Origin of the sequence: Jiella avicenniae (genome assembly GCF_021390325.1) — a bacterium.
In the GTDB taxonomy this organism is placed as follows: Bacteria; Pseudomonadota; Alphaproteobacteria; order Rhizobiales; family Rhizobiaceae; genus Jiella; species Jiella avicenniae.
Map to the genome: position 1 here is coordinate 166,544 of NZ_JAJUWU010000001.1, position 54,679 is coordinate 221,222.

54 protein-coding genes and 1 pseudogene (2 of these 55 cut by a window edge) are annotated in these 54,679 nt (G+C 67.3%); 29 read left to right on the forward strand and 26 right to left on the reverse strand.

The genetic code is table 11. The annotated features are described in order from the left end of the window. Nucleotides 1-608 carry the 3' portion of an ABC transporter permease gene (locus LZD57_RS00865; RefSeq protein ID WP_233717224.1) on the forward strand. 271 nt of this gene lie to the left of the window's left edge, so only the last 608 of its 879 coding nucleotides appear in the window; the start codon falls outside the window, past its left edge; the stop codon is at nt 606-608. A gap of 80 nt (nt 609-688) precedes the next feature. Beyond that, nucleotides 689-1,393: a hypothetical protein gene (locus LZD57_RS00870; RefSeq protein WP_233717225.1), complete on the forward strand. Its 705-nt coding sequence runs from the start codon at nt 689-691 to the stop codon at nt 1,391-1,393. Here LZD57_RS00870 and LZD57_RS00875 read toward each other — a convergent pair. Then, entirely contained in the window at nt 1,368-1,994 is a 627-nt protein-coding gene (locus LZD57_RS00875; RefSeq protein ID WP_233717226.1) for a hypothetical protein, read from the reverse strand. The two genes, LZD57_RS00870 and LZD57_RS00875, sit on opposite strands and share 26 nt — an antisense overlap. Nucleotides 1,995-2,203: 209 nt before the next feature. On the opposite strand from LZD57_RS00875, the gene ccoG reads away from it, so the two are divergent. From ccoG to ccoS, 4 genes are read left to right on the forward strand one after another with little or no spacing between them, the layout of a single operon-like run. Next, nucleotides 2,204-3,769 (forward strand): cytochrome c oxidase accessory protein CcoG, encoded by a 1,566-nt coding sequence (gene ccoG / locus LZD57_RS00880; protein WP_233717227.1) that lies wholly within the window; start codon nt 2,204-2,206, stop codon nt 3,767-3,769. Continuing rightward, nucleotides 3,766-4,248 carry a FixH family protein gene (locus tag LZD57_RS00885; RefSeq protein WP_233717228.1) on the forward strand — a complete coding sequence of 161 codons (483 nt, stop codon included), beginning with the start codon at nt 3,766-3,768 and terminating at the stop codon, nt 4,246-4,248. Before ccoG ends, LZD57_RS00885 begins: the two co-directional genes overlap by 4 nt. 10 nt (nt 4,249-4,258) lie before the next feature. Then, the gene (locus LZD57_RS00890) at nt 4,259-6,649 is read left to right on the forward strand and encodes a heavy metal translocating P-type ATPase (RefSeq protein WP_233717229.1); all 2,391 of its coding nucleotides are present in this window, start codon (nt 4,259-4,261) and stop codon (nt 6,647-6,649) included. Further along, nucleotides 6,646-6,813: a cbb3-type cytochrome oxidase assembly protein CcoS gene (ccoS, locus tag LZD57_RS00895; RefSeq protein WP_233717230.1), complete on the forward strand. Its 168-nt coding sequence runs from the start codon at nt 6,646-6,648 to the stop codon at nt 6,811-6,813. The genes LZD57_RS00890 and ccoS overlap by 4 nt, the downstream gene beginning before the upstream one ends. A gap of 125 nt (nt 6,814-6,938) precedes the next feature. Here ccoS and LZD57_RS00900 read toward each other — a convergent pair whose 3' ends face one another. From LZD57_RS00900 to ccoN, 5 genes are all read right to left on the reverse strand, one after another. Beyond that, nucleotides 6,939-7,598 carry a hypothetical protein gene (locus tag LZD57_RS00900; protein WP_233717231.1) on the reverse strand — a complete coding sequence of 220 codons (660 nt, stop codon included), beginning with the start codon at nt 7,596-7,598 and terminating at the stop codon, nt 6,939-6,941. A 220-nt stretch (nt 7,599-7,818) separates the two neighbouring features. After that, nucleotides 7,819-8,691: a cytochrome-c oxidase, cbb3-type subunit III gene (gene ccoP / locus LZD57_RS00905; RefSeq protein ID WP_233717232.1), complete on the reverse strand. Its 873-nt coding sequence runs from the start codon at nt 8,689-8,691 to the stop codon at nt 7,819-7,821. 3 nt (nt 8,692-8,694) lie between these two features. Then, the gene (locus LZD57_RS00910; protein WP_233717233.1) at nt 8,695-8,850 is read right to left on the reverse strand and encodes a cbb3-type cytochrome c oxidase subunit 3; all 156 of its coding nucleotides are present in this window, start codon (nt 8,848-8,850) and stop codon (nt 8,695-8,697) included. Between the two features lie 10 nt (nt 8,851-8,860). Then, complete coding sequence (gene ccoO, locus LZD57_RS00915; protein WP_233717234.1) at nt 8,861-9,664, reverse strand: cytochrome-c oxidase, cbb3-type subunit II; 804 nt, start codon at nt 9,662-9,664, stop codon at nt 8,861-8,863. A gap of 10 nt (nt 9,665-9,674) precedes the next feature. Further along, on the reverse strand, nt 9,675-11,348 hold the full coding sequence (gene ccoN / locus LZD57_RS00920; protein ID WP_233717235.1) for a cytochrome-c oxidase, cbb3-type subunit I: 1,674 nt from the start codon (nt 11,346-11,348) through the stop codon (nt 9,675-9,677). A 179-nt stretch (nt 11,349-11,527) separates the two neighbouring features. Between ccoN and LZD57_RS00925 the strand changes: the two genes are divergently transcribed. From LZD57_RS00925 to LZD57_RS24105, 3 genes are all read left to right on the forward strand, one after another. Then, the gene (locus LZD57_RS00925; protein WP_233717236.1) at nt 11,528-12,226 is read left to right on the forward strand and encodes a hemerythrin domain-containing protein; all 699 of its coding nucleotides are present in this window, start codon (nt 11,528-11,530) and stop codon (nt 12,224-12,226) included. A 5-nt stretch (nt 12,227-12,231) separates the two neighbouring features. Continuing rightward, nucleotides 12,232-13,605: an oxygen-independent coproporphyrinogen III oxidase gene (hemN, locus tag LZD57_RS00930; RefSeq protein WP_233717237.1), complete on the forward strand. Its 1,374-nt coding sequence runs from the start codon at nt 12,232-12,234 to the stop codon at nt 13,603-13,605. A gap of 263 nt (nt 13,606-13,868) precedes the next feature. Further along, nucleotides 13,869-16,094, forward strand: coding sequence for a methyl-accepting chemotaxis protein (locus LZD57_RS24105; protein WP_233717238.1), 2,226 nt, complete (start codon nt 13,869-13,871; stop codon nt 16,092-16,094). A gap of 37 nt (nt 16,095-16,131) precedes the next feature. Here the strand turns inward: LZD57_RS24105 and LZD57_RS00940 are convergent, their stop codons facing one another. Beyond that, nucleotides 16,132-16,905, reverse strand: a complete 774-nt coding sequence (locus tag LZD57_RS00940; protein WP_275949667.1) for a Crp/Fnr family transcriptional regulator — start codon at nt 16,903-16,905, stop codon at nt 16,132-16,134. Between the two features lie 772 nt (nt 16,906-17,677). Here LZD57_RS00940 and LZD57_RS00945 point away from each other — a divergent pair. The 5 genes and pseudogenes from LZD57_RS00945 (at nt 17,678) to pqqE (ending at nt 23,571) form a co-directional block, all read left to right on the forward strand. Further along, complete coding sequence (locus LZD57_RS00945; RefSeq protein WP_233717239.1) at nt 17,678-19,039, forward strand: four-carbon acid sugar kinase family protein; 1,362 nt, start codon at nt 17,678-17,680, stop codon at nt 19,037-19,039. Nucleotides 19,040-19,207: 168 nt separating this feature from the next. Beyond that, the gene (locus LZD57_RS00950; protein WP_233717240.1) at nt 19,208-19,999 is read left to right on the forward strand and encodes an OmpA family protein; all 792 of its coding nucleotides are present in this window, start codon (nt 19,208-19,210) and stop codon (nt 19,997-19,999) included. A gap of 473 nt (nt 20,000-20,472) precedes the next feature. Next, nucleotides 20,473-21,387 carry a pyrroloquinoline quinone biosynthesis protein PqqB gene (pqqB, locus tag LZD57_RS00955; RefSeq protein WP_233717441.1) on the forward strand — a complete coding sequence of 305 codons (915 nt, stop codon included), beginning with the start codon at nt 20,473-20,475 and terminating at the stop codon, nt 21,385-21,387. Then, nucleotides 21,384-22,438 (forward strand): annotated as a pseudogene (gene pqqC, locus LZD57_RS00960) (pyrroloquinoline-quinone synthase PqqC). The gene pqqB and the pseudogene pqqC overlap by 4 nt, the downstream one beginning before the upstream one ends. Continuing rightward, nucleotides 22,435-23,571 (forward strand): pyrroloquinoline quinone biosynthesis protein PqqE, encoded by a 1,137-nt coding sequence (gene pqqE, locus LZD57_RS00970; RefSeq protein WP_233717243.1) that lies wholly within the window; start codon nt 22,435-22,437, stop codon nt 23,569-23,571. Before pqqC ends, pqqE begins: the two are co-directional and overlap by 4 nt. Nucleotides 23,572-23,601: 30 nt before the next feature. Here the strand turns inward: pqqE and LZD57_RS00975 are convergent, their stop codons facing one another. Next, complete coding sequence (locus LZD57_RS00975; protein WP_233717244.1) at nt 23,602-24,810, reverse strand: aminotransferase class V-fold PLP-dependent enzyme; 1,209 nt, start codon at nt 24,808-24,810, stop codon at nt 23,602-23,604. 230 nt (nt 24,811-25,040) lie between these two features. Between LZD57_RS00975 and LZD57_RS00980 the strand changes: the two genes are divergently transcribed. Both LZD57_RS00980 and LZD57_RS00985 read left to right on the forward strand, forming a co-directional pair. Continuing rightward, nucleotides 25,041-25,421 (forward strand): PH domain-containing protein, encoded by a 381-nt coding sequence (locus LZD57_RS00980; protein ID WP_233717245.1) that lies wholly within the window; start codon nt 25,041-25,043, stop codon nt 25,419-25,421. Nucleotides 25,422-25,515: 94 nt separating this feature from the next. Further along, a complete protein-coding gene (locus tag LZD57_RS00985; protein WP_233717246.1) occupies nt 25,516-26,028 on the forward strand; it encodes a GNAT family N-acetyltransferase in 513 nt (170 codons plus the stop codon). A gap of 114 nt (nt 26,029-26,142) precedes the next feature. On the opposite strand, the gene purD is transcribed toward LZD57_RS00985, so the two are convergent. Further along, nucleotides 26,143-27,414 carry a phosphoribosylamine--glycine ligase gene (purD, locus tag LZD57_RS00990; RefSeq protein WP_233717247.1) on the reverse strand — a complete coding sequence of 424 codons (1,272 nt, stop codon included), beginning with the start codon at nt 27,412-27,414 and terminating at the stop codon, nt 26,143-26,145. A 165-nt stretch (nt 27,415-27,579) separates the two neighbouring features. Here purD and ubiA point away from each other — a divergent pair, with 165 nt between their 5' ends. The 3 genes from ubiA to LZD57_RS01005 all read left to right on the forward strand — a co-directional run bounded on the left by ubiA (nt 27,580) and on the right by LZD57_RS01005 (nt 30,360). Continuing rightward, nucleotides 27,580-28,587: a 4-hydroxybenzoate octaprenyltransferase gene (gene ubiA / locus LZD57_RS00995; RefSeq protein ID WP_233717248.1), complete on the forward strand. Its 1,008-nt coding sequence runs from the start codon at nt 27,580-27,582 to the stop codon at nt 28,585-28,587. Nucleotides 28,588-28,741: 154 nt separating this feature from the next. Then, nucleotides 28,742-29,533, forward strand: coding sequence for a 4'-phosphopantetheinyl transferase family protein (locus LZD57_RS01000; protein WP_233717249.1), 792 nt, complete (start codon nt 28,742-28,744; stop codon nt 29,531-29,533). Next, nucleotides 29,530-30,360 carry a metallophosphoesterase family protein gene (locus LZD57_RS01005; protein ID WP_233717250.1) on the forward strand — a complete coding sequence of 277 codons (831 nt, stop codon included), beginning with the start codon at nt 29,530-29,532 and terminating at the stop codon, nt 30,358-30,360. Before LZD57_RS01000 ends, LZD57_RS01005 begins: the two co-directional genes overlap by 4 nt. 339 nt (nt 30,361-30,699) lie before the next feature. On the opposite strand, the gene LZD57_RS01010 is transcribed toward LZD57_RS01005, so the two are convergent. The 3 genes from LZD57_RS01010 to LZD57_RS01020 all read right to left on the reverse strand — a co-directional run bounded on the left by LZD57_RS01010 (nt 30,700) and on the right by LZD57_RS01020 (nt 32,548). Continuing rightward, complete coding sequence (locus tag LZD57_RS01010; RefSeq protein WP_233717251.1) at nt 30,700-31,317, reverse strand: ribonuclease D; 618 nt, start codon at nt 31,315-31,317, stop codon at nt 30,700-30,702. A gap of 186 nt (nt 31,318-31,503) precedes the next feature. Then, nucleotides 31,504-32,067 carry a DUF992 domain-containing protein gene (locus tag LZD57_RS01015; protein WP_233717252.1) on the reverse strand — a complete coding sequence of 188 codons (564 nt, stop codon included), beginning with the start codon at nt 32,065-32,067 and terminating at the stop codon, nt 31,504-31,506. A 262-nt stretch (nt 32,068-32,329) separates the two neighbouring features. Continuing rightward, on the reverse strand, nt 32,330-32,548 hold the full coding sequence (locus LZD57_RS01020) for a hypothetical protein (protein ID WP_233717078.1): 219 nt from the start codon (nt 32,546-32,548) through the stop codon (nt 32,330-32,332). A gap of 398 nt (nt 32,549-32,946) precedes the next feature. On the opposite strand from LZD57_RS01020, the gene LZD57_RS01025 reads away from it, so the two are divergent. Both LZD57_RS01025 and LZD57_RS01030 read left to right on the forward strand, forming a co-directional pair. Next, entirely contained in the window at nt 32,947-33,453 is a 507-nt protein-coding gene (locus tag LZD57_RS01025) for a putative pterin-binding protein (RefSeq protein WP_233717253.1), read from the forward strand. Beyond that, complete coding sequence (locus tag LZD57_RS01030) at nt 33,450-35,369, forward strand: putative bifunctional diguanylate cyclase/phosphodiesterase (protein WP_233717254.1); 1,920 nt, start codon at nt 33,450-33,452, stop codon at nt 35,367-35,369. Before LZD57_RS01025 ends, LZD57_RS01030 begins: the two co-directional genes overlap by 4 nt. A 34-nt stretch (nt 35,370-35,403) precedes the next feature. Here the strand turns inward: LZD57_RS01030 and upp are convergent, their stop codons facing one another. From upp to LZD57_RS01060, 6 genes are all read right to left on the reverse strand, one after another. Continuing rightward, a complete protein-coding gene (gene upp / locus LZD57_RS01035; RefSeq protein ID WP_233717255.1) occupies nt 35,404-36,033 on the reverse strand; it encodes a uracil phosphoribosyltransferase in 630 nt (209 codons plus the stop codon). A gap of 85 nt (nt 36,034-36,118) precedes the next feature. Continuing rightward, complete coding sequence (locus LZD57_RS01040; RefSeq protein ID WP_233717256.1) at nt 36,119-37,156, reverse strand: adenosine deaminase; 1,038 nt, start codon at nt 37,154-37,156, stop codon at nt 36,119-36,121. Then, nucleotides 37,153-38,343, reverse strand: coding sequence for a phosphopentomutase (locus LZD57_RS01045; RefSeq protein WP_233717442.1), 1,191 nt, complete (start codon nt 38,341-38,343; stop codon nt 37,153-37,155). The genes LZD57_RS01040 and LZD57_RS01045 overlap by 4 nt, the downstream gene beginning before the upstream one ends. An 89-nt stretch (nt 38,344-38,432) precedes the next feature. Then, on the reverse strand, nt 38,433-39,026 hold the full coding sequence (locus LZD57_RS01050; protein WP_233717257.1) for a TadE/TadG family type IV pilus assembly protein: 594 nt from the start codon (nt 39,024-39,026) through the stop codon (nt 38,433-38,435). Next, the gene (locus LZD57_RS01055; protein ID WP_233717258.1) at nt 39,026-39,622 is read right to left on the reverse strand and encodes a TadE/TadG family type IV pilus assembly protein; all 597 of its coding nucleotides are present in this window, start codon (nt 39,620-39,622) and stop codon (nt 39,026-39,028) included. Before LZD57_RS01055 ends, LZD57_RS01050 begins: the two co-directional genes overlap by 1 nt. Before the next feature lie 367 nt (nt 39,623-39,989). Then, nucleotides 39,990-40,457: a pilus assembly protein N-terminal domain-containing protein gene (locus tag LZD57_RS01060; RefSeq protein ID WP_233717259.1), complete on the reverse strand. Its 468-nt coding sequence runs from the start codon at nt 40,455-40,457 to the stop codon at nt 39,990-39,992. Between the two features lie 359 nt (nt 40,458-40,816). Here LZD57_RS01060 and LZD57_RS01065 point away from each other — a divergent pair, with 359 nt between their 5' ends. Together LZD57_RS01065 and LZD57_RS01070 are read left to right on the forward strand one after the other, a co-directional pair. Beyond that, nucleotides 40,817-40,990 (forward strand): Flp family type IVb pilin, encoded by a 174-nt coding sequence (locus LZD57_RS01065; RefSeq protein ID WP_233717260.1) that lies wholly within the window; start codon nt 40,817-40,819, stop codon nt 40,988-40,990. Nucleotides 40,991-41,283: 293 nt separating this feature from the next. Further along, nucleotides 41,284-41,787, forward strand: coding sequence for an A24 family peptidase (locus tag LZD57_RS01070; RefSeq protein ID WP_233717261.1), 504 nt, complete (start codon nt 41,284-41,286; stop codon nt 41,785-41,787). Nucleotides 41,788-41,814: 27 nt separating this feature from the next. On the opposite strand, the gene LZD57_RS01075 is transcribed toward LZD57_RS01070, so the two are convergent. The 5 genes from LZD57_RS01075 to LZD57_RS01095 form a co-directional block, all read right to left on the reverse strand. Beyond that, nucleotides 41,815-42,810, reverse strand: a complete 996-nt coding sequence (locus LZD57_RS01075) for a branched-chain amino acid ABC transporter permease (protein ID WP_233717262.1) — start codon at nt 42,808-42,810, stop codon at nt 41,815-41,817. Between the two features lie 2 nt (nt 42,811-42,812). Beyond that, on the reverse strand, nt 42,813-43,700 hold the full coding sequence (locus LZD57_RS01080; RefSeq protein WP_233717263.1) for a branched-chain amino acid ABC transporter permease: 888 nt from the start codon (nt 43,698-43,700) through the stop codon (nt 42,813-42,815). A gap of 12 nt (nt 43,701-43,712) precedes the next feature. Further along, the gene (locus LZD57_RS01085; protein WP_233717264.1) at nt 43,713-44,447 is read right to left on the reverse strand and encodes an ABC transporter ATP-binding protein; all 735 of its coding nucleotides are present in this window, start codon (nt 44,445-44,447) and stop codon (nt 43,713-43,715) included. After that, entirely contained in the window at nt 44,440-45,204 is a 765-nt protein-coding gene (locus LZD57_RS01090) for an ABC transporter ATP-binding protein (RefSeq protein WP_233717265.1), read from the reverse strand. Before LZD57_RS01090 ends, LZD57_RS01085 begins: the two co-directional genes overlap by 8 nt. Before the next feature lie 290 nt (nt 45,205-45,494). Continuing rightward, nucleotides 45,495-46,718, reverse strand: a complete 1,224-nt coding sequence (locus LZD57_RS01095) for an ABC transporter substrate-binding protein (RefSeq protein WP_233717266.1) — start codon at nt 46,716-46,718, stop codon at nt 45,495-45,497. Between the two features lie 221 nt (nt 46,719-46,939). Between LZD57_RS01095 and LZD57_RS01100 the strand changes: the two genes are divergently transcribed. From LZD57_RS01100 to LZD57_RS01110, 3 genes are all read left to right on the forward strand, one after another. Beyond that, the gene (locus tag LZD57_RS01100) at nt 46,940-47,434 is read left to right on the forward strand and encodes a hypothetical protein (protein ID WP_233717267.1); all 495 of its coding nucleotides are present in this window, start codon (nt 46,940-46,942) and stop codon (nt 47,432-47,434) included. A gap of 139 nt (nt 47,435-47,573) precedes the next feature. Continuing rightward, complete coding sequence (locus LZD57_RS01105) at nt 47,574-48,056, forward strand: helix-turn-helix domain-containing protein (protein ID WP_233717268.1); 483 nt, start codon at nt 47,574-47,576, stop codon at nt 48,054-48,056. Continuing rightward, nucleotides 48,053-48,553, forward strand: coding sequence for a DUF6456 domain-containing protein (locus LZD57_RS01110; RefSeq protein WP_420844710.1), 501 nt, complete (start codon nt 48,053-48,055; stop codon nt 48,551-48,553). The genes LZD57_RS01105 and LZD57_RS01110 overlap by 4 nt, the downstream gene beginning before the upstream one ends. A 36-nt stretch (nt 48,554-48,589) precedes the next feature. Here LZD57_RS01110 and LZD57_RS01115 read toward each other — a convergent pair whose 3' ends face one another. Both LZD57_RS01115 and LZD57_RS01120 read right to left on the reverse strand, forming a co-directional pair. After that, nucleotides 48,590-49,012 carry a SufE family protein gene (locus tag LZD57_RS01115; protein ID WP_233717269.1) on the reverse strand — a complete coding sequence of 141 codons (423 nt, stop codon included), beginning with the start codon at nt 49,010-49,012 and terminating at the stop codon, nt 48,590-48,592. Nucleotides 49,013-49,160: 148 nt separating this feature from the next. Then, the gene (locus tag LZD57_RS01120; protein WP_233717270.1) at nt 49,161-49,766 is read right to left on the reverse strand and encodes a DUF5330 domain-containing protein; all 606 of its coding nucleotides are present in this window, start codon (nt 49,764-49,766) and stop codon (nt 49,161-49,163) included. 389 nt (nt 49,767-50,155) lie between these two features. On the opposite strand from LZD57_RS01120, the gene LZD57_RS01125 reads away from it, so the two are divergent. From LZD57_RS01125 to LZD57_RS01135, 3 genes are read left to right on the forward strand one after another with little or no spacing between them, the layout of a single operon-like run. Beyond that, complete coding sequence (locus LZD57_RS01125) at nt 50,156-51,988, forward strand: sensor histidine kinase (protein WP_233717271.1); 1,833 nt, start codon at nt 50,156-50,158, stop codon at nt 51,986-51,988. A 25-nt stretch (nt 51,989-52,013) separates the two neighbouring features. Beyond that, nucleotides 52,014-52,685, forward strand: a complete 672-nt coding sequence (locus tag LZD57_RS01130; protein WP_233717272.1) for a peptidoglycan-binding domain-containing protein — start codon at nt 52,014-52,016, stop codon at nt 52,683-52,685. Nucleotides 52,686-52,695: 10 nt separating this feature from the next. After that, nucleotides 52,696-53,028: a DUF1491 family protein gene (locus tag LZD57_RS01135; RefSeq protein ID WP_233717273.1), complete on the forward strand. Its 333-nt coding sequence runs from the start codon at nt 52,696-52,698 to the stop codon at nt 53,026-53,028. A 98-nt stretch (nt 53,029-53,126) separates the two neighbouring features. On the opposite strand, the gene LZD57_RS01140 is transcribed toward LZD57_RS01135, so the two are convergent. Continuing rightward, nucleotides 53,127-54,679, reverse strand: the 3' portion of a protein-coding gene (locus LZD57_RS01140) for an EAL domain-containing protein (protein ID WP_233717274.1). The gene runs 1,612 nt beyond the window's last position; only the last 1,553 of its 3,165 coding nucleotides appear in the window; the start codon falls outside the window, past its right edge — the gene reads right to left on this strand; its stop codon occupies nt 53,127-53,129.

Sequence of the window (54,679 nt, forward strand, 5' to 3'; positions counted from 1 at the left end):
ATTCGCTGCTGATCGCCTGCGGCGTCATCGCCATCGCCATCCCGCTCGGCCTCGCCGGCGCGCTGCTCCTCACCCGGCTGGAAAGCCGGGCGAACGGCATCCTCTACACCATCCTGGTGGCGCCGATCATGATTCCCGGCATCGTTCTCGGCGTCACCACGATGATCTTCTGGCGCGATGCCTTCGGCGTCGATGCCGGGCTGTTCACCGCGATGATGGCGCAGACCGCCTTCATCGCCTCCTACTGCCTGCTGATGTTCATGGCCCGTCTTGCCCGCCAGGATCGCAGCCTCGACGAGGCCGCCGCCGACCTCGGCGCGACGCCGTTCTTCACCTTCCGGCGCGTGACGTTGCCCTTCCTTGCCCCGACGATCGGCATGGCCTCGGTGCTCGCCTTCCTGCAGTCGATCGAGAATTTTCCGACCACCTTCTTCGCCATCGGGCCCGACTATACGCTGGTCACCGAGATCGCCAGCCGCATGCGCTTCGGCTTGTCGCCGATGATCAACGCCATCGGCGTGATCTTCATCGTCGTCACGGTGATCGCCGCGCTCGTCTGGGCGAGCGGGCGGATCCGGGCGGAACGGCAGAACCGCGCAGACGGCTGATCCGTCGGCACCCCGCCCGCCCCGCTGCCGCGCCGCCTTGCCGACTTGCCCGGCCTCGATGCTTTCGCCACAGTCGAACCATGACCATCGAACTCCGCTGCCTGCCCGGCTGGAAAGGCCGGCTTCCCGAGCCGAAGCCCGCCATCGGCGCCTTGCCGGACTGGCTGAAGGCGATGCCGAAAAGCGCCGTCTCGGCGCTTCTCGGCGGCGGCGAAGTGCGCACCGTCAAGCAGTGCCCGCCCTTCGTCGACGCGATGGGGGCGGGGATCGTCTTCCCGCTGATCGCCGATCTCAGCGTGAAGGACGGCGTGTTCGAATGGGACAGCGGCCTGCCCGCCCATCCGCTGGCGCGGCTGACGCGATCGCCGCTCGGCGTGCATCTGCCCGAGCAGCTGACCGGTGTTCCCGGCGCCGATCCCGAGCGCTTCGCGGTCAAGTTCACCAATGGTTGGACGATGCGCCTGCCACAGGGCTGGTCGATGCTGTTTTCCCATCCGCACAACCGCCTCGACCTGCCGTTTCGCACGCTGACCGGGCTCGTCGACGATTTTGCCGGCGGTTTCGTGCATTTTCCGGCGCTTTGGGTCGACGAAGGCTTCGAAGGCGTCCTTCCGGCAGGAACCCCGGTGGCCCAGGGGGTTCTCGTCCAGCGGACGACGCCGGCGATCTCCTGCCGCGAAATGAACGCGGGCGAACTGGCGGAGAGCCTCGAACTGCAGGACGCGCTCGACGCCGACCCGGGCGTCTACCGCAAGCGTTTCAGGGCGAAGACCGGCCCTGCGTGAGCATCAGGCGACCGCGCGGCCCCTTCGTGCGCAGGGAAAGGACGATCACGCCGAAGCTGGAGGGAAGCTCGGCCCAGGCCGCCTCCGCCTCGTCGAACCGGCCGAGATCGCGCAACGCTTCGCCCCGGCAGAGGGAGTGGTCGTCGCCACGCTCCTTTGCCGCGACCTGATCCAGAAAGGCGAGGGCCTCGCCGGGACGATCGAGGAGGAGGGCCGCACGTGCGGCGTTCAGCGCCGCGTCGGCGTCGCCGGCATGATCCGTGAGATAGGCGGTGCCGGCATCGAGGGAGGTCCCTGCCTCGCCGGCTTCGAGGCCGCAGGCGGCGATCTCGAACAAGGCCTTCGCATGTTTCGGATCGAGCGAGCGGGCATGCAAAGCGGCCGCCAGCCCCTCTCGGGGCCGGCCCGACAGGCGCAGTGCGAGGGCGCGGTTGTAATGCAGGACGGCATTGCCCGGATCCGCCGCGACGAGCACCTCGAGGGCCGTCGCGGCGGCGGCGAAGTCGCCGCGCGAGACGGCGGCCGAAAAGGCCGCGGCCGCGGCGGCGGGGTCCGGCACGGCGGCCCTGGCGCGGTTGCGTCTCGTCTCGCGCTTGGTCACGGCCGGGTCCCCGTCAGCATGGCGAAGGCGGGTGCATGCTTGGTCGCCCGCCTCGCCCGAGATCTATGGCACAAGCGGCATCGGCCGCAATCCTTCGATCGGCGAGGTGTGCGCTCGTCTTGACCGAGATCAAGGACAGTGGAGCGGGGCCCGGATAGAGCAGCGGCACCATGGCCTCCCGAAAGCGGCGGCCAAGCGGGAACCGTCCGATGCTGCAAGGCCCAGAGATCAACCAATACGACGTCGAGCCGGTCAATGCGCCGGTGCGCCAGCAGAGCCAGCCGCTCTATGCCAGGCGCGAGAAGATCCATCCGCGGCGGGCCGAGGGGAACTTCCGTCGACTGAAATGGATCGTCATGGCCGTCACCCTCGGCATCTACTACGTGACGCCGTGGCTGCGCTGGGACCGGGGGCCGTTCGCGCCGGACCAGGCGGTGCTGATCGATCTCGCCCATCGCCGTTTCTACTTCTTCTTCATCGAGATCTGGCCGCAGGAATTCATCTTCGTCGCCGGTCTCCTCGTCATGGCCGGCGTCGGGCTGTTCCTCGTCACCTCCGTCGTCGGCCGGGCCTGGTGCGGCTACACCTGCCCGCAGACCGTCTGGACCGATCTGTTCCTCGTGGTCGAGCGGTTCTTCGAGGGCGACCGCAACGCCCGGATCAAGCTCGACAAGGCGCCCTGGAGCCTCGACAAGATCCGCAAGCGCGTGATGAAGCACACGACCTGGCTGGTCATCGCGGTGGCCACCGGCGGCGCCTGGATCTTCTACTTCGCCGACGCGCCGACGCTGCTGCAGGACTTTCTCGAAGGCGACGCGCCCTTCGTCGCCTATTCGACCGTCGCCATCCTGACCGCCACCACCTACGTCTTCGGCGGCCTGATGCGCGAGCAGGTCTGCATCTACATGTGCCCCTGGCCGCGCATCCAGGCGGCGATGCTCGACGAGGATTCGCTGGTCGTCACCTACAACGACTGGCGCGGCGAGCCGCGCAGCCACGGCGCCAAGAAGGCCAAGGCCGCAGGACTCGCCGTCGGCGACTGCGTCGACTGCAATGCCTGCGTCGCCGTCTGCCCGATGGGCATCGACATCCGCGACGGGCAGCAGATGGCCTGCATCACCTGTGCGCTGTGCATCGACGCCTGCGACGGGGTGATGGACCGGCTGGGGCGCGAGCGCGGGCTGATCTCCTATGCCACGCTGAAGGACTACGACGCCAACATGGCGCTGGCGACCAACCCCGTCAGCGGCGCGATCGAGCCCGGCCGCGTGCGCGACGCCGACGGCCGCTTCGTCTCCGCCGTCCGGCATTTCGACTGGCACGTCTTCCTGCGGCCGCGCACGCTGATCTACACCGGCCTGTGGGTGGCGATCGGCCTCGGCATGCTGTTCATGCTGACGGCTCGCGAGCGTCTGGAACTCAACGTCCAGCGCGACCGCAACCCGGTCTATGTGCGGCTCAGCGACGGCTCGATCCGCAACGGCTACACCGTCAAGCTGCTCAACATGATCCCCGAGCCGCGCGAATTCGTGCTGAAGCTCGAAGGGCTGCCGGGCGCGGCGATGTTCTCCGACGAGCTGCACCAACCGGAAGGACGGAGCTTCGCCGTCACAGTCGATCCGGATCGCCTCCGGACCCTCAAGCTCTTCGTCGTCCAGCCGAAGGGCGAGGTCCAGCCCGGAACGACGGATTTCCGCTTCCGCCTCAACGACATGAACAGTTCCGAGAGCGCCTCATACGAGGCCGCCTTCGAGGCACCGGAGAAAGGCCGATGAGCATGAAGTCTTCCGCTCCCCGCGAATTCACCGGCCGGCACATGGCCCTCGTCATGGTCCTGTTCTTCGGCACGATCATCTCGGTGAACCTCACCATGGCCTATTTCGCCGAGACGACCTGGAGCGGGCTCGTCGTGCCGAACAGCTACGTCGCCAGCCAGACCTTCGACGTCGATACGGCAAAGCGCGAGCGGGAACTCGCCCGCGGCTGGAAGGCTGAAACCGCCTATGAGGCTGGCCGCTTTCGCCTGCGCCTGACCGACGCCGATGGAGCGCCGGTGAGGGGGGCGACTGTCACGGCTACCATCGGCCATCCGGTCAATGCCAATTTCGACCGCACGCTGACGCTCGGTCCGGACCCGAAGGGCGGCTATGCGGGCGAGACCGCGCTGACCGCCGGCCGCTGGGAGGCGCGGCTCGTCGTCGAAAGGCCGGGCGAGACCCCCTGGCACCGCGCCGTGCGTTTCAGCGTGCGCTGAGGAGGGGGCGATGAGCTGCTGCAGCCCGGCGCTCGCACTGGCGGAGAACGAGGAACGCGCGACCGGCGCCGATCTGCGCGGCGAGGAGCTGAAGCATGCCGGCCGCCTCGGCGTCGACGGTACGGCCACCTACGTCTTCTCCGTTCCGGCCGTCCACTGCGGCGCCTGCATCGCCGCCATCGAGGACGCTCTCAACCCGCTTGCGGGCGTCGCCTCGGCGCGTGTCAACCTGACGCTTCGCCGCCTGACCGTCGTCCTTTCGCCCGAAGGCGCCCCGTCCGGCACGACACCGTTTCGTCTCGTCGAGACGCTGCAGCGCCTCGGCTATCCGGCAACCCCCGTCGATCTCGGCGATCTAGAGCAGCTGGCGCGCGAAAAGGAGTCCGGCAAGCTGCTGCTGGCGCTCGGCATCGCCGGTTTCGCCGCGGCGAACGTCATGCTCCTGTCGGTCTCCGTCTGGTCCGGGGCGGACGAGGCGACGCGCGATCTCTTCCACCTGATCTCGGCGCTCATCGCGGTTCCCGCCGTGGCGATCTCCGGCCAGGTGTTCTTCCGCTCGGCCTTCGCGGCGCTCGGGGCAGGGCGGCTCAACATGGACGTGCCGATCTCGCTGGCGCTTCTCCTGTCGCTCGGCCTCAGCCTCTACGAGAGCCTTTCCGGCGGCAGTGAGGCCTATTTCGACGCGGCGGTGACGCTGACCTTCTTCCTGCTCGTCGGGCGCTATCTCGACCAGCTGATGCGCGAGCGGGCGCGCAGCGCCGTCCTCGGCATCGCCCGGCTCGCCGCCAAGGGGGCGACGCGGATCGTCGACGGTGACCTCGTCGTCGTCCCGATCGACGAGGTCACGCCGGGCATGCATCTGAGGGTGCCTGCGGGCGAGCGGATGCCCGTCGACGCCCGGGTAATCGCGGGCGCGAGCTATCTCGACCGCTCCCTCGTCACCGGCGAGAGCGAGCCGGTCTCGGCGACGGCGGGCATGCGCGTCGAGGCGGGCGTTCTCAACCTCACCGGCGCGCTCGACGTCGAGGCGATCAGCGGCGCGAAGGACTCCTTCCTCGCGGAGATGACGGCGATGATGGAGGCGGCCGAACAGGGCCGCGGCGCCTATGTGCGGATCGCGGACCGCATGGCGCGCCTCTACGCGCCGGCCGTGCATTGTCTCGCCGCCGCAGCCTTTCTCGGCTGGCTCGTCGCGACGGGGGGAGACTGGTATCAGGCCGTCACCGTCGCCATCGCCGTCCTCATCGTCACCTGCCCCTGCGCCTTGGGTCTCGCCGTGCCGGTCGTCCACGTCGTCGGCGCTTCGCGACTGTTTCAGGCCGGCATCCTGATGAAGGACGGCTCGGCGCTGGAGCGGCTCGCCGAGATCGACGCCGTCCTGTTCGACAAGACCGGCACGCTCACCACCGGAACGCCGCGGCTGTCGCGGACCGACGTCCTGTCCGGGACGGAGAACGCCGCGGCTCGGGCGCTCGCCGCGCGCTCCCACCATCCGGCCTCCCGGGCGATCCGGTCCGGGCTCGGCGCGGGCGTCGAACCCGAGCTGGAAGCGGTTCGCGAAATCGCCGGCTCCGGCGTCGAGGCGTTGGTCGACGGGCGGCGCGCCCGGCTCGGCCGGCCCGGCTGGGTCGCCGAAATTGCCGCGGCCGATGGGCCGCGCGGCGACGAAGGGCTCGGCCATGGCATCGAGGAGAACCGCAGGCGCGGTGAGAAGGGCAGCGTCGCTTTCGCCTTCGAAGGCGCCCCGATCTCGACTTTCAGCCTCGACGAGGCCGTTCGCGAGGGGGCGGTGCCGGCGCTCGCGACGCTTCGCGACGCCGGGCTGTCCGTCGAGCTTCTGTCCGGCGACGGCGAAGCGCCGGTGCGGCGCCTTGCCGGCATGCTCGGCATCGAGCGGGCGGCCTGCCGCCAGAGCCCGGCGGACAAGATCGCCCGCATCCATGCGCTCCAGGGGGAGGGCCACCAGGTGCTGATGGTCGGCGACGGGCTGAACGATGCGCCGAGCCTTGCGGCCGGCAACGTCTCGATGGCGCCGGCCTCGGCCTGCGACGCCGGCAGGCTCGCCGCCGACTTCGTCTTCACCCGCGAAAGCCTTTGCGCCGTGCCCTTCGCCGTCGATGTCGCGAGGCGGGCGAAAACCCTGGTCAAGACCAACTTCGCCCTCGCCATTCTCTACAATGCGGTCGCGGTTCCCCTGGCGATGGCCGGCCTCGTCACGCCGCTCGTCGCGGCGATCGCCATGTCGGCCTCTTCGATCGTCGTCGTCGCCAACAGCCTTCGCCTTGCGCGCGCGAAGCGCCGGGGCGGTCCCTTGGCCGGCGACGTTCCCGGACGGAAGACCGTTGCTGCCACCGCCGCCGAGACGGCGCCGGAGGGCAAGCCGCTGGAGCTGCCCGCATGACCGCGCTCGTCTTCCTCGTCCCGATCGCTCTCTTTCTCGGTCTTCTCGGCCTCGGCGCCTTTTTCTGGGCGCTGAAGAGCGGCCAGTACGAGGACGTCGACGGCGCCGCCTGGCGGGCACTGCAGGACGAGGATGTTCATCAGCCCGGCAAGGCGAGGGATTGACCCGCGCGAAATGCTCCGCGCAGAGGCCCGAACCGGGCCGGGTGACGGGCCGCACTCTGCACGGCACACTGCGGCAAGAGTTGAAGTCCCGCGCGGCTCCCTGACCCGCGGCGGGCGCCCGTCGGCTACCGCAGGAGAAGACGCATCCGGGCGTAACGTCTCACGACGGCGTCACCATAGCTCGCATTCTTCGTGATCTCCGCCCGCGTCGGCTCCTTGCCACGATTGTAACGCGTCGCCACGACGCGCGCGTCTTCGACCGTAAGGGGACGCGCGAAACCATCGTGGTCGGCCAATGCGCTGAGATGCCTCGCCGCAAGATCGACGTTGATTCCGTCGTGTTCCAGGCAGGCGCCGAGCTGGCGAAGCGATTTCGTATCCATGTCTCTCGCCTTCGCGCCGATGGTTTCCGCAGCGACTTCGAGCTGCATGCTCACCGAGCCGAAGGAGGTCTTTTCGGGCGGCTTCGAGACGCCGAGAGAGCCGTCGATCGTTTCACCGGCACGCGAGACGACGGTCCTGACCTCGAAGGCGAGCCGATCGATGAAAGTCGGGTCCCCTGCGACCTCGATCCAGGCGACCCCTGCGACGAGTTCGGGCGGCAGATCATGGCGCTTCGCTGCCGCGAGAATGCCGGCTCGATTGTATCGGACCCATTCATCCTTGAAAGCGAAAAGATAATCCTTCCCACCGCCGAGGACCGAGGGCGCAAGCTTCCACTTCGCCAGGTCGCGGACCGACCATTTCCTGAAATTGATCTCCGCTTCGCATCTCGGCTGGGGCATGCCGGCCCTCCATTGGCGAGATCGGTTGCGCGCCGATGCAAGTTATGCACGTAAAAATTGAAATCGCAACGGGATAGGCATCGTTCTCCCGAGGGCACGGCCGGGACCATGAATACAAATGCCGTTTCCCACACGGTCCGGCATCGTCGCCGACGCCAAACGGCCCCCGCCATCGCTGGCAGGGGCCGCATCTCGTATTCGGCAGGCTTGCCGGATCGGTCTACTGGCCGCCGCCGAGGCTGTGGACGTAGACCGTCAGTTCCTTCACCGTGGTCTCGCCGAGGCGCTCTTCCCAGGCCGGCATCACCCCGTGGCGAGGGGCAGTGACCTGCCGGAGGACGTCGGCCTTCGAGCCGCCATAGAGCCAGATCGCGTCGTTCAGCGCCGGCGCGCCGACTTCCTTCATGCCTTCGCCCGTCTCGCCGTGACAGGCGGCGCAGTTGTCGGCGAAGACCGCCTGGCCCTTTTGCGCAGCCGCCTCGTCGCCGGCATTGCCGGCCAAGGAGAGGACGTATTCGGCGACGTCGCCGATCTGCTCGCGGTCGAGGATGCCGTCGCGGCCGAAGGCCGGCATCTCGGAAATCCGCGTGTCGTCGTCGGTCGCATAGCGGATGCCGTGCTGAAGCGTCGTGTGGATGGTGTCGAGCGAACCGCCCCACAGCCAGGCGTCGTCGTTGAGGTTCGGATAGCCCGGCCCGCCTTCCGCGCCCGAGCCGTGGCACTGGACGCAGTTGACCTTGAAGGCCGCCCGGCCGCCGGCGATCGCCATCGTGCGCAGATCCGGATCGGCCTCGATCTCCTCGACGGAGAGCGCGGCGATCCGTTCGAGCTGGCCCGCCCGGGCGGCATCGGCGGCGGCGGTCGCCTCGGCCAGCTGGCCGCGGCTCGACCAGCCGAGCAGGCCGGAGGTGGCGGAGTTCACCAGCGGCCAGGCGGGGTAGAGGATCGTATAGACGAGCGCGAAGGCGATCGTGGCGTAGAAGGTCCACAGCCACCAGCGCGGCAGCGGGTTGTTGAGTTCCTTGATGCCGTCCCAGGAGTGGCCCGTGGTCTCGACACCGGTGATCTGATCGACGTCCCTGGTCTCGGCCATGGGTCAGTCCTCCTTCAAGGGAATGGCGGCGGCCTCGTCGGCCGCCCGGCGGGCGCCTGGGCGCAGCACGAAGCCGACGACGCCGAGGAAGAAGAGGGCCATTGCGAGCAGCCCCCAGGAGTCGGCGAAAGCGCGCATGGCGTGATAGTCGAAGTCCATCGTCGCCTCCTCAGCGCTGGTTTTCTTGCGGGTCGTAGGCCGAGAAATCGACCAGCGTGCCGAGCATCTGCAGATAGGCGACGAGGGCGTCCATCTCCGTCAGGCGCTGGGGATTGCCGTCGAAATCGGCGACGACCGCCTTGGGATAGCGGGCGAGCAGCCCGGAGGTGTCGCCGTCCGGATCGACCTGCGCCTTGAGATCGGCCGAAGCATTCTCGACCATCGCGTCGTCATAGGGCACGCCGACGGCCCGGTTCGCCGCCAGATGTCCGGCCGGATCCTGCATGTCGAGATCGGCATTCAGGAGGAAGCCGTAGGACGGCATGATCGATTCCGGCACGACGGAGCGCGGATCGGTCAGATGCTGCACCTGCCACTCGTTGGAATAGCGTCCGCCGACCCGGGCGAGGTCCGGCCCGGTGCGCTTGGACCCCCACTGGAACGGATGATCGTACATCGATTCCGCCGCCAGCGAGTAATGGCCGTAGCGCTCGGTCTCGTCCCGGAAGGGGCGGATCATCTGACTGTGACAGTTGTAGCAGCCCTCGCGCAGATAGATGTTGCGGCCGGCGAGCTCGAGCGGCGAATAGGGCCGCACCCCTTCCACTTTCTCGATGGTGTTCTCGAGATAGAAGAGCGGGGCGATCTCGACGATGCCGCCGATCGTCACCACCAGGAGCGACAGGACGAGGAGCAGCGTGGCGTTGCGCTCGATCTTGCCGTGATGGGCGAGGATGCCCCTGGCGATGGGATCGGCCTTCAGTTCCGGCCGGGCGCCGTCGAGGGCGGGATTGCCGTTGTTCTTGTCGGTCATCTCTGTGTCCTCACTCGGCCGGCTGCAGCGTCCGGGCGCCGCCCATCGGCACCTCGCGGCGGACGTCGCCGCGGATGGTCTTGTAGACGTTGAAGGCCATGATCAGCGCTCCGACGAGGAACATCGCCCCGCCCAGCATGCGCAGGATGTAGTAGGGGTGCATGGCTGCGACGGTCTCGGCGAAGGAATAGACGAGGTAGCCGTCCTCCCCGTATTCGCGCCACATCAGGCCCTGCATGATGCCCGAGACCCACATGACGGCGGCGTAGACGACGATGCCGAGGGTGGCGAGCCAGAAGTGCCAGTTGACGAGGCGCAGCGAGTAGAGCCGCTCGCGGCCCCAGAGCTTCGGCGTCAGATGATAGACGGCGCCGAAGGAGATCATCCCGACCCAGCCGAGGGCGCCGGAATGGACGTGGCCGATGGTCCAGTCGGTGTAGTGCGAGAGCGAGTTCACCGACTTGATCGACATCATCGGACCCTCGAAGGTCGACATGCCGTAGAAGGCGATGGAGATCACCATCATCCGCAGCACCGGGTCGGTGCGCAGCTTGTCCCAGGCCCCCGACAGCGTCATCAGGCCGTTGATCATGCCGCCCCAGGAGGGCATCCACAGCATGATCGAGAAGACCATCCCGAGGGTCTGAGCCCAGTCGGGCAGGGCGGTGTAGTGGAGGTGATGCGGGCCGGCCCAGATGTAGAGGAAGATCAGCGCCCAGAAGTGGATGATCGACAGGCGGTAGGAATAGACCGGCCGGTTGGCCTGCTTCGGAACGAAGTAGTACATCATCCCGAGGAAGCCGGCGGTGAGGAAGAAGCCGACCGCGTTGTGGCCGTACCACCACTGGGTCAGCGCGTCCTGGACGCCGGAAAAGGCCGAGTAGCTCTTGGCGCCGACGAAGGAGACCGGCAGCGACAGGTTGTTGACCACGTGCAGCATCGCGATGGTCACGATGAAGGCGAGGTAGAACCAGTTGGCGACGTAGATGTGCGGTTCCTTGCGCTTCACCAGCGTGCCGAGGAAGACCGCGAGATAGGCGACCCAGACGATGGTGAGCCACAGATCGACGTACCATTCCGGCTCGGCATATTCCCGCCCCTCGGTGATGCCGAGGAGATAGCCGGTCGCCGCCATGACGATGAACAGCTGGTAGCCCCAGAACACGAACCAGGCGAGATTGCCGCCCCACAGCCGTGCCCGGCAGGTGCGCTGGACGACGTAGAAGGACGTCGCGATCAGCGCGTTGCCGCCGAAGGCGAAGATCACCGCCGAGGTGTGGAGCGGCCGCATGCGGCCGAAATTGAACCAGGGCTGGATGTTGAGATCCGGCCAGGCGAGCTGCGAGGCGATGACGACGCCGACGAGAAAGCCGACGACGCCCCAGAACACCGTCGCGACGACGCCGTAGCGGACGACGTCGTCCATGTAGGCCACGGACGCGGCGCTCTCGCTTCGCGTCGTCGCGACGCCGCCCGGCCTCGCGCCGGAGCCGTCCGCCCGCAGCGGGATCATCTTGTCGCCGGAAAAGTCGATCCGGCGCATCAGCACGATCGTCGCCAGCGCCAGGACGACGAACAGCACATAGGCATGTGCCCTGAATGGCTCGTCCGCCGCAAAGCCGGCGCCGAGCAGCGCCAGGAACGCGGCAAGACCGACGAGCATCGTCTCGGTCGTGTATTTCATCGAATTAACCCACCCTCGCTCGAACCGGCGGCAAGCGGCGGCCGGAGCGGCCGGGCCGAACGCCGGGATCGAAATTGCACTTGTCAGCTTCCGCAGGGGCGCGCCTTGACCTGGATCAAGGACGTCCCGGAGCCGATCGGCGAGACAGATCGCGTGATCATCGCCATCGGAGCCGCGCCATGACGTTCCAGCCCCGGTCCCAGTCCCCGGACGAGTTTCCGGCCGAAGTCTCGTACCAAGGCGTCGAGAGCGCCATCGTCGTCTTCCACCCCGCTGCGACCCGCGTCAGGACGGCACGGCCGGTGCCGAGCGGGACCGGCTTCGGCGCCGCCCCGGCGGCTGCGGGATCCGAGGTCGCCGCGGCGCTGTCGCGTCAGCTCGCGGCCCAGCGCCGGCTCTGCGATGCGCTGGAGGCGATCGCCGACGGCCTGCCGGACGATCTCGACGCCCAGCAGACGCTGCATGTCGCCCGCTCCATCGGGTCGGGCATTCGCCGCGCCCACCGTTTCGAGGAAGACACCGTCTTTCCGCTGCTCGAAAGGAGCCGCGATGCGTCCCCGGAACTGTTCGCGACGCTGCAGCGCCTGCATTTCGAGCATTGGGAGGACGAGAGCTTCGGCGACGAGCTGGCCGAAAAGCTGATCGACTACGTCAGGACGAGGGCGGCTGAGCAGCGGGGCGGCAAAGTCCCGCAGGCCGCTTCGCAGCGACGCGGACGGGGAGCGTTCGGCATCGTCGCCGCCGAACCGAACGGATCGGCGAAGAACCCGGCGGCAGAAGCGCTCGGCTACATGCTGCGGGGCTTCTTCGAAGGGCTTCGGCGGCACATCGCCTTCGAGGAGGAACATCTCGTTCCGCTTCTGGCGAAGATGGGGTGAAGCCGATGACGGCGTTCAGGACCACGATCGACCACCGCGCGGTGCTCGCCCGCTACGGCGCCGAGGTGCCGCGCTACACCAGCTATCCGACGGCGCCGCATTTTTCCCAGGGCGTCGGCCGGGCTTCGTGGGCCGAACTCTGCCGCGGGCTTGGTCCGGCCGAGCCGGTCTCCGTCTATCTGCACATTCCCTTCTGCGACCGGCTGTGCTGGTTCTGCGGCTGCCACACCAAGCAGACCCGGCGCTACGACCCTGTCGAGGCCTATGTCGGCTCGCTCGTTCAGGAGATCGCCGCCTTCCGTCGCCGCCTCGGCTTCCCGCCGCGGCTCGGCGCGCTGCATCTCGGCGGCGGCTCGCCGAGCTTCGTCCGGGCGGACGACGTGAAACGCCTGTCCGAGGCGCTTCACGCCGCCTTCGACTTTGCCGCGGACGCCGAGATCAGCGTCGAGATCGACCCGTCCGACGTGACGGACGAGACGCTGGCGGGTCTGCGCGCCCTGGAGGTCACCCGGGTCTCGATCGGCGTCCAGGATTTCGACCCTGCCGTCCAGACGGCGATCAACCGGCCGCAGAGCTTCGAGCAGACGCGGGACGTCATCGCGAAGCTGCGCGCTTCCGGCCTCGTCTCGATCAACATCGACGTGCTCTACGGCCTGCCGCTGCAAACGCCGGAGCGGCTCGATGCGACGGTCGACAAGGTGGTCGCGCTCCGGCCGGAGCGCGTGGCCCTGTTCGGCTACGCCCACGTGCCGCATGTGAAGAAGCACCAGACGATGATCCGCGAGGAGGATCTGCCAGGGCCGGAAGCACGCCTCGCGGACGCCGCGCGCGCGTCGGAGGCATTCCGCGGCGCCGGCTACGAGGCGATCGGCATCGACCATTTCGCGCTGCATGGCGACCGGCTCGCCAAGGCCGCGCGCGCGGGGACGCTGCGCCGCAACTTCCAGGGCTATACGGCCGATCCCTGCGACACGCTGATCGGCTTCGGCGCCTCGGCGATCTCGAGCTTTGCCGGCGGCTACGTCCAGAACACGGTGCCGACCGGCCTCTACCAGGGCCGCGTCGCCGCGGGCGAGCCGGCCGCCGAACGCGGCTACCGCCTGACGCCCGACGACGTCGTCCGCGCCCACATGATCGAGCGGCTGATGTGCGACTTCGCGCTCGATCTGGATGCGCTGTCGGCGCGCTTCGGCTCCGCCGCCGAGCCCTATGTCCGCGAGGCCCTGCGTCTGGCGGCGAGCGATCCGGACGGGCTGGTGAAGGTCGACGGCCGCCGCTTCGCCATCCGCCCCGCGGCAAGAAGCCTCGCCCGCACCGTCGCCTCGTGGTTCGACGCTCATCTCCAGAGCGGCGCGGCGCGCTATTCGAAGGCGGTGTGACGGGCGGGGCTCAGGAACAGACGCCTCGCTTCCGGTCGAATGATCCGCGCCATGAGGCCGCCGGTCGGTGTTTGCGCCGTCACGTCGGGGTGCTGGGCTCGGTAAGCCGAGATTAAAGGGATTAATGGGTTAGGCTTATGAATTCTATGGCGTCTTTCTGAAAAGGGTTTCTCTGGACATTAGGTGGAGATTAAGCGGGTGAGAGTATTTCTCCGGCAAAGGCCGCGCGTTGTCGCGGCCCGCGTCGATGAAAGGTCTTTGCCGTGCGTCTCTCCGATCTCAAAATATCCCGCCGCATTGGAATCGTCGCGTCCATTTCGATCATTGGGATGCTGGGTCTGGCCACGACCTTCGTCGTCGAGCGGAGCATTCGGTCGGCCTATGACGATGCGGCGGATCGAGCCATGGAGACCGAACGCCTGATCGATCAGGTGGAGATTGCCTTTCTGGAAGAGCGGCGAAGCGAAAAGGACTTCTTTCTTCGCAAGGACATGACGTATGCCGACGGGCACGAAACCGTGGCGTCGGAGCTGGAGGCGGAGCTCGCCTCTCTGTCGGGCATGATCGACGCCACGGAGCAACTGAGCCCGCTTGCGAGCGATGTCACGCGGATGGTCTCGCTCTTCGCGGATTATCGCCGGCAGTTCGGCGAAGCCGTCGAGGTGACCCAGGCCCTGGGTCTCGACGAGACCAGCGGTCATCAAGGCGCGTTGCGGGCGGCCGTTCACTCGCTCGAGGACACGTTGAACAAACTCGGCGACCCCGAACTCCAGGTCATGATGCTCATGCTGCGTCGGCACGAAAAGGACTTCATGCTGCGCGGCGATCCCAAATACATCGGCAAGCTTCAGGATCAGCTCGCCCAGATACGCGCGCTGCCGGTGGCTCGTTTCGGCGCGCCGGACTCTTATCGGGCGGCGATGGACGATCTTCAGAGCTACGAGTCGAGCTTTCTGGCGTTCACCAAGGCGACGATTGCCTCGGCTGAACTCCGCAATCAGCTCAGCGACACGTTCAGCAAGATCGAGCCGCTGTTCGAAACCGTCAACGCGGCCGTCTCCAGTGCCCGTGTCGATGCCAACACCCAAAGCGCCTGGATCTCTTCGCTCGCGTTGAAGGCGATGATAGGATCGGCAGTTTTCCTCGTCTTGCTGATCGCCGCGATTCTCTTCGTCGTCGGCCGCTCCGTCACGCTGCCTTTGGGCCTGACGGCCGTGGCGATGCGGAAATTTGCCGAAGGTGACACGACGGCAGTGTTGCCCGACGCCGATCGCAGGGACGAGATCGGCGACATGGTTCGTGCTCTCCACGTCTTCCGCAAGGCCGAAGAGGAGAAGCGCTGGCTGGAAGCCGAAGCGCTGGAGGCGGGCCGTACGTCCGCAGAGCAACGGCGTCGAGCCGAGCTTGCTGCGACGGAAGAGGCGCGCCGGGAGTTCATCCGGAACGTCTCTCCCGCCTTCACGGCACTGTCGAACGGCGATCTTACCGTTCGGATGGAACGCAGCCGGATGGTCGGGTTCGAGGAGATCTGTGACCAGTTCAACGCATCGATCCAAAGCCTCGAGGAGGTGATTGCCGCGGTCGTTTCCGCCTCGGGGTCGATCCATGTCGGGCTCGACGAAATCAACATCGCCTCGAACGACTTGGCACGGCGTACCGAACAGCAGGCCGCGAGCCTGGAAGAAACGGTGGCGGCGCTGTCTGAAGTGACGAAGGGGGTGAATGAGACGGCCGATGGCGCCGCCCGGGCCCACGACTCTGCCCTGCAGGCTCAACGCAATGCCGAAAAGGGCGGGAACATCGTTTCCCAGGCCGTCAATGCGATGACCCAGATCGAAAAGTCCTCCGACCAGATCGGTCAGATCATCACGGTCATCGACGAGATCGCCTTCCAGACGAACCTCCTCGCACTCAACGCGGGCGTCGAGGCGGCACGGGCCGGCGAGGCGGGCAAAGGCTTCGCGGTGGTCGCACAGGAGGTGCGGGGGCTTGCCCAGCGTTCCGCCGAAGCGGCCAAGGAGATCAAGGCATTGATCTCGGCTTCGGGCGAGGAGGTCCAAAGCGGCGTGCAACTCGTGACGGCCTCCGGCCAATCGTTGAACGAAATCGTCGCCCAGGTGGCGGAGATGTCGGCGATCGTCATGCAGATCGCCAAAGGTGCCCGCGAGCAGAGCACAAGCCTGAAGGAGGTCTCGGCCGCTGCCGACCAGATGGACAAGGTCACGCAGCAGAACGCCGCGATGGTCGAAGAAGCGACCGCAGCGGCCCAGGCCCTCGGAAAGGAGACCGACAGTCTCTCCCATCTCACGGGCCGCTTCAAAACGGCTGCGTCCCGGACAGGACAGGCAGGTCGGTTCGGGGCCACGCCGGAAAGCCGTGCCCCGGCGAGGCGCGCGGTCCCGGCCGATCGGTCCGTTCCCCAGCTCAGGGTCGTTGGAACGGGCGGAGCCGCGCCGAAAGCCGACGCAAAGGCATGGGAAGAGTTCTGATTGGAAACAGAGCCCGTATTCCGCTTCTCCGTCGTCCCTACTCCCCGTCCACCTCGCACCGTGCTCTCAGCCGGCCGAGGTCCGGCACCGTCACCATCCGGTTGTTCTCGACGACGATGACGCCGGCCTTTCTCAGCCTGGTGATCTGGCGGCTGACCGTTTCGATGGTGAGGCCGAGGAAGTCGGCGATGTCGGCCCGCTTCAGGGGAATTTCGAAGCGAATCGGCTGGTGGCGGTCCTTCGCCTCGGGATCGACGTTCTCGGCGATCATCAGCAGGAAGCTCGCCACCTTTTCCGCCGCGGTCTTGCGGCCGAGGGCGAAGATCCATTCGCGCGCTTCGTCGAGTTCGTCGAGCGCCTGCTGGTAGAGCCGGCGTTCGAGATCGGGCGACCGGGCGATCATCTCGTCCATGACCTCCCTCGGAAAGCTGCACAGCTTCACCTCGCTCGCGGCCTCGGCGGTCACGTCGCTCGTGGGACGGAACGGCCGGCCGACGAAATCCGGCGCGAACTGCAGGCCGACGATCTGCTGGCGCCCGTCGGCCATCAGCCGGGTGAGTTTCACGACGCCGGACAGAATGTTGGAATAATGCCTGACGTTCTCGCCGGCCGAGACGAGCGCGCCGTCGCTTTCGACCGTCTGCTTGACGGTCTGCCGGCTGAGCCGGGTCAGTTCCTGCGGCGTCAGCGCGCCGCAGACCCCGCGATGGCGCGCCTCGCAGGCGCGGCAGACCGCCGGGACATCGGAATTGTGGACGTCGAGGCGCGGCGCCCCGCCCATCGCGTTTGCTGTGGGCAAATCGTTGCTCATGGTCCCGCCAACGCGCATGAGGGGGCCCGATCTGTCAATCGGAAATCATACCTGCTCAGGGGGATCGCTCGAAGGCAGGTGCCATCGATGACGCTTCGATCTCCCCCCTTGCGGGGGAGATGGGTGGCAACCCAGAGGGGGGTCTCGCGCCACTCTCCAGCAGTCCGGCGCTTGGTCACCCCCCTCTGCCTGCCGGCATCTCCCCCGCAAGGGGGAAGATCAGGCCAACCGCCAGCCTGGGCCCGGCTTCGAGCGATTGCCCTGGGCGATCGCCGACGGCGCTTGCGATTGCCCTGCATGCCTGTTGGCCGCGCCGTGGCACGATCCTCGACTGCCGATCCCGACCCGTCGCGATGGCTGGAGCCATCCCTGCGGCGCGGCGGACGACGGCTTCTCTCGCGTCGTCCGGGTGGTCCGGCGCCTTGCCGGCGTCGGCCACAACCATGTAAACGGCATTGCCAACGAGTTCTGGGAATGGGTGACGGCCTCGTCGCCTCTGCGCGGGCTGCCTGACCTTGACGACGAAAAGCCATCCGAACGTCGTCATGCCGGCGTTCTCCTCCGGCCAGACGGCAAGACGAGCCGCTCCGGTTCCGGCGCGCCTCGCTTCGGGCGAGCTCTTCCTCCGTGCCGGCTGCGTCGCCCATCCCGGCCGGATCGTAGCCGGCATCGGGTCCTCCGGGCGAGGCTTCGACGCCGCAATCGCTGGAGGTCCTCTCGGCGAAGCCTCCAAACGCGCCCCCGAACCGGCCGAGGCCGCGGAGACGTTTTCATGACGACCGGAACCGTGATGCTGGCCTTCTACGGCGACGATTTCACCGGGTCCACCGACGCTCTGGAAGTGACCGCCCTGGCGGGACTGCCGACCGTCCTCTTCACCCGGGTGCCGGGCACGGAAGATCTTCGGCGCTTTGCCGGTTATCCCGTCGTCGGCATTGCCGGGACGGCGCGCTCGCAGTCGCCCGAGTGGATGGAGGCGCATCTTCCCGCCCGTTTCGAGGCGCTGGCCCGGCTGTCGCCGCGGATCATTCAGTACAAGGTGTGCTCGACCTTCGATTCCTCGCCGCGGACCGGCTCGATCGGCCGGGCGATCGACATCGGCAGCCGGTTCGTCCCGGCCGACTGGTCGCCGAGCATCGTCGGGGCGCCGCATCTCGGCCGCTGGCTCGTCTTCGGCAACCTCTTCGCTGCGACGGGGGGCACGCGCTACCGGATCGACCGCCATCCGACCATGTCGCGCCATCCCGTCACGCCGATGCGGGAGAGCGATCTGCGGCTGCACCTCAAAGAGCAGACCGAGCGCCGGATCCTCGGCATCGACATCGCCAGCCTGGCGCGGGGCGAAGCCGAGGCCGAGCGCGAGAAGGCCCGGGCGGAGCGCGCGGTCACCTTCGTCGACGTCGCCGACGACGTCTCCCAGCGCGCGGCCGGCCGCCTCGTCTGGGAAGGGGCGGGAGAGGGGATCTTCAGCGCCTCGTCCTCCGGCCTGCAATACGCCCTCGTCGCCCATTGGCGCGAGACGGGCATCCTGCCGCCGGAAGCGCCGGCCTTTCCGCCGGCTGCGGCGGTGGATCGCCTGCTGGTCCTGTCGGGAAGCTGCTCGCCGGTCACCGCCGAGCAGATCGCCGGGGCCGAGGCGGCCGGCTTCGCCGCGATCCGGCTCGACGTCGCGGCGGCGGTCGATGCCGCGCGGCAGGAGGGCGAAGTCGCGCGCATCATGGAGGCCGCGACGGCCGCCTTCGCGACCGGCAGGAGCGTCGTCGTCTTTGCCGCGAAGACCGTCGACGATCCGGCCTTCGTCGCTTTGAAGGAGCGAGCCGGCACCGACGCGGCCAGCTTCTCGGCCGCCCAGGACGCGATCGGCCGCACCCTCGGCATCGTCGCGGCGCGGGCCGTACCGGCCTTCGGCCTGCAGCGCATCGTGGTCGCCGGCGGCGACACGTCCGGCCGGGTGCTGGAGTCGATCCCGGTCGTGGCGCTGGAGGTCGCCCATCCGCTGGGTCGCGGGGCACCGATCTGCCGCTGCCACGGCACCGAGGCCGCCTTCGACGGCCTGCAGGTGGTCCTCAAGGGCGGCCAGATCGGCCAGCCCTCGCTCTTCGTCGATGCGCTCGAAGGCACAGCGCGAGGCTGACCCGTCGGGCAGGGTCGAAGCCGTTCGGGCCGAAGGTTGACAGGACGGCCGCGACAGATAATCTGACCTTGGGGAAGCTTGACGCCTGGCCACCGGCGTCGATGGCTGCCCGCATCGTCGGGATGCCTTCGGTCGGTGAGTCGCGCGAACGAAGATGGATCAGACGGCATGAGCGGCATGACGAAAGCCCATCGGGCCGAAACGCCGGCGCCCCGCCTTTCGAAGGTGCAGGATCTTTCATCGAGACGGGTTGCGGCGAAAGCGATCCGGCGACATCCGGCCGGCCACTTGGCCCAGTTCGCCCGGACCATCGGCTTCGCCATGATTTTGGGTGGGGCCTCCGCCGGCCATGCCCAGGAACTGAAATCGATCGACCTCGACACCATGCTCGCCGAGCCTGCCGGACCGGCGCTCGGCGATTGCCTCGCCGGCAAGAGCGAAGGCTGCGGCGGGAAGGCGGCCGAGGCCGCCCGCAGCTTCAGCCGCAACGAGCTGTGCGATCTGAAGATCGTCGCCGGCAACGAGTGCGCGAAGGCGGCGCCCGCCAATGCCGAGCTCGCCGCGGGAGAGCGGACGCGGCTGTTGATCGTCGAGGAAGATCCGGCGGCCGAGGCGCCCCTGCCGTCGATCGACGTCGAGATCCTCTTCGCCTACGGCTCCGCCGAGCCGCTGCCGGCCTCCGGGACCGAGCTGCAGGACCTCGCCCGGCTGGTCACCGATCAGCGCTTTTCGAAGGATCGTTTCGTCGTCATCGGCCACACCGATGCGGCCGGCAGCGAGACCTACAACCAGGTCCTGTCGACGCAGCGCGCTGCGTCGGTCCGCGATCGGCTGGTGTCGCTGACCGGCGCCGGGCCGGAGCGTTTCGTCGTCGCCGGGCGGGGCGAGAGCGATCTGAAGGACCAGGCCGACCCGCTCGCCGCGCAGAACCGGCGGGTGCAGATCGTTCTCTTGAAGTGACCGCCGCAAGGCGCCTCGGCCGGGGCGCGGCATCGGCCGGGCGGTCGAGGCAGCGGACGGCCGGGCGATCCTTCGGCACCGACGCGATCGGTCGAGGCGGATCGACAGCATGTGCGTATCCTTGCCGCCCTCCTGATCCTCGTCGCCCTGATGCCGCCCCGGCCCGCATCGGCGGACGACCGGGCGATCGTCGGGATGCCGGTTGTGGGAACTCTTCCCGATTCCCGGGAAACCGCGCTCGCCGGGTTTATACTTCGCGCGTGAAGCGGCATATTGGTAGTGGCGGGATGCGATCTGTTCCTGCGGGTTCGCCGCGGGAGAGAGCATCCACAATGCAAACGGGAGAGAGAGCTATGGCCTGGAACAAGCCTGTTGTCACCGAAATCTGCATGGCGATGGAAATCAACGGCTACATGCCCGTCGAATTCTAATCGGTCGTGACTGCCGATATGGGCCGCGGGCGGGATGACCGCCTGCGGCTTTTTGTTTTGGGCTCGGCGGCCGGCGGCGGCTATCCGCAGTGGAACTGCCTGTGCGATGTCTGCCGGCTTTACTGGGCCGGCGACGAACGGGTCGTAGCGCGCTCCCAGTCCTCGATCGCCGCTTCCGCCGACGGGCGCAACTGGCTCCTTCTGAACGCCTCGCCGGATCTGCGCGATCAGATCCTGAAATCGCCACGGCTCTCGCCGGCGGCGAGTGCCGGTCCCCCCGGGAGGCGGGCGACGCCGATCTCGGCCGTGCTCGTCACCAATGGCGACGTCGATCACATCGCCGGGCTTTTGACGCTGCGCGAGAAGCAGCGTTTTCCGCTTTACGGGACCGCCGGCGTTCTCGGCATGATCGCGGACAGCCCGGTTTTCCAGGTGCTCGATCCGGCCTTCGTCGACAAGCGCCCGGTGGCGATCGGCGTCGGCTTCGAGCCCTTGCCGGGCCTTTTCGTCGAGATCTTCTCCGTGCCCGGCAAGGTGCCGCTGTTCATGGAAAAGGGCGAGGTGGACGTCGGCGAGGAAAGCGAGATGACCGTCGGCGTGAAGCTTTCGGCGCATGGAAAGACCGCCTTCTACATTCCCGGCTGCGCCCATCTGCCGGAGACGCTGAAAGCGCGCATTCGCGGCGCCGACACGCTGCTCTTCGACGGCACGCTCTATGCCGACGACGAGATGCGCCGGGCCGGCGTCGGGGAGAAGACCGGCCGGCGCATGGGCCACATGCCGATCTCGGGCGAGGGCGGCAGCCTCCACGCCTTCGAAGGGCTCGACATTGCCCGCCGTGCCTATATCCACATCAACAACACGAACCCCGTTCTCGTCGAGGGGTCGAGCGAAAGAGGGACCGTCGAGGCCGCCGGCTGGACGGTCACCCGTGACGGGATGGAGATCGCCTTATGACTAATTCCCGATCCGAGATGATGACCGGTCCGGAACTCGAGGCGGCGCTGCGCCGGATCGGCGAGACGCGCTACCACTCGCTCCATCCCTTTCAGACCCTGTTGCAGGAAGGCCGGCTGAATCAGGCGCAGGTCCAGGCCTGGGCGCTGAATCGCTACTATTACCAGGCCAACATTCCGGTGAAGGACTCCTACATCCTCGCCCGGCTCGGCACGGTCGAGCTTCGCCGCGAGTGGCGCCAGCGCATTCTCGATCACGACGGCTCCGAGACCGAGCGCGGCGGCATCGAGAAGTGGATCGCGCTGACCGACGGCGTCGGCCTCGATCGGGACTACGTCATGTCCGGCCGGGGTATCCTCGCCGGGACGCGCTTTGCCGTCGACGCCTATGTCCATTTCGTCCGCGACCGCTCGCTGCTCGAAGCCATCGCCTCGTCCCTGACGGAGCTCTTCTCGCCGAACGTCATCGGCGTGCGCACCAAGGGCATGCTGGCGCATTACGATTTCATCTCGCAGGAAACCCTGGCCTATTTCGACAAGCGGCCGGTGCAGGCCAAGCGCGACAGCGATTTCGCTCTCGGCTACTGCCTCGAATACGCCGACACGCGCGAGAAGCAGGAGGCGGTGATGGCGGCGCTGCGCTTCAAGTGCCAGGTTTTGTGGGCGCAGCTCGATGCGTTGTACTACGCCTATGTCGAGCCGGCCCTGACGCCGCCGGATGCCTGGCGTCCGGGCGAAGCGGAGAGCGGCCGGGAGGCGGCCTGATGGCGGAACTCCGGGGCATCGCCGACGACACCGTCCCGGCCCTGCCGCGCGGGGTGAAGTTCCGCGAGGACAAGGCCCGCGGCCGCCACGTGCTGCTCGGGCCGGAACGGATCTTCGAGGCCGATCCGATCGCCACCGAGATCTTGAAGCGGATCGACGGCAGGACGACGTTCAAGGAGATCCTCGGTCAACTGACCCAGTTGTTCACCGCCGACGAGGCGACGATCCGTCCGGATGTCGAGGCACTCCTGACGGATCTGTCCGACAAGCAGATGGTGACCTTATGAGCGAAACGATTCTTCTCGATCGCCCGAGTGCGGCGGTCGAGCCCCGGCCGCAGCCGCCCCTCGGTCTTCTCGCCGAGGTGACTCACCGCTGCCCCTTGCGCTGCACCTACTGTTCCAACCCGCTGCAGCTGGATCCGAAGTCTTCGGAACTCGATACCGAGACCTGGAAGCGCGTGTTCTCGGAAGCCGCCGAACTCGGCGTCATCCACCTTCACATGTCCGGCGGCGAGCCGACGGCGCGGCGCGACATCGTCGAACTGATGCGCCATGCCGCCGAGGTCGGCCTCTACACCAACCTCATCACCTCCGGGATCGGCGTCGACGAGGCGAAGCTCGACGCGCTCGTCGAGGCCGGCTGCGACCATATCCAGCTGTCGATGCAAGGCGCCGACGAGGGCATCACCCAGCGCGTCGGCGGTTACAAAGGCGGCTTCGAGCGAAAGCAGGCCTTCGCGCGGGCCGTCGTCGCCCGCGGCGTGCCGCTGACGCTCAACGCCGTGATCCACCGGATGAACATCCATCAGGTGCCGGAGATGATCGAGAAGGCGGTGGAGTTCGGCGCCAAACGACTGGAGATCGCCCACACCCAATATTACGGCTGGGCGCTGAAGAACCGGGCGCAGCTGATGCCCGCCCGCGAGGACGTGGACCGGACCATCGAGGAGGTCGAGACGGCCCGCGAGCGCCTCAAGGGCACGCTGGTGATCGACGCGGTGTTCCCGGACTATTATGCCCGCTATCCGAAGCTCTGCAACGGGGGCTGGGGAACGCGGACCTTCTCGGTCACGCCGTCCGGCAAGGTGCTGCCCTGTCATGCCGCCGAGACGATCACCCATCTCGGCTTCTGGAACGTCCGCGACCACTCGCTCGCCGAGACCTGGTACGACGGGCCGGCCTTCGAGGCTTATCGCGGCACGTCCTGGATGAAGGAGCCCTGCCGCTCCTGCGAGCGCAAGCATGTCGACTTCGGCGGCTGCCGCTGCCAGGCCCTGGCTCTGACCGGCGACGCGGCGAACACCGATCCGGTCTGCATCAAGTCGCCGCTGCACGAGAGCATCGGGGCGATGGCGACGACGGAATCGGCCGTCGCCGAGCCGGGCGCGGCGACCTATCGCGGGTTTCGGGCGGGCTAAAACCTCCGCGTCCGCCCGACCGGCGCCGAGCTATTCGGCGGCCTGTCGCTCGGCCAGCACCGGTGCGTTCGCCTCGCGGAAATGGGCATGGGCCGCGGCGACGCCGGCGCCGGGCGTGATGTCCGCGCCCGCGTCGGCGAGCGAGATCTCCGCCGCAGCGAGCGCCGAAAGGCACATCACCTCGTTGAGATCGCCGAGATGGCCGATGCGGAAGACCTTGCCGTTCAGTCGCGCCAGCCCGCCGCCGAAGGAGGTATTGTAACGCTCGTAGGCGATCTTGATCACCCGGTTGGCGTCGACGCCCTCGGGCACGGTAATCGCCGAGACCGTGTCCGAATGCCACTGCGGCCCGGCCGCGACGAGCTTCAGGCCGAGCCCCTCGACGCCGCGGCGGACGCCTTCGGCGAGGCGCCGGTGCCGGGCAAAGACGTTGTCCAGCCCCTCCTCGAAGAGCATGTCGAGCGCGGCGCGCAGTCCGTGGAAGAACTGCGTCGGCGGCGTGTAGGGGAAATAGCCCTGATCGTTCGTGGCGATCTGGTCGGCGAAGGTGAAATAGCTGCGGGCCATCTTCGGCCGCTCGTCCCGGTTCGCCGCGAGCGCCTTTTCCGAAACCGACAGGAACGACAGGCCGGCCGGCAGCATGAAGCCCTTCTGCGAGCCGGCGACGGCGAGGTCGACGCCCCATTCGTCCTGGCGAAAGTCGATCGAGGCGATCGAGGAGACGCCGTCGACGAAGAGCAGGGCGGGATGGGAATGGGCGTCGAGAAGCCTCCGCACGCCGGCGATGTCGGAGGTGACGCCCGTGGCCGTCTCGTTGTGGGTGACGAAGACGGCACGGATCTCGTGACCGGTGTCGGCGGCGATCCGCTGCTCGTAGGCGTCGAGCGGGACGCCCTTGCCCCATTCGACGTCGACGACGTCGACGTCGAGGCCGAGACGCTGGGCCATCTCCACCCACAAATGGGAAAACTGCCCGAAGCGGGCCATCAGCACCTTGTCGCCGCTTGCCAGCGTGTTCTGGACCGCCGCTTCCCAGGCGCCGGTGCCCGAGGAGGGGAACATGAACACCCGGCCGCTCTCGTTCCTGAAGGCGCGCTTCAGGTCACGGAACAGGCCGAGGGTCAGGTCCGGCAGATCCGGCGCCCGCTGATCCTCCATCGTCACGTTCATGGCGCGGCGCACCCGGTCCGGCACGTTGGTCGGTCCGGGAATGAAGAGCTGTCTGATGCCGTGTCTCACGTCGTCCTCCCTGTCGCGCCGCAGACGGCGTCGTCGGGCGCTGAGGGCGCCCGGATTTTGCCGCGATGGTAGCGAGGGCGGGAGTAAAGGGAACTTTAATTTTCTCATCGCATACGACAGAAAAACTTAGGGGTGGCGCCGGATTTTTTCCGCTTTCCGCCTTATGTCCTGATCCGGCACGCCGGGGGCGGGGCGTGACCGTCTTTGCACCAACGAGGAGATGAGCGGCGATGGGACTTCTATCCGGCCTGATGGGCCTGACCAGCGACGTCGACGTGGACGAGGTTCGCGCCGAACTGGCACCGATCATGATCGACGGCGAAGAAATCGTCCTCGCCTTCATGGTGGTGCGGGACATGCTCGTCTTTACCGATCTCAGGCTGATCATCGTCGACAAGCAGGGCATGACCGGCCGAAAGCGGACGATCCAGTCGATCCCCTATCGGGCGATCACGACGTTTTCGATCGAGACGGCCGGCACCTTCGACGCCGATTCCGAAATGACCATCTGGATGAGCGGCCAGCCACCGCTCGTCCGTGAACTGTCGCGCCGGTCGAACATCGCCGGCATCCAGAAGGCCCTGGCCGAAGGCGTGCTCGCGCGGCGCTGAGGGGCGCAATTGCCCCGGCGACAGGTTTTCGCCGCTTTGGTAAAAAAATCTTAAGCTTGATGGATCGAAATCGCATCTCGGGAGTTGAGAAGCGATGCCGACGATCACCACCGCCATAAGATTTGCCGAAGTGAGGGACGCCGCCGCCCTGGCGAACGTCCACGAGTCGGCTTGGCGCGGCGCCTATGCAGGCCTGATCCCCCATGGCTGCCTGAATTCGATCCTCCAGCGGCGGCAGTCCGGCTGGTGGCAGCGCGCGGTGCAGGGCGGCGCGGGCATCCTCGTCGTCGAATATTGCGGTGAAACGATCGGCTACGCCACCATGGGGCGAAACCGGACCGAAGCCCTCGCCGTCGACGGCGAAATCTACGAATTGTATCTCAAGCCGTCCCACCAGGGCGTCGGTTTCGGCCGGCGCCTTTTTGCTGCCAGCCGGAAGCTTCTGCGCGAGCGGAGCTTCGAAAGTCACGCCGTCTGGGCGCTCGCCGACAATTCGCTGGCCACCGGTTTCTACGAGCGGCTGGGCGGTGAGGTGATCGCCGAAGGCGAGGAGCGGTTTGCCGACAAGGCGCTTCGCAAGATCGCCTATGCCTGGCCCGCGAAGTGATCCGGCCTCGCGATCGGCTGCAGGAACGGCATTGCGCCACGGGCTGACGCACCCGCAATTCCCGAGCGAAGAGGTGCGGACGCCTCGCCCGGTCGTACCGTCCGGCGTCGAGGGTCAGGCACCCTCGACCATGATGGCCCGGTGGCCGATGTCGGTGCGGAAGAAGCCGTCGTCCCAGCCCACCTGATCCACCGCCGCGTAGGCTCGCGCCGCCGCTTCGCGCACCGTGGCGCCGCGCGCGGTGACGTTCAGCACCCGGCCGCCGGTCGCCACGAGCTGGTCGCCGTCACGGCTGGTGCCGGCATGGAAGACGTGGGTGACCGCGTCGTCGGCCGGAAGTTTCGTGATCTCGGTGCCCTTCTTGTAGCTTCCCGGATAGCCTTCCGCCGCCATCACCACCGTCAGCGCCCGGTCCCGAGACCATGTCGGCGCGACGGCGGAGACGTCGCCCTTGGCGGCCGCCAGGAAGGCCTCGAGCGGATCGCTGTCGAGACGCATCATCAGGACCTGCGCTTCGGGATCGCCGAAGCGGACGTTGTATTCGATCAGCTTCGGCCCGGTCTCGGTCAGCATCAGCCCGGCATAGAGGATGCCCCGAAACGGCGCGCCGATCTCGGCCATGCCCTTCAGCGTCGGCTCGACGATCTCCCTCATCGCCCGCTCGACCAGACGCTCGCTCATCGCCAGAGCCGGCGAATAGGCGCCCATGCCGCCGGTGTTCGGTCCGCGGTCGCGGTCGAAGGCGCGCTTGTGGTCCTGGGCGGTGCCGAACACGACGGCCCTGCTGCCGTCGCAAAGGCAGAAGAGGCTGGCCTCCTCGCCTTCGAGGAATTCTTCGATGACGATCTCGGCGCCCGGACCGCCGAAGTCGCCTTCGAAGCAGCCGTCGACCGCCGCCATCGCCTCGGCCCGGTTGGTCGCGATGGTCACGCCCTTGCCGGCCGCCAGCCCGTCGGCCTTGATCACCGTCGGATAGCCGGTCTCGTCGAGATAGGTCTTGGCCGCGGCCGCGTCGGTGAAGCGCTTGTATCGGGCGGTGGGAATGTCGTGGCGTGAGCACAGATCCTTGGTGAAGCCCTTCGAGCCCTCGAGCCGCGCGGCGGCCGCCGACGGCCCGAAGACGAGGATGCCGGCTTCCTCCAGCCGGTCCGCCAGACCGGCCACCAGCGGCGCCTCCGGCCCGACGACGACGAGGCCGATGCCGGCATCGCGGCAGAAGCGGACGATCGCATCGTGATCGGCGACGTCGAGCGAGACGATTTCCGCGCATTCGGCGATGCCGGGATTGCCGGGCGCCGCATAGAGCCGGTTCAGCATCGGCGACTGGGCGATCTTCCAGGCGAGGGCATGTTCGCGGCCGCCGGAGCCGATCAAGAGGACATCCATGCGCATTTCCTGGCTCGAGCCGCTGTCTGACTTCTTCATGAGAGTGGCGATAGGGGCCGACGGGCCGCGAGGTCAAGGACGGCGGCTGGCGAAAAAATCGCGGCAGGAAGGATTGCGGCGTGATTTTCACTTGACTGCAGCAATCATGCACACACTGTGGTCGCCATGGCGAATCTCAAAACCAGCCTGGCTGAATCACCCGATCGGGTCTCCGACGCGCCGGTGTACAACTGGGTCTATCGCTGGCTGCCGAGGGCGATCTGGCCCTACGCTCAGCTCGCCCGTTGGGACCGGCCGATCGGCTGGCAGCTCCTGTTGTGGCCCTGCTGGTGGTCGGCGGCGCTGGCGCCCCAGGCGGTTGCGCCGAGCGCGGTGCATACGGGACTGCCCAGCCTGTGGCACCTGTTCCTGTTTCTCGTCGGCGCGATCGCCATGCGCGGCGCGGGCTGCACCTACAACGACCTCGTCGATCACGACATCGACGACAAGGTGGCGCGGACCCGCTCGCGCCCGCTGCCCTCCGGGCGGGTCAGCCGCGGGCAGGCGAAGCTGTTTCTCGTCCTGCAGTCGCTGCTCGGCTTTCTCGTCCTCCTCCAGTTCAATCCCTTCGCGGTGCTTCTCGGCATCCTGTCGCTCCTGACGGTGGCGATCTATCCGTTTCTCAAGCGCTTCACCGACTGGCCGCAGCTCGGCCTCGGCCTCGCCTTTTCGTGGGGCGCGCTGATGGGCTGGGCCGGCCACTGGGGCTCGCTGTCGCTGTCGCCGCTGCTGCTCTATGCCGGGTCGATCCTCTGGACGATCGGCTACGACACGATCTATGCGCACCAGGACAAGGAGGACGACGCGCTCGTCGGCGTCAGGTCGACGGCTCGCCTGTTCGGCCAGCGGACGCGCGAAGCGCTGACGGTCCTCTATCTCGGGACGATCATCCTGTTCTTCGCCGCCTTCGCCACGTCCCCGATGGGCGCTGCGGGGGGCCCTTCCTGGCCCGCCTACGCGGCGCTCGCCATCGGCGCGGTGCAGATGGTCTGGCAGATCCTCAGCCTCGACATCGACGATCCCGATCAGTGCCTCGGCCTGTTCAAGTCGAACACGGTGTTCGGCTGGATCATCTTCTTCGGCCTGATCTTCTCGGCGCTGTTCTCGCTGTCGATGCCGGTCGCCGCCGGCTGAGGCGCTCGCCGCGTCTCGCGGTCGATTTTCGATCTCGTCGGCGGTGCTGCTCCTCGCGAAGCCGGCGAGGCGTTCCCACATTCGGGCCTTCTCCTCCGCGGGCGACAGTCGTCGTCGCGCGCCAGTCGTTTGGGAGTTCATCCTGCCCGAAGCCGTGCTCGATCCCCGCACCATCGACATCCATCTCGCCGATCCGGCTCTTGCGGGCGATCGGCGGGAGACATGGCTGCCGCTGCTCGATCCGGCCGAGCGCGCCCGCTACGAGCGCTACCGGGTCGATGGCGCGAGGCGGGAATATCTGACCGGCCGCGCGCTGGTGCGGACGACCTTGTCGCGCTACGCCGACGTCGCCCCGGCCGCCTGGCGCTTCGAAACAAATCGCTACGGCCGCCCCGCGATCGGGGCGGATCAGGCCGATCTCGCGCCGGGTCTCGTCTTCAATCTCTCCCATACGAGAGGCCTCGTCGCGCTTGCCGTGGGCAAGGACTGCGACCTCGGCGTCGACGTCGAATGGATCTCCCGGGAAAACGAACTCGCCAGGCTCTGCGACCGCTATTTCGCCCCCGGCGAGGCCGCCTATGTCCGGGCCGGCGAAGGAGCGGAGTTGACGGAACGCTTCTTCGCCTTCTGGACGCTGAAGGAGGCCTACATCAAGGCGCGGGGCATGGGCCTCGCCTTGCCGCTCGACGGCTTTGCCTACGACATCACCGGCGATGCGCCGACGATCTGCTTCGAGCCGAGCTGCCCGGACGATCCGGCCCGCTGGCGTTTTCTTCGGCGGGCCGTCGGGTCGAGCCATCGGCTCGCTCTCGCCGTCGCTTCCCGGCAGGACGCGTTGCGGCTGCGCCTGCGACGCGTCGTGCCGCTAGAAGAGGCTGCTGCCGAGGAGGCTGCGCCCGTCGATGACGTGGTCCTGCCGGGGGAGAGCGGGCGGCGCGCCTCGTGAGACTTTACGCCGTCGCCGATCTTCATCTGGGCTTTGCGGCCAATCGCGAGGCCCTCGCCGAAATCCGGCCGCGCCCGGACGACTGGTTGATCCTTGCCGGCGACGTCGGCGAGACGTCCAATCACCTGCGCCTCGCCTTCGAGACCCTCGCGCCGAAATTCCGGCAACTCGTCTGGGTGCCCGGCAATCACGAACTCTGGGCGGTCGGCGAGCGCGGCGCGGCTCCCGGCGAAGCCCCGCGGCGGGGGGAAGACCGCTATCGCGCCTTCGTCGAACTCTGCCGGGACTACGGTGTGCTGACGCCCGAGGACGACTACCCGCTGATCGAGATCGATGGCAGTGCGCTCCGGCTGGTGCCGATGTTCCTGCTCTACGATTATTCCTTCCGCCCGCCGGATGTCGCCGCGGAGGACGCGCTGGCCTGGGCGCGCCAGGGCGGGGTGCGCTGCGCCGACGAACAGTTTCTCTCGCCCGCGCCGTTCGCCAGCCGTTCCGAATGGTGCCGGGCGCGCTGCGAATCGACCGAGGCGCGGCTCCTGGCGCTCGGCGGGGAGAGCGTCCCGCGGGTGCTCGTCAATCACTGGCCGCTGCGGGAGGAATTGGCCCGGCCGCCGCGCATTCCGCGCTTTTCGTTATGGTGCGGCACGAAGCGGACCGAGGATTGGCATCGCCGTTTCAACGCCGGCGCGGTGGTCTCGGGCCACCTTCACATGCCGTCGAGCCGGATCGTCGACGGGGTCCGGTTCGAGGAAGTCTCGTTCGGCTATCCGAAACAGTGGCATGGGCGGCGCGCGCCGGACGATGCGCTCCGCCGGATCGTGGTCTGAGGGGCCGCGCCGCGGCCCCTCAGCCCGTCGTGCCGTTCAGGCGACGAGATTGAGGAAGCCGGCGGCGATGGCGACGGCGACGAACAGGAGCCCGGTGACGGCGATGGTCTGGGCGGCTTCGGTATGGAACAGGCTGCGGAGCATGGCGGCGAACCTTTCATGATGGCGTTGCGCTCTGCGCCGGATGTGGTCTTTTCCGTCTCTTTGCGACATTCGGATTGCGACATCGGGTGACGCAACGCGTACATTCGTCATTGATGGCGAATTTTTCGGAAAGCCGCCGGCAAGCTTCGGCCCGGTCGCGCCTTTTTGGCCGGGGCTACGACCCGCCCTCGGGCCTCAGGCGGAGTGGGAAAAGATGTCCTCCTCGCCCCAGCCGGCGAGGTCGAGCTTCACCCGGGTCGGCAGGAAGGAAAAGCAGGCCTTGGCGAGATCCATGCGCTCCTCGCGGTCGAGCCGCTTGTAGAGGACGCCCATGATGTCGTGGAGATAGAGGACGTCCGAGGCGGCATATTCGATCTGGGCCTGGGACAGGGTTTCGGCTGCCCAGTCCGAGGACTGCTGCTGCTTCGACAGGTCGACGCCGATGAGTTCGCGCGCGAGGTCCTTGAGCCCGTGGCGGTCGGTATAGGTGCGGGTCAGGCGCGAGGCGATCTTGGTGCAGAAGACGTTGGCGGTCATGACCCCGAAGGCGTGATAGAGCGCCGCGACGTCGAAGCGCGCGTAGTGGAAGATCTTGGTCTTCGATGCGTCCTTCAGGAGCGCGGCGATGTTCGGCGCCTCGCGCTGGCCCTTGGCGATCTGGACGACGTCCGCGGTGCCGTCGCCCGGCGAGAGCTGGACGACGCAGAGCCTGTCGCGTCGCGTGTCGAGGCCGAGCGTCTCGGTATCGATGGCCACGGGGCCGTTGTAGCGGGAGAGGTCGGGAAGGTCGCCCTTGTGCACGCGGATGGTCATGATCTGCCCTTGTCGATTCGTAATCCCTCAAATCGATAGCGGATTTCGCCCGAAAGCCCAAAAACCCACGCGGTGCCGGCTATTTGCAGAGCGCGGCACGCTTCAAGGCGAAGACGAAGACCGCAATGAAAAAGGGCGGCGCCGTTTCCGGCACCGCCCGTTCGCGACGTGTCTTTTCGAACGTGGCTATTCGGGACGGACGACGCTGCCGTCCGGAGTGACCGGCTGGGCTGGCACTGCGACCGGTGCCGCGGCAGCCGGCACCGCCACCGCGGGCTGAAGGGTGAGCTTGGAAACGCCCAGCGCCGCGTTGATCCCTTCCTGTGCCTGGACGCTGACCGGCTGCAGCGTAAAGCTGTCGTTGGCACCCCCGACGAGGACGTTGGCGCCGCCGCCGACGATCGCCGAAGCTTCGGCCGTCGCGCCGACATAGGTGCCGGCAAGTGCGCTCTGCTGGTAGGCGGTGCCGTCGGCCACGACCACCGCCCAGGTCATCACGGTCCGTCCGGTCACGCCGACGTCGAGACCGAACGTGTCCAGCGAACCGGCATAGACCTCGCGGGGGCCGCCGCCGGCGGGCGTGAATTCGCAGACCAGCTCTTCCGACGAGCCAACGATGAACCCGGTGGAGCCCTTGCTGTGGCAACCCAGCGTCCCGGCTTCCACCGCGGCGGAAGCCGGCATGGCGAAGAGGGGCAGGGAAAGGGCGGTCGCAGCAGCGAGCGCGAGGGGAATGTGACGATTCTTCATGGGAACGTACCTCATTACAGCGATGTGTCCGCTTCGGATGAGGCAAACCGCATCGAGGACGGGGCGTTCCACTTTCTGACGTTGCGGAATTGCGAATTTTTCCGGCCAGGGGCGAGAGGGAGCCTTTCCGCCGGACCGGCAAACGAGAAACCGCCCCGGGGAGGACGGGGCGGTTTCCATGGGCTGTCCGGCCCCTCGCGAGCGGCGGGGAGGGGACCGGTAACGGGGTATGGCCGGACAGCGGGAGGACGGGTCGTAGCGCTCAGTGGCAGGACTTGACGCGCTTCCAGACCCAGAGCTTGTTGCCGCACTCGTCGTAGCCGGCGAAGACCTTCTGCTTTTCGACGTGGCAGACCTTCTCGTAGCGGACGGTGTCGTAGCCGTAGTGCGGCTTGTGCCAGCTCTTGGCACTGGCCGGGGCCGAAAGGGCGGTGCCGGCGACGACGACGGTGGCGAGGGCGATGAGGGTGTTGCGGATCATTGTCGGGCTCTCCTGAGGGTTTGATCGGTGCCGGTCTGTCGACCTTGGCGTCTTGCGTGCCGGTCGTCTCGACCGATGCCCGACGAGTGAAAAGCCCAGAGCCGATTTTGCGCCGGCATGGATTCTGCCGGACCCTGATCTCGCAAAAGGAAGGTCGGACAGGGCGGTGCCGGCAGCGCGCCATATCCCGGCGCCGGGGGGCAAGTCGCTTCGATGGTGGCCGTCGACGATCTGGGGCGCTTACAAAATTTCGGGAAAAACATGCCGATCGAAAGTAAAAACCATTCATCGTCTTGAGAAGATATGTCCCGTTATTCACGGGCGATCGGCGGCTTTAACTCACTTGCAATGATCTATCCACATGATCGACCCCGTCTCCGGCAGGCGAGGTCGATGTCATGGCAATCACGAGGCGAGATCTGTTGGGCGCCGGCGCGTTTGCGGCGGTGTCGCTGAGGAACGTCCGCTTCGCGGCGGCCGAAACCGGCCTCGACGATCCTGCTGCTGCCGTCCTTTCCGTCACTCGCCGCGGAGAGAGGCTCGCCGCCTTCAGCCGCAACGATCTCGCCGCGATGCCACAGTCGCGGATCGCGACGCGAACCCCCTGGACGGAGGCGGTCACCCGTTACGAGGGTCCGTCCGTCGAGCATCTGCTCGCCCGCTTCCCGTCCTCCTCCGAGCCGCTGCGGCTGCTCGCCCTCAACGACTATCTGGTGACGGCGGATGCGCGGATGCTGATCGAAGGCCGTGCGATCCTGTCCATCCGGGAAGAGGGGGTCTTCATGCCGGTGTCGTCCAAGGGGCCGGTGTTCCTGATGTTTCCCTTCGATGCCGATCCCTGCCTGCAGTCGCAGCAATATTATTCCCGTGCGGTATGGCAATTGGTCGCGATCGGTCTGTCATGAAGCGCTTTTCGTTGAACGACCTGGCCAACGCGCGATGGTTCGTCGCCGCGCTGTTGCTCGCCACCACGCTTCTGGCGCTGGCGGCCATGGGAACGTCCGTCGAGACCGAGAAATATCAGCAGGGACTGTTCGAAGCGTCGTCCTACAACGCGACATTCGACTATTCCCGGGCGCAGATCGAGATCGAGAGACTGGCCCGGTCGATCGAGCGCTTCCGGGCCGGCGACGTCGACCGGCAGCAGCTCGAAACGGCGTTTTCGGTGGTGGCGACGCGGCTCGAGACACTGCCCGCCCGGATGGTCGGACGGCCGTTTCGCGACGCTCTCGTCGCCCGCGACGCGTTGCAGGCTGCATGCGACGAGTTCGTCTCGTTGCGACCCGTCATGGAGCAGCCGGAAATCGCCGGCCGGATGGTCGGCCGGTTCGACGACGTGGCCCGGACGTTCTCGCGGCTGACGACGACCGCCAACGCCGTCCATGGCGACATCGTCGAGGGCCGGCGGGTTCGGCTTTCGAACGCGTTGGCCGATCTCGGCTTCAATCTGAGGCTCCTGTTCGGGATCGGCCTCGTGCTGGTGGTCGTGCTGATTCAGCAGAAGCTGCGTTTCCGGAGACAGGCGCTGACCGACCCTCTGACCGGCCTGCCGAACCGCGCGGCGTTCCAGACCTGGGCGGAGCGGGTCTTTGGCGCGAGGGAGGTCGCCGTCGCCGTCATCGACGTCGACCATTTCAAGGAGGTCAACGACGGCAGCGGCCATCAGCGGGGCGACAGGCTGCTCTGCGACCTCGGCGGGGTGTTCAAGGCGGCGACCGCCCGCTCAGGCCAGGTGGCGCGCATCGGCGGCGACGAATTCGCGCTTCTCTTCGTCGGCGCCGGGGCAGAGCAGCAGGCGGAACACGCTTGTGCTGAGGCGGCCCGCCGCCTGGGCGCACTCGCCGTCGACTGCAACGACCGCCGGCCGACGCTCAGCATCGGCATCGCGGCGGTGGCCGAGGGCAAAGCCTCTCTCGAGGGCCTGCTGCTCGACGCCGACTCGGCCATGTACTGCGCCAAGAGCGGCGGTGGCGATCGCATCGTCGTCGCTTCGCGGGAGTTCCGCAGCCAACTGGAACAGCGCCGTCTCCTGCAACGCGACCTGGCGAGCGCGGTCGCGCGGGGCGAGTTCCAGACGGTGTTTCAGCCGATCGTCGAAGTCGGCAATCTGCGGGCCCACGGCTTCGAGACGCTGTTGCGGTGGGATCATCCCGATCTCGGGCGCCTGTCACCGGACTTCTTCATTCCGCTCGCCGAGGAGAACGGCGCGATCGTCGAGATCGGCCGCTTCGTTCTCGACAGGGCGCTGTCGATTGCCGCCAACTGGCCCGATCCCCTGACCGTTTCCGTCAACGTTTCGGCCCTTCAACTCGGCGACAGGGCCTTCGTCGCCCATGTCCGGCAATCGCTGCTTCGTCACGCCGTGGCGCCGCACCGGCTGATCCTGGAGATCACCGAAACGGTGCTGATCCGCAACGGCAATGCCAAGAGCGTGCTCGACGAATTGCGGGCGCTCGGCGTCGGCATCGCGCTCGACGATTTCGGCACCGGCTATGCCTCGATGGGCTATCTGCGCCAGTACCGCTTCGACAAGATCAAGATCGACAAGTCCTTCGTCTCGACGATGGTCGACGAGGGCAAGAGCGCCGCGATCGTCCGGGCGATCTGCGGCCTTGCCCGCGACATCTCCGCCACCGTCGTCGCCGAGGGCATCGAGACCGAGGAACTGCTGGCGCTCGTCGGCGACGCCGGATGCCAGCTCGGCCAGGGCTACCTCTTCGCCCGGCCGATGAGCGCGCTGCAGACGACGCTGTTCATCGAACGGAGCGGATGGGGCGGCGTCGCGGCGGTGCCGCGACCGCAACTTGCCGCGACGGCCTGACCGCGACGGCTCGACCGGCATCGGAGGCGGCCGCCTATTTCGTGCCGTACATCCGGTCGCCGGCGTCGCCGAGGCCGGGCACGATGTAACCCTTCTCGTTGAGATGGCTGTCGATCGCGGCAGTATAGACGTCGACGTCGGGATGCGCGGCGCGGAAACGCTCGATGCCTTCGGGTGCGGCGAGCAGGCACAGGAAGCGGATGTTGCGGGCGCCGCGCTCCTTCAGCTTCTCGATGGCGGCGATGGCGGAGTTGGCCGTCGCCAGCATCGGGTCGACGACGATGATCAGACGATCGGCGAGATCTTCCGGCGCCTTGAAGTAGTATTCGACCGGCTGCAGCGTCTCGTGATCGCGATAGATGCCGACATGGGCGACGCGGGCGGCCGGGACGAGGTCGAGCATGCCCTCGAGAAGCCCGTTGCCGGCCCTGAGGATGGACGCGAAGACCAGCTTCTTGCCCTCCAGCGTCGGCGCGTCGATCGTCGTCATCGGCGTCTCGATGCGCACCGTCGTCAGCTGGAGATTGCGCGTCACCTCGTAGCACAGAAGCGTCGAGATCTCCCGCAGGAGCCGCCTGAAGCTCGCCGTCGACGTTTCCTTGTCGCGCATGATCGTCAGCTTGTGCTGGACCAGCGGATGGTCGATGACGGTGATGCCCTCCATGATGCCCTCTCTTTCGGCTCGCGCGTTGGATGTGGTCGACGGGTGGATTCCTGCTCGCCCGGCGATATCGGATCTTTTCTCCGGTCTAGTCGGATGTGGCGGGCGAGCCAAGCGAAAGCGCCGCGATCTGGAAGCGGTCGAGCAGTCGGCGCCTGACGTCTTCCTCGACGAAGGCCGCCTCGATGGCGTTGCGGGTGAGGCCGATCCGCTCGGCGTCGGTCAGGCCGTTCTCCGCCGCCAGCCGGTATTCCCGGGAAAGATGCGTGTGGAAGAACGGCGGGTCGTCCGATCCGAGCGTCGCCCGGACGCCCGCCGCGACCAGCCGCTTCAAGGGATGGGCGGCGATGGCGGGATAGATGCCGAGGGCGAGATTGGAACCCGGGCAGACTTCGAGGACGATTCCCTTCTCGGCGATCTCATGGACGAGAGCCGGATCCTCGACGGCGCGCACGCCGTGGCCGATCCGCGACGGCTTCAGCCATCGGATGGCTTCCCGGACGCTGTCCGGCCCGCAGAGCTCCCCGGCATGGGCGGTGAGGCCGAGCCCGGCATCGCGGGCGACGTCGAAGGCTTTGGCGAAATCGCGCGCCGCGCCGATCCGCTCGTCGCCGGCGAGGTTGAATCCGGTGACGAAGGGCCGACTCGGCCCGGCGGCAAACTGCGCCGCCGCCTCGACGGCCTCCGGCCCGAGATGGCGGACGCCGACGACGACCATGCGCGCCTCGATCCCGGTCTCGTCCCGCGCCCGCACGATCCCCGCGGCGAGGCCGCGGGCGTAGACCTCCGGTTCCGTGCCGCTCGATCGCGCGTGGTCGGGGGAGATGAAGAACTCGGCATAGAGCGCACCCTGCGCCGCGAGTTCGCGCAGGTAGGCAAAGGCGAGGTCGGCATAGTCCTCCTCGCTGCGGAACACCGTCGCGGCATGATCGTAGGCGGCGAGAAAGCTGGTGAAGTCGTGCCAGACATAGGCGCCGTCCCGGATGATCGCCGAGATGTCGACGCCGTATCTCTGCGCCAGTCGCTCCACCAGGGCGGGGGGCGCTGCCCCCTCGATGTGGCAATGGAGTTCTGCGAGCGGAAACGGCCCGGCGCCGGTCCCGCGTGCCGGCCGCGAAGCGGTCACAGAAAACTCCTGCCGTGGCGGGTGGGATCGAGGCCGAGATGCACGGCGACGCTCGCGCCGATGTCGGCGAAGCTCTCGCGCCGGCCGATCGGCTTCGGCTCCAGCGAGGGGCCGAAGGCGAGGACGGGTACGATCTCGCGGGTGTGGTCGGTGCCCGCGAAGGTCGGGTCGCAGCCGTGATCGGCCGTGACGATCGCAACGTCGCCCGGTTTCATCACGGCCTGCAATTCGGGCAGCCGGCGATCGAAGGCTTCGAGCGCCGCCGCATAGCCGGCGACGTCGCGCCGATGGCCGTACTCAGAATCGAAGTCGACGAAGTTGGCGAAGACGAGATCGCCATCCGCCGCCTCGTTCATCGCATCGAGGGTCCGATCGAACAGTGCCATGTTGCCGTCTCCCTTCCAGATCCGGGAGATGCCGCGATGGGCGAAGATGTCGGCGATCTTGCCGACGGCGTGGACGCTGCGCCCCACCGCCAGGTCGAGCAGGGTCTGCTCCGGCGGCGGAACGGAGTAGTCGCGGCGATTGGCGGTTCGGGTGAAGGTCTCGGCGCTCTCGCCGACGAAGGGCCGGGCGATCACCCGGCCGATGTTCAGGGGATCGACGTGGCGGCGGGCGGCCGCGCAGACGTCGTAGAGGCGGTCGAGACCGAAAGCGGTCTCGTGGGCGGCGATCTGCAGGACGCTGTCGGAGGACGTGTAGAAGATCGGCCTGCCGCTCGACAGGCTTTCCTCGCCGAGTTCACGGATGATCTCGGTCCCCGAGGCGTGCCTGTCGCCGAGGATGCCGGAAAGGCCGGTGTCGTCGATGATCTGACGGATCAGTTCGGGCGGGAAGGTCGGCACGGTCCTCGGAAAATAGCCCCACTCGAAGGGCACCGGCACGCCGGCGATCTCCCAATGGCCGGAGGGTGTGTCCTTGCCGCGCGAGATCTCGCGGGCCGAGCCCCACACGGCTTCCGGGCGCCTGGCGCCTTCGCCGCGTCCCGCCGCCGCATGGAGGCCGAGCCGCTGGAGATTGGGAATGGCGAGTTCGCCGCGCCGTCCGCCCGAAACGTCCGCATGACCTGCCCGGCAGGCCTCGAGAATGTGGCCGAAGGTGTCGGATCCCTCGTCGCCGAACGCCTCGGCATCCGGCGCCGCGCCGATGCCGAAGGAATCGAGCACCAGGATGATCGCCCGCGCCATGTCCGCCTCCTGCCCGTTGCGCGAGGCCGAAGACCGGCGGCCCGTCACCCCGCGAAATTCAGGCATGCCTGCTGCGATCGACAGCCGGATCAGCAGCCCGAGCAGACCACCTTATCGCCGAGGCGCGGCGTATGATAGCTCGTCTCGCCCATCTTGATCGGTCCGACGAGGCCGAAGCCCCCGAGCGTCACGTAGTCGTAATAGGCGTCCGTCATGAGGACGTAGATGCCCTTTTCGTTGGCGAACTCGGTGGGGAGGTCGTAGGTCTGCCCGGCGACGAGCGGCGTCGTGCCGACCAGGGCATTGTGGGAGCGGGTCCAGTCGACCGTCGCCTTGCCGTTCGCGTCGATCTTCACCTGGGTGACGCGCAGAAACACCTTCGACGCGTCGTATGGCTGCATCAGCGAGGCGGTGACGTCGAACAGCGAATCGATCTGGCTGGGGGTCGCGACCTCGACCTGCCCGACGAGATCGCCGATCGTGCCGGCCGCATTGTGGATCTTGCGGTTGATCGCGAGGGCGACCGCCGCGTCCGAGCCACCCATGTAGAGAATTGCGATGAACGGAACGACGATGGCGAACTCGACGGCGGCGACGCCCCGCTTGTCGCGCGGCAGGTTTGCTGCCGCGTCAAAGACGCGCTGCATCGCGAAGCGGAGGCGATCGAGGCGGCCGATGATCATCAGTACGGCTCCGTGATGAAGGCTGCGCTGCCGACCACCATGAAGGAACGGTCGCTCATGCTGGTCGCCATCTGGCGCAGGACGTCGACGTAGAGCGGCCACTTGTAATAGGCCTTGAGGGAGGTGATCGTCTCGCCGGAGGGCTTGGTGTAGGAAAAGCCCGTCGTGTCGAGATCGCCGTCCTTGATCGGTGCGCCGATCGGAACGGCGCCGAACGACCCGTAGGTCTTCATGTCGACCTGCAGCTTCGTGCAGTCGAAGAGAAATTTCACCTCGGTGCAGAGTTTGGCCTTGAATTCGTCCTTGGTCAGATCGGCGCTGGTGATCTGGCCGGTGCGAACCTCCCGCCCGATCTTGGATACCGCGCGATCCATCACGAGTTCGGCGTAGAAGATCGTCGCCGTCTCCATCAGGACGAGCAACAGGACGAAGAACGGGAACGCCAGGATGACGAATTCGATCGCGACGGCGCCGTCGCGGTTGCGAAGAAAGGACGGGATGCCTCGCCGGCCGGGTGCCTGCCGGTCCGCGTCGGTCCCCGCCTTGCGGTGCCGGGCCTTCGGGGCCGAAACGTCGTGGTCTTTCATCGTGAGCATCGCACTTTCCGAAAATCGATGCCGAACGGCGTCTTTCAGTCGATGCGGCCGTTTTCGCCCGGCCCGCGCGGCCCGAGAGCACCGCCGGGAGAATGGCCGAGAAGACTTAGGAAAGCGTTACGTTGGGGGAGAGACTTTCATCGAAAGCAAGGATTTCGACGACCCCCGGGGCCATCGCCCATTGCCATATGGCGGCGCGTGGAGCGCGTTCGGTGGGGACGTGTCGCCGCTCTCTTCCTGCTCCGTGATACCGACCTTCGGGCGGGCAGGCGCTCGGGCGACGTCGATTTCGAGCCGCCGTGGCCGGCACGTCGAGCGACGGCGTGTCGGCGAACGCAGCCGCCGCACCGCTGCGACACGGCGGTGATCAGTTGCCCTTGGCGGCCTGTTCGACAATGTTCTGGCGCTGGGTCTGTTGCTGCACGACCGCGCCGAAGCTGTTCATGTCGTCGCCGACGGTGACGGTTGGAACGCATTTCGGCGTGCATGCATAGGTCGAACGGCTGGCCTGCCGATAGACGCGGACGGTGTTGTCCTCGAAGGTCTGCACCGAGACCTGTTCGTCGACGAAGGCCTCGCCGTCTTCGCCGAGGATCACGACATTGGTGATGCCGCTGCTCTTGCCGGTGAGGACGAGACGGTTGGACGACAGAACCTGCACGTCGACGATGGCGGGATTGCCGACGATGACGGTGCCGGCCGGCTTTTCCAGTTCGATCACCTTGGCCTGGTCCATCTCGACCGAAAGCGGTTCCTTGGCTGCCGCCAGATTCGGCGAAACCGCCAGGAAGACGATGGTCGACAGCAAGTAGGCGACGGCTGTTCGCAGGGCCATGGTGAAAAATCCGATCGATCATTTTGGTGGCGGATTGTTTGCCACTCTCGCCGATCACGCTGAACGAAGCATTAACGGGCGATGGCGCGGGCGCCCCGAGCAATCACGGAAACCGTTGAGACGTAGCGCTTTCGTCCTGCTGCGAGCCGATCGAAGGCCGGCTGGGCCGTGGGCGGTCCAATCGGTCAGCGGCGTCGCTCGACGATGGTCCATACCAGTGACAATCGGGCGAAGCGCCGAATAAGTAAAAATCAACCAATCAATTTAAGCCCATCGCAACGGCACGCGGCTAGGGTCAGCCTCACCCGATCGACGGGACAGTCGACGGGCGCGCTACCCCGAGATCTCAAGGAGTCACCATGTCCAATCTCATCGCTCGCTTTGCCAAGAACGAATCCGGCGCCACCGCCATCGAATACGGCCTGATCGGCGGTATCATGGCCGTCGCCCTGCTCGCCATGTTCGCGATCTTCACGCCGAAGATGGAAGAAGCCCTGGGCAACATCGGCGACAAGATGGTTTCCGGCAAGTAATCCTCGCAGTCGTCTTCGGACGACGCGTCGACGGATCGCAACGTGGGCGGCCGGCAGTTTGCCGGCTGCCCACGATCGTTTCTGCCCCTGTGCTGATCGGGCGCTCCGTCGGTCTCGCCTCGACGTCGACGGGCCGGGACGGGGGCGGCATGGCACCGCGCCGGGCCCGGCCGGACGAAGACCTCGTAAACGAAGGTCTCACCTTTTGCGTCCATGGTCTTGCGCGCAGGTGCTTCGCGCCGAACGCGGTGGCAGGTCCCTGCGATCGGGACGCCGCGGTGAAAGGAGACGCCATGCTCACCACAGTTTTGCTCCTCACCGTCTTTCCCTTCGCGATGATCTACAGCGCGCTGACCGATCTTCTGGAAATGAAGATCGAAAACCGGGTGATGATCGTGCTCGCGGCCGCCTTCGTGCCGGCGGCATATCTCGTCGGCATGCCCTGGCCGACCTTCGGGGGCCATCTCCTCGTCGGCTTCCTCTGCCTCAGCGTCACCTTCGCGATGTTTGCGGCCGGCTGGATGGGCGGCGGCGATGCCAAGCTGATCGCGGCGACCGCGCTCTGGTTCGGCCCGAGCATGCTGTCGGCGGAGTATCTTCTCTTCTCCGCCCTCGTCGGCGGCGCGCTGACGGTGACGCTGCTGGTCCTGCGGGGGCATTTCCTGCCGGTGACGGGCGTGGAGTTCGTCGATCGCCTGATGGAGACGGAGACCGGCGTTCCCTACGGCATCGCGCTCGGCGCAGCCGGCCTCTACGTCTATTCCGACAGTTTCTGGCTGACCGCGGCGCTCGGCTGACGGCGCCGGTCGCGGGAAGCCTCCCGCTTACCGCTTCATCAGCCGGATCGCCTCGCCGACGATGCCTCTGCGGAACAACAGGACGCAGAGCACGAAGACGACGCCGATGATCACGGTAACCGGCACGTCGGACGTCGCGAAATAGTTCTGCATCGTCACCACCACCGCCGCGCCGAGCGAGGGGCCGAAGATCGTTCCCATGCCGCCGAGCAGCGTCATCAGCACGACTTCGCCGGACATCTGCCAGGCGACGTCGGTGAGCGTCGCGATCTGCAGGACGATCGCCTTCATCGCACCGGCCAGACCGGCGATCGTCGCCGACATGACGAAGGCGGCGAGCTTGTAGCGCTCCACCCGGTAGCCGAGCGAGATCGCCCGGTTCTCGTTCTCGCGGATCGCCTGGAGGACGTGGCCGAAGGGCGAGTGGACGATGCGCCAGACGGCGAAGAAGCCGAACAGGAAGACGAGGAGCACGAAATAGTAGATGTTCAGCGGCCGGTTGAGGTCGACGAGGCCGAGGAGATCGCCGCGCGGCACGCCCTGGATGCCGTCCTCGCCGTGGGTGAAGGGCGCCTGCAGGAAGATGAAGAAGATCATCTGCGACAGGGCCAGCGTCACCATGGCGAAATAGATGCCCTGGCGGCGGATGGCGAGGGCGCCGACGGCAAGGCCCATGAGGCCGGCCCCGACCGCGCCGACGAGGATCGCCGAGAGCGGCTCGAATCCCCACACCTTGGCGGCATGGGCGGCGAAATAGGCGGCGCCGCCGAAGAAGGCCGCATGGCCGAAGGACAACAGCCCGACATAGCCGAGGAGAAGGTTGAAGGCGGTGGCGAAGAGCGCGAAGCACAGCACCGTCATCAGGAAGACCGGATAGACGAAGAAGGGCGCCGCGATCAGCCCCGCGACGGCAACGATGGCAACCGCAAGGCCGATCCGCGACAGGTTCTTCTGCCGCGCGTGGCCTGCCTCGATGCTCTCGCCCTGGGGCGCGGCGGTGCCGGATTGGGTGAGGCTCGACATCGTCAGATCTCCTTGCCGAACAGGCCGGCCGGCCGAAGCATCAGGACGATCGCCATGATGACGAAGACGACGATGTTGGAGGCTTCGGGATAGAACACCTTGGTCAGGCCCTCGAGAATGCCGAGCACGTAGCCGGTGACGATCGCTCCGCCGATCGACCCCATGCCGCCGATGACGACGACGGCGAAGACGATGATGATGAGGTTCGAGCCCATCAGCGGCGAGACCTGGTAGATCGGCGCGGCGAGGACGCCGGCAAGGCCGGCGAGACCGGCGCCGAGCGCGTAGGTCAGCGTCAGGAGCAGCGGCACGTTGACGCCGAAGGCCTGGACGAGCTGCGGATTCTCGGTCGCGGCCCGAAGATAGGCGCCGAGCCGGGTCTTCTCGATCAGGAGCCAGACGGCGAGGCAGATGACGATCGAGGCGACGACGACGAAGCCGCGATAGTTCGGCAGGAACATGAAGCCGAGATTGGTGCCGCCCGAAAGCAGGGCCGGTCCGGCATAGGGCTGGCCCGCCGCGCCGTAGTACCAGCGGAAGGTGCCCTCGATGATCAAGGCGAGGCCGAAGGTGAAGAGCAGGCCGTAGAGATGGTCGAGGTCGTAGAGCCGCGACAGCATCGTCCGCTCGATCAGCGCCGAGATGGCCGCGACGATCAAGGGCGCGACGATCAGCGCCGGCCAGAAGCCGATGCCGGTGTAGAAGAGCAGGAGATAGGCGGTGAAGGCGCCGAGCATGTATTGCGCGCCATGGGCGAAGTTGATCACCCGCAAGAGCCCGAAGATCACGGCGAGGCCGAGCGACAGGAGCGCATAGAACGAGCCGTTGATGAAGCCGATCAGGAGCTGGCCGAGAAGGGCAGGGAGGGGAATGCCGAAGAGCATCGTCATTTTGTCAGGTCCTCACACGCCCACGACTTCGTGCAGCCGGTCGATCTTGGCATCGAGTTCGGCCGTCGGGAAGCTCTCCAGGATGTGGCCGTCTTCCATCAGATAGAACCGGTCGGCGACCTTTCGGGCGAAGCGGAAATTCTGTTCGACCAAAAGCAGCGTCATGCCCTTCTTCTTCAATTCGATCAGGACGTCGCCGATCCTCTGGATGATGACCGGGGCGAGGCCTTCCGTCGGCTCGTCGAGCAGGATGATCTTCACCCCGGTCCTGAGGATCCGGGCGATCGCCAGCATCTGCTGCTCGCCGCCGGAAAGTTTCGTGCCCGGCGAGTTCCGCCGTTCGGCAAGGTTCGGGAAGAGCTCGAAGATTTCCTCGACGCTCATGCCGCCCTCGGCGACCCTCGGCGGCAGCATGAGGTTTTCCGAGACCGACAGCGACGCGAAGATGCCGCGCTCTTCCGGCACGTAGCCGATGCCGTGATGGGCGGTGCGATGCACCGGCACCTTCATCATGTCCGTCCCGGCGATGCGGATCTCGCCCTCGCGCCTGGGCAGAAGGTTCATGATGGCGCGCAAGGTGGTGGTCTTGCCGGCGCCGTTGCGGCCGACGAGCGTGATCGTCTCGCCTTCGTTGAGATCCAGCGACACGCCGTGCAGGACGTGGCTTTCGCCGTACCAGCCATTGAGGTCGCGAACCCGAAGCAGCGGTTCGGCGCCGTTCGGACGCTGTGCTCCGGCGCTATTCATCGTCGCTCCCCATATAGGCTTCGCGCACTCGCTTGTCGTTGCTGACCGTGGCGTAGTCGCCCTCGGCGAGGATCTCGCCGCGCGCGAGCACCGTCACCCGGTCGCAGAGGTCGGCGACGACGTTGAGATTGTGTTCGACCATCACCACCGTCCGGCCCTTGGCGATGCGGCGGATGAGATCGGAAATGCGGCCGATGTCCTCGACGCCCATGCCGGCCATCGGCTCGTCGAAGAGGAGCACCGGCGGATCGAGCGCGAGGGTGGTGGCGATCTCGAGGGCGCGCTTGCGGCCATAGGGCAGTTCGGCCGCGTCGTGGGCGGAAAAGGCGGAGAGGCCGACAGCGTCGATCAGCCGCTCGGCCTCCTCGTTCAGCCGGCCGAGCAGGCGGTTCGAGCGCCAGAACTGCGTGGCGAGACCCTCCTTGCGCTGCAGCGCGACGCGGACGTTGTCGAGGACGGTCAGATGCGGGAAGACGGCGGAGATCTGGAACGAGCGCACCAGCCCCATCCGCGCGACGTCGGCGGGCTTCACCCCGGTGATGTCCTCGCCGCGAAAGACGATCCGGCCCTCGGTCGGCGTCAAAAACTTGGTCAGGAGATTGAAGACCGTCGTCTTGCCGGCGCCGTTCGGGCCGATGAGGGCGTGGATCGTTCCTTCCATCACGTCGAGATCGACGTCGTTCACGGCCTTGAAGCCGAAGAACTCCTTGGTGAGGCCGCGGGCCGACAGGATCGCGTCCGACGAAGTGGCACTCATTGCGTTCGGGTTCTCCTGTCGTGATCGGGCCATGGTCCGGTGGCGAGCGACCTTCGTCGCGACTTCAGGCCGCGGCGGCTCGGCCTGCCGGAAAGGGGGCGACGTCGCAGCCGCTTTCGGCCAGGCAGGCGCGGCCCCGATCGTCCGGCAACGTTTCGCCCGGTTTGGCGAAATCCCACCCGCCGGTCGGTTCCCCCGGCAACTCGGCCCGAAAGAGATACGTGTCGTCCCGACGGTCGTGGCAGGGAGGGGGCCGCAGCGGACGCCCCCCTCCCGTCACCTGCCGGAACTCAGTTGGCGAAGGCGGAGACGTCGCAGCCGGAGTTTTCCACCGACAGGAAGGCGTCCGTGCCGGGAACGGTGGAGACTTCCGTGTAGTAGTCCCAGTCGCCCTTCATCTCGTCCGGCTTCTTCACCTGGAAGAGATACATGTCGTAGACCATGCGGCCGTTTTCCTGGACCTTGCCGCTCTTGGCGAAGAGATCCTCGACCGGCAGCTCGTGCAGCTTGGCGGCGACCGCCTTGGTCTCGTCGGTGCCGGCGGCCTTCACCGCCTTCAGATAGCTCAGCACCGCCGAATAGGTGCCGGCCTGGATCATGTTCGGCATCCGGCCGGTCTTTTCCATGAAGCGCTCGGCGAATTCGCGGTTCTCGTCGTTCTGGTCCCAGTACCAGCCCTCGGTGAGGTTCAGCCCCTGGGCCGCTTCGGCGCCGAGACCGTTGACCTCGGCGAGGGTGAAGAGCAGCGCGGCGAGCTTCTGGCCGCCCTGGACGATGCCGAATTCCGAGGCCTGCTTGATGGCGTTGGCGGTGTCGAGGCCGGCATTGGCGAGGCCGATGACCTTGGCGCCGGAAGCCTGCGCCTGGAGAAGGAAGGACGAGAAGTCGTTGGAGGCCAGCGGGTGGCGGACCGAGCCGAGCACTTCGCCGCCGCTCTCCTTGACGAAGTTGCCGGTCTGCTCCTCGAGCGAATAGCCGAAGGCGTAGTCGGCGGTCAGGAAGAACCAGGTGTCGCCGCCGGCCTTGACCAGCGCACCGCCCGTTCCGACGGCCAGCGCATGGGTGTCGTAGGCCCAGTGGAATCCGTAGGGGCTGCACTGCTTGCCGGTCAGCTCCGTCGTCGCGGCGCCGGTGACGATGTCGATCTTGCCCTTTTCCTTCGACAGGCCCTGCACGGCGAGCGCCACCGACGAGGTCGTCAGTTCCATGATTGCGTCGACCTGCTGGGTATCGTACCACTCGCGGGCGATGTTCGAGGCGATGTCCGGCTTGTTCTGGTGGTCGGCGTTGATGATCTCGATCGGCTTGTCCAGCACCGTTCCGCCGAAGTCGGCCGCCGCCATCTCGGCCGCCGCGACCGACCACTTGCCGCCGAAGTCGGCATAGACGCCGGACTGGTCGTTGAGGATGCCGATCTTGACGACGTCGTCCGATACCTCCTGCGCGAAGGCGCCGGCCGGCATTGCGAGGCCTGCGACCACCGTCGCGGCAAGAAGGCTCTTGTCGATGCGCATGCGAATTCCTCCCGAATGGACAAGCAAAGACCCCGATTTCCTCCCGGGCTCTTCCTTTCGGCGCGATGAGAGACACCGCGCGGACCAATGTCAACGGTCTGATTTCGCATCATGCCCGTCTATTCGCCGACATTAGACTTTGGTCGCACGCGATTCGGCCGGCGCCGATGCTTCGACCGGTGCTGCGGCGAGGCGTCCCTCCCGGCTCGGTGGGGCCGGACATGGGGTTTGCCTGTCCTGCCGCGGCTGCCATGCGCTGCTTCGGCTTCGTCGGGCGATGCCGTGATCCATCGGCCGCTTCCGGCCAGCCAGCGCGTCAGGCGGGCGACGACGATGTGGCGGTTGATGTCGTAACGCGGGTCGCGGCTGCGGCGAAGACGCGTCTGGCGGCGGAGTTCGCGGCCGACGCGCTCGCCGACCGCTCCGTGGACGAAAGGGTCGAGCCGGCCGACGTCGTCCACGCGGCAGGCCTCTGCGACGGTGGGCCCGGCCGCGCCGTAGCGCCGCAGCGCCGCCTGCAGTTCGAGCCGCTCGCGTACGATGCGGTCCTCTTCCCGCCGCGCCTCCACCTGACGGCGAATTCGGGCGGACATGATTTCGAGGAGAGGAGCGAGGTCGTCGGTTGTCGTCATGCTGGGACTCCGGCTGAAGGGGCGCCGGCCAGCATCGCCGAGACAGGGCAGGGCGGGGATATCTTCCTGCAGGTGTCGACGTGATTTTCTGTGGGGAATTGCCTAAAAGCGCCGCAATGTATAGCTTTGAAGAAGGTTCGGATTTTTGTCGTGATAGGAAGATATTCACATATTGTCGGGCTTGGCTTATAAGCGGTGAAAACCCAGGCCAGGAGACCGGACCATGCAGCAGGCAATGCCGCGCGAAACGACGGGCGCAACCGAGGGATGTCGGACGCCTCCCTTGTGGTGGGAGGCTGCGGGGGCGCTCATGCGCGCTCCTGCGGAACCGGCGGCCGGAGAGGACGATCGGGACCGCCTCGCCGATGCCGCCTGCCGCCTCGCTCAGGAAATCGCGGCGCTCGGCTTCGACGTGCCGGTGGCCGAGATCCGCCGGCCCAGCCGCGCCGAAAGCCGGGCCTGCGATGCCCGCCACGCCGCGATGTATCTCGCCAACACGACCTTCGGCATCTCGCTGACGCGGATCGGCACGGCGTTCGGCCGCGAGCGCACGAGCATCGCCCATGCCATCCGGCGAGTGGAGGACCGGCGCGACGACGCGGCCTGCAATCTCATGCTGGAGCGCCTGGAAGCTCTGGCGATCACCGCCTGCCGGGCCATCGACACCGGGATTGCCGTCAAGCTGTCGTCGAAGGTGCGGCGATGAGCGCGGGGCCGGGATTCAACGACGAGGAAACGCCGCTGACGCGGCTGGCGACGCGGCGCGGACGCGGCGGCGAGCCGTTTCTCAGCGCCGCCGAGGCGATGGCCGGCGAGCGGATCCGCGCCGATTTCACTCGGGGCCAGATGACGCCGTCGCTGACCCAGCGGTGGGATGCCATGCCCCGCGCCCCGCGGCGGGCCGGCGGCGGGGATCTCGGCGACACGGCGATCGATGCCAGACAGCGAGTATCTGCCGCCTGCGAGGCGGTCGGCCCGGAACTCTCCGGCCTCGTCCTCGACGTCTGCTGCTTCCTGAAAGGTCTGGAGACGGTGGAACGCGAGCGGCAGTGGCCGGCGCGTTCGGCGAAGCTGCTCCTGAAGACGGGGCTCGCCATGCTCGCCCGGCATTACGGTTTCGATCGCGAGGGCGAGATCCGGGAGGGGCGCATCCGTCGTTGGCGCGCGCCGAAGGACGAAGGCGACGGGCGGAGCCGGGCGTGAGCGTCGGCCGCTCCGGCGATCGCGACGGGGCGGCCCTCAGGCCGCGGCGGCGGCTTCTCTGGCGTCGTTCTTGATCCGCGCGACCATCGACTTCAGACCGTTAGAGCGCTGCGGCGTGAGGTGCTCCTGGAGCCCGAGGCGGGAGAACAGCGCCTCGGCGTCGAGCGCGGTGATGTCTTCGGCGCTGCGGCCGGAAAAGAGGGCGAGCGCAATGGCGACGAGCCCCTTGACGATGTGGGCATCCGAATCGCCGCGGAAGGAGAGATGCGGCGGGGTCTCGCCGTCGCTCTCGCTGATCAGCCAGACCTGACTGGCGCAGCCGCGCACCTTGGTCGCTTCGGTCATCTCGTCCGGCGAAAGGCCGGGCAGCGCCCGGCCGAGCTCGATGAGATAGCGGTATCTGTCTTCCCAGTCGTCGAGAAGCTCGAAATCCGCGATGATCTCGTCGATCGTCTGCATGGCCGCTCCGGTTTTCAGGCGCTGTCGTCTTGCGGCCGGACTGGCTTTAAACTCCGGCCGCAATGCCGGCTCCGGCTTTGCAACCGCCTCGAACCATCCGGTGGTCGCTGTCGGCGTGGCCGACATATAGGCGCTGCGACCGTCCCTGTCAGGTCCGGGGGGCGGGAACCGGCACCGGAACGGTCTTGGCCGGACGGTCGCTCCTCGTCGCCGTCTGCAGCGGGCGGCTCTCCACCTTCGGCAGGCGGCCGGCGCCCACGACCCTTTGCCCGAGGGCGGCGCCTGCCGGAGCATCCAGCGCCCGGTCGCGCGGGATGGCGACATGGGGCATCGCCGGGGCCCTGGCCGAAATCGCCGCGGTGGTGACCGCGTCGGTGCGCGCCGGCGAGGCCGTGACCGGGGCGTCATCGCCGGAGCCGCTGCGGGGCTCGGCCGCCACGGTGCCTGCCGTTTGCACCGGGCCGCCGGACGAACCGGCCCCGCGGCGCTCCGATACCGCCGAGCCGACGAAGCCATAGGCGATCGCAAGGCCTTCGGCGACCCGCTCGCCGGCAAATCTCGCGACGTCGCCGCCGGCCGCGCAGGCCGAAGGCGCCCGCTCGCAGAAGTTCGACAGGTCGGAGACCGCCGCCTGTGCGCCGTAAAGCAGCGCGAAGGGATTGATCGGCGGCCCGGCGGTGCCGTCGTCCTCCCTCGGCACGACGAGCGCGATCAGCCCCAGAAAGAACCCCACCTTGATGACGAAGCGAATCATCGCCGTTCCCCGTCCAGTTGGTCTCGTGCCGTGATCCCGTCTCTGCTTCGGGCCACGGCTTCATTTCATCCATCTTGGCAGGTGGGCTGGAAGGTCACGTTGAAATTGCTCCGAAAATTTTAGCAAAAGTCGATCGATTCGGATCTTCGGCTCGGCAGAGAGCCGGGGCACGGCCGGATCTGCTGCGTCGTTGCTATTCGTTAACCATGTTCGCACGTCGAAAACGTATGAATCGCATAGTTTCCTGGGGATCGCAGGCCTCGGACAAGCTCGGCGAAGCCGCCGCTTATGGCTTCCTTAATGCGCCCCCGCCATGATCGCCCGGTCGCCAGGGAGCCGTTCGACGGCCCGCCCGGCACGACGGGTGATTTGCCAAGGTGAGTTCGAGTATGAGGCAAGCGTCGAAGCGTCCAGCGGGCACAGGACGGCGTGTCCCACGGGGCGCGATCCGCTTCCTGAACCTGCGGCTCGACGAGTTCGTCGCACCGTCGATCACGGAAGGCGGCGAGCGTCGCTTCCAGGCGTTCGTCCTGCGGTGCTTCCTCGCCGTCGCCCTCGCCATGGCCGCTTCGGCGCCGGTTCTTCTGGCCATGGGCAATTCGGCGTCCGTGACGGCCTTTCCGCTCATTCTCGCGGCCGTGGCGCTCGCATCGGCAGCCTTTCTGTCGATCGCCGGGCGGCCGGACGCGGTGCTCTGGTTCTGGGGCACGATCGTCTCCGTCGGGCTCGCTCTTGCGGCCCAGGGCAACCCCGAAATGGCGAATTTCGCGACGGTGATCCTCGCCGTTCTGCCGCTCGAGGCCGCGGCGGCGGGACGCTTCAGGCTGGCTGGCGGTTTGGCGGTGGTTTCGCTCGCCTGCGGCAGTCTGCTGCTGGCTGGCGGCCTCGGCCTCTCGCATCTGCCCGCCGGCGAGACGGCGCTCGGACTTCTCGTCCTCTTCTATGGCCTGCGCTTTGCCAGCCTCAGGCGCCATCCCGCTCGCACGGGCCTGCCGGAAGGCCGCACCGGCGGCTTTTCGGAGCGCTCGGCCTGCCGGCGTGCGGCCGAATCCTTCGGCGCGATGATGTTCGAGGTCTCGCAGGGCGGCCGGATCGACCATGCGTCGACGGCGGCCGCCGGGGCGATGGCCGGCCCTTCGTGGGGATGCCCCGGCGAATTGTTCGGCGAATTGTGCCACGTCGCCGACCGGCTTTCGGTGATGCAGGCGATCGATGCCGCGCGCGCCGGAGGCGCGCCGGGGCAGGTCGAGGCGCGGCTGAAGGTGGCGGACGGCGGCTTCGATCGCTTCGTTCTGACGATCGGCCGCCTCGAGGAAGCCGACGATTCCGGCAAGTCCGCTCCCGTCGTCACCATCGCGCTCGCCGCGGCGTCGGACGGCGCGGTGAACGCCGATTGCGATCTCGAAACGGTGAAGGAGGCTTCGGCGGCCAAGAGCCGCTTCCTCGCCACCGTCAGCCACGAGCTGCGCACGCCGCTCAACGCCATCATCGGGTTTTCCGACGTCCTCGACCAGGAGTATTTCGGCGGCTTCGAAAGTTCCAAGCAAAAGGAATATGTCGGCCTGATCCGCCAGTCGGGCGAGCATCTCCTGTCGATCGTCAACACCCTCCTCGACGTGTCGAAGATCGAGGCCGGCCGCTACGAACTCGACCCGGAGCCGTTCGAATTGTCCGCCCTGATGACGGAAGTCGGCGACTTCATGCGCGAGGAAGCCCGTCGCAAGGGGCTTCGGCTCGACGTCAGGTCGGGCGCCGGCGTCACCCTCGTCGCCGATCGCCGGGCCTGCCGCCAGATCCTCCTCAACCTCGTCGCCAACGCGCTGAAATTCACCGAGGCGGGAGCGGTGACGCTGGAAAGCCGCGTGCGCAACGGCTTCTGCGAGCTTCTGGTCAGCGACACCGGCATCGGCATCGCCGAGGCCGACATCGCCCGCCTCGGAATCCCCTTCGTCCAGGTTTCCTCCGGCCTGTCGCGGCGCTACGAGGGGACCGGCCTCGGCCTGTCGCTGGTCAAGGGCCTCGCCGAACTGCACGGTGGGGGCATGACCGTCGAGAGCCAGCCGGGCGTCGGCACGATGGTGACGATCCGGCTTCCCGCCGCCGGGTCGCCCGCCGCCGAGGACCCGTCCGATTCACCCCAGGAAAAGATCGTCGCGTTGAGTGATGCCCGCAGCAAAACGAACTCCCAGACGCAAAACCGTGAAAAGCGCCGCTCGGCCTGAAGGCCTGCTCGACACGGCCGCAGCGTTGTCGTCGCGCGCAGCGACCGGCTTCCTGCGTCTCGTCGCGCGCCATCCGGCCCTGTCGACCGGGATCGCCGTCTTCGCCGTGACGGCGACCAGCGTCACGGTCAACGGCCTTTACGAGCAGCACGGCCGGCATCAGAACCCGATGCTGGCGACGCGGCTTGTCGCCAGCACCCCCGCGCCGGAGAGGTTCGGTTCGGCGGCGACGACCGTGCCCGAGCCATCGCAGGGAGCCGACGAGACGCCGGCCGTTCCGGCTCCGACGGCAGCGGTGCAGCAGCGGGCGGCAGCACCGTCCTCGCTTGAGGAAACGGCCAGCCGTCTGGCGCACGTGCCCGCGCCGGCGCCGAGGCCGCTCGAACGGCCCGATCCGGCCGAGACCGCCTCGATCTCCTCGGGGCAGGGGGGGCGGGTCGTCGCTCCGAGCGCCGCCGAACGACCGAAGCCGGCTTCCGGCGGCAGGTTCGCCGCGCTCGCCGAGCCCGACCGGGTCAAGATGATCCAGGCGGCGCTGTCCTCGGCCCAGGTTGCCAGCCTCACCGTCGACGGCGTGCTCGGCGAAAAGACCAGGGCGGCGATCCGAACCTTCGAGGCCCTGGAAGGCATGGACGTCACCGGCGAGCCGGAGCCCCGGGTCCTCGAACGGCTTGCCGAGATCGGCCTCGTCGAATAAGCCCTTCGAGGTGCGGATCACCAGCGAGATCTTCGTCGCCCAACTGGTGCGACGGCTGTTTGCGGCCGGCGGCTTCGCCGCCGTAGTGCGCCGCGGCGCCGATGCCGCCGGCGCGATCTTCGTCGTCGCCCGTTCGCGCGATGGCGCCATCACGCTGTTCGGCCCGGCGGTCCAGAGCCTTGCGGACGACGACGGCAGCCGGCGCTTCATGGCCGAGCAGGCGGCCGACGAGGCCGCTCTCGACGAAAGGTTCGGGCGGGAGGCGCGCTTCGACCCGGACTTCTGGGTGGTCGAGATCGAGACCGACGCGCCGGAAAGCTTCATCGACGTCGTCGAGGCTTGAACTCAGACTTCGGCGCTACTTACGCAATGCGCGTCGCGTTCGCGGGGCCTTCCGGTCAGAGTGGCACCTCGGGGCGCCGTGCGAAAGCCTTTACCCGATCACCCGGCGCGGCGCGTCAGCGGGCGGCTGCTTTCGACGACCTTGCGCAGGATTCCGGCCAAAGCGTCGTCGATCGTGCGGGGAACGGCGTCGACCGGCAGCGGCTTGGAGAACAGGAAACCCTGCACTTCGTCGCAGCTCCGGCTCGACAGGATCGTGAGCTGCTCGACCGTCTCGACGCCCTCGGCGACGATCGAGAGCTTCAGCGCCCGTCCGAGATTCATCACCGCCTCGATGATTGCCAGCGAGCTGTCGTCGTGGGCGAGGTTCATGATGAAGCTGCGGTCGATCTTGATCGTGTCGAAGGGGAAGGCCCTGAGATAGCTCAGCGAGGAATATCCGGTGCCGAAGTCGTCGAGGGCGAGCTTGATGCCGCGCCGCTTCAGCGCCTTGAGGATTGCCAGCGCCCGGTCGCGATCCTCCACGAGGATGCTCTCGGTCAGTTCGATCTCGAAACGTTCGGGCGGGAATCGCGCCTCTTCGATGATCTGCAGGACGTTTTCGACGAAGCCGCGGCTGCGCAGCTGATGGCCGCTGACGTTGACGCTGATCGGTGCGCCGGCGAGATCGTCGAGGCTGAGGCGGCAGGCTTCGCGGATCACCCAGTTGCCGATCGCGTCGATCTTGCCGGACTGTTCGGCGATCGGAATGAAGATGCCGGGGCCGATCAGCCCGCGTTCGGGATGGTTCCAGCGGGCGAGAGCTTCATAGCAGATGATCGTGCCGGTCTTCATCGATACGCGGGGCTGGAAGCAGAGCGACAGCTCGCCCCGTTCGACGGCCTTGGCGAGATCGGCCTCGAGCTCGCGGCGCACCTTCAGTTCTGCGTCCATGCCGGTCTCGAAGCCGGCGAAGGTGTTCCGTCCGCTGCGCTTGGCATGATAGAGCGCGACGTCCGCGCGCGAGATCAGCGCCTCCTGTTCCACGGCATCGTCCGGGGCGAGGGCGAAACCGATGCTGGCGCCGGGCCGGATCTGAATGCCGTTGCCGACGTCGACCGGCGCAGAGAGGGTCCGGACGATCCGGAAAGCGAGATCGGCGACCTGGTTGCGGAAGGCGGTCTCGGTCAGGACGACGGCGAATTCGTCGCCGCCGAGGCGCGCGACGATGCTGGTCGGCCCGGCGGCTTCGCGCAGCCGGTCGGCGGTGGCGCGCAGCACCGCGTCGCCCGCCGGGTGGCCGTAGAGATCGTTGATGTCCTTGAAGTGGTCGAGATCGACACTGATCAGGGCGGCGCTGCGCCGCGTTTCCCGCGCCCGCATGATCACCGCTTCCAGGCGGCTCGTGAAGAGAACCCGGTTGGGCAGTTGCGTCAGGGAATCGTGGTGGGCGGTGAAGCGGAGCTTCTCCTCGGCGGCCTTTCGCTCGCTGATGTCGACGAAGGCCATGACCCGCGCGGCAACGCCGCGAAGCACGATGGCGCGCGAGCGGACTTCGACGGGAATGAGGGATCCGTCCAGCCGCCGCAGGGAGAGCTCGAACCCCCTGGTGGCGTCGGCATCCGTCATCCCCGCGAGGACGTCCCGGCCGGCCGCCTCGACGAGGCCGTCGA

What these genes read in the sequence shown, in the direction of transcription:
- LZD57_RS01080 (WP_233717263.1), bottom strand. Translation starts at nt 43,700, where the DNA reads ATGACGATGCTCTTCGGCATTCCCCTCCCTGCCCTTCTCGGCCAGCTC.
- LZD57_RS00985 (WP_233717246.1), top strand. Translation starts at nt 25,516, where the DNA reads ATGCCGACGATCACCACCGCCATAAGATTTGCCGAAGTGAGGGACGCC.
- LZD57_RS01085 (WP_233717264.1), bottom strand. Translation starts at nt 44,447, where the DNA reads ATGAATAGCGCCGGAGCACAGCGTCCGAACGGCGCCGAACCGCTGCTT.
- LZD57_RS00940 (WP_275949667.1), bottom strand. Translation starts at nt 16,905, where the DNA reads ATGAGCAACGATTTGCCCACAGCAAACGCGATGGGCGGGGCGCCGCGC.
- LZD57_RS01125 (WP_233717271.1), top strand. Translation starts at nt 50,156, where the DNA reads ATGAGGCAAGCGTCGAAGCGTCCAGCGGGCACAGGACGGCGTGTCCCA.
- LZD57_RS00885 (WP_233717228.1), top strand. Translation starts at nt 3,766, where the DNA reads ATGAGCATGAAGTCTTCCGCTCCCCGCGAATTCACCGGCCGGCACATG.
- pqqE (WP_233717243.1), top strand. Translation starts at nt 22,435, where the DNA reads ATGAGCGAAACGATTCTTCTCGATCGCCCGAGTGCGGCGGTCGAGCCC.
- LZD57_RS01095 (WP_233717266.1), bottom strand. Translation starts at nt 46,718, where the DNA reads ATGCGCATCGACAAGAGCCTTCTTGCCGCGACGGTGGTCGCAGGCCTC.
- LZD57_RS01020 (WP_233717078.1), bottom strand. Translation starts at nt 32,548, where the DNA reads ATGATCCGCAACACCCTCATCGCCCTCGCCACCGTCGTCGTCGCCGGC.
- LZD57_RS01075 (WP_233717262.1), bottom strand. Translation starts at nt 42,810, where the DNA reads ATGTCGAGCCTCACCCAATCCGGCACCGCCGCGCCCCAGGGCGAGAGC.
- LZD57_RS00945 (WP_233717239.1), top strand. Translation starts at nt 17,678, where the DNA reads ATGACGACCGGAACCGTGATGCTGGCCTTCTACGGCGACGATTTCACC.
- LZD57_RS01100 (WP_233717267.1), top strand. Translation starts at nt 46,940, where the DNA reads ATGGGGTTTGCCTGTCCTGCCGCGGCTGCCATGCGCTGCTTCGGCTTC.
- LZD57_RS00870 (WP_233717225.1), top strand. Translation starts at nt 689, where the DNA reads ATGACCATCGAACTCCGCTGCCTGCCCGGCTGGAAAGGCCGGCTTCCC.
- ccoS (WP_233717230.1), top strand. Translation starts at nt 6,646, where the DNA reads ATGACCGCGCTCGTCTTCCTCGTCCCGATCGCTCTCTTTCTCGGTCTT.
- LZD57_RS01015 (WP_233717252.1), bottom strand. Translation starts at nt 32,067, where the DNA reads ATGAAGAATCGTCACATTCCCCTCGCGCTCGCTGCTGCGACCGCCCTT.
- LZD57_RS01090 (WP_233717265.1), bottom strand. Translation starts at nt 45,204, where the DNA reads ATGAGTGCCACTTCGTCGGACGCGATCCTGTCGGCCCGCGGCCTCACC.
- ccoG (WP_233717227.1), top strand. Translation starts at nt 2,204, where the DNA reads ATGCTGCAAGGCCCAGAGATCAACCAATACGACGTCGAGCCGGTCAAT.
- LZD57_RS01030 (WP_233717254.1), top strand. Translation starts at nt 33,450, where the DNA reads ATGAAGCGCTTTTCGTTGAACGACCTGGCCAACGCGCGATGGTTCGTC.
- LZD57_RS01055 (WP_233717258.1), bottom strand. Translation starts at nt 39,622, where the DNA reads ATGCTCACGATGAAAGACCACGACGTTTCGGCCCCGAAGGCCCGGCAC.
- LZD57_RS01120 (WP_233717270.1), bottom strand. Translation starts at nt 49,766, where the DNA reads ATGATTCGCTTCGTCATCAAGGTGGGGTTCTTTCTGGGGCTGATCGCG.
- ubiA (WP_233717248.1), top strand. Translation starts at nt 27,580, where the DNA reads ATGGCGAATCTCAAAACCAGCCTGGCTGAATCACCCGATCGGGTCTCC.
- LZD57_RS00980 (WP_233717245.1), top strand. Translation starts at nt 25,041, where the DNA reads ATGGGACTTCTATCCGGCCTGATGGGCCTGACCAGCGACGTCGACGTG.
- LZD57_RS01010 (WP_233717251.1), bottom strand. Translation starts at nt 31,317, where the DNA reads ATGACCATCCGCGTGCACAAGGGCGACCTTCCCGACCTCTCCCGCTAC.
- LZD57_RS01110 (WP_420844710.1), top strand. Translation starts at nt 48,053, where the DNA reads ATGAGCGCGGGGCCGGGATTCAACGACGAGGAAACGCCGCTGACGCGG.
- LZD57_RS01105 (WP_233717268.1), top strand. Translation starts at nt 47,574, where the DNA reads ATGCAGCAGGCAATGCCGCGCGAAACGACGGGCGCAACCGAGGGATGT.
- LZD57_RS01115 (WP_233717269.1), bottom strand. Translation starts at nt 49,012, where the DNA reads ATGCAGACGATCGACGAGATCATCGCGGATTTCGAGCTTCTCGACGAC.
- ccoO (WP_233717234.1), bottom strand. Translation starts at nt 9,664, where the DNA reads ATGACCGACAAGAACAACGGCAATCCCGCCCTCGACGGCGCCCGGCCG.
- LZD57_RS01065 (WP_233717260.1), top strand. Translation starts at nt 40,817, where the DNA reads ATGTCCAATCTCATCGCTCGCTTTGCCAAGAACGAATCCGGCGCCACC.
- LZD57_RS01070 (WP_233717261.1), top strand. Translation starts at nt 41,284, where the DNA reads ATGCTCACCACAGTTTTGCTCCTCACCGTCTTTCCCTTCGCGATGATC.
- hemN (WP_233717237.1), top strand. Translation starts at nt 12,232, where the DNA reads ATGACGGCGTTCAGGACCACGATCGACCACCGCGCGGTGCTCGCCCGC.
- LZD57_RS00900 (WP_233717231.1), bottom strand. Translation starts at nt 7,598, where the DNA reads ATGCCCCAGCCGAGATGCGAAGCGGAGATCAATTTCAGGAAATGGTCG.
- LZD57_RS00910 (WP_233717233.1), bottom strand. Translation starts at nt 8,850, where the DNA reads ATGGACTTCGACTATCACGCCATGCGCGCTTTCGCCGACTCCTGGGGG.
- ccoN (WP_233717235.1), bottom strand. Translation starts at nt 11,348, where the DNA reads ATGAAATACACGACCGAGACGATGCTCGTCGGTCTTGCCGCGTTCCTG.
- LZD57_RS00925 (WP_233717236.1), top strand. Translation starts at nt 11,528, where the DNA reads ATGACGTTCCAGCCCCGGTCCCAGTCCCCGGACGAGTTTCCGGCCGAA.
- LZD57_RS01025 (WP_233717253.1), top strand. Translation starts at nt 32,947, where the DNA reads ATGGCAATCACGAGGCGAGATCTGTTGGGCGCCGGCGCGTTTGCGGCG.
- purD (WP_233717247.1), bottom strand. Translation starts at nt 27,414, where the DNA reads ATGGATGTCCTCTTGATCGGCTCCGGCGGCCGCGAACATGCCCTCGCC.
- LZD57_RS01060 (WP_233717259.1), bottom strand. Translation starts at nt 40,457, where the DNA reads ATGGCCCTGCGAACAGCCGTCGCCTACTTGCTGTCGACCATCGTCTTC.
- LZD57_RS01050 (WP_233717257.1), bottom strand. Translation starts at nt 39,026, where the DNA reads ATGATCATCGGCCGCCTCGATCGCCTCCGCTTCGCGATGCAGCGCGTC.
- LZD57_RS01045 (WP_233717442.1), bottom strand. Translation starts at nt 38,343, where the DNA reads ATGGCGCGGGCGATCATCCTGGTGCTCGATTCCTTCGGCATCGGCGCG.
- LZD57_RS00890 (WP_233717229.1), top strand. Translation starts at nt 4,259, where the DNA reads ATGAGCTGCTGCAGCCCGGCGCTCGCACTGGCGGAGAACGAGGAACGC.
- upp (WP_233717255.1), bottom strand. Translation starts at nt 36,033, where the DNA reads ATGGAGGGCATCACCGTCATCGACCATCCGCTGGTCCAGCACAAGCTG.
- ccoP (WP_233717232.1), bottom strand. Translation starts at nt 8,691, where the DNA reads ATGGCCGAGACCAGGGACGTCGATCAGATCACCGGTGTCGAGACCACG.
- LZD57_RS00950 (WP_233717240.1), top strand. Translation starts at nt 19,208, where the DNA reads ATGAGCGGCATGACGAAAGCCCATCGGGCCGAAACGCCGGCGCCCCGC.